The organism is Enterobacter sp. (genome assembly GCF_977039595.1).
Window position 1 is genome coordinate 1 of record NZ_CDRQYH010000013.1, and the last position, 57,671, is coordinate 57,671.

At 56.5% G+C, this 57,671-nt stretch carries 51 protein-coding genes, 4 tRNA genes and 1 pseudogene (1 of these 56 running past the window's edge); 40 read left to right on the plus strand and 16 right to left on the minus strand.

Features of this window, described 5'->3' with window-relative positions; translation table 11 throughout:
• The 3 genes and pseudogenes from ACWYRJ_RS06240 to ilvA all read left to right on the plus strand — a co-directional run.
• Window positions 1-184 (plus strand): annotated as a pseudogene (locus ACWYRJ_RS06240) (branched chain amino acid aminotransferase); the annotation flags it as partial.
• A 60-nt stretch (window positions 185-244) separates the two neighbouring features.
• The gene (gene ilvD, locus ACWYRJ_RS06245) at window positions 245-2,095 is read left to right on the plus strand and encodes a dihydroxy-acid dehydratase (protein ID WP_115877001.1); all 1,851 of its coding nucleotides are present in this window, start codon (window positions 245-247) and stop codon (window positions 2,093-2,095) included.
• Window positions 2,096-2,097: 2 nt separating this feature from the next.
• On the plus strand, window positions 2,098-3,642 hold the full coding sequence (gene ilvA / locus ACWYRJ_RS06250) for a threonine ammonia-lyase, biosynthetic (RefSeq protein WP_039267211.1): 1,545 nt from the start codon (window positions 2,098-2,100) through the stop codon (window positions 3,640-3,642).
• On the opposite strand, the gene ilvY is transcribed toward ilvA, so the two are convergent.
• Window positions 3,639-4,529 (minus strand): HTH-type transcriptional activator IlvY, encoded by an 891-nt coding sequence (gene ilvY / locus ACWYRJ_RS06255; RefSeq protein WP_111963506.1) that lies wholly within the window; start codon window positions 4,527-4,529, stop codon window positions 3,639-3,641. The two genes, ilvA and ilvY, sit on opposite strands and share 4 nt — an antisense overlap.
• A 152-nt stretch (window positions 4,530-4,681) precedes the next feature.
• Between ilvY and ilvC the strand changes: the two genes are divergently transcribed.
• Entirely contained in the window at window positions 4,682-6,157 is a 1,476-nt protein-coding gene (gene ilvC / locus ACWYRJ_RS06260) for a ketol-acid reductoisomerase (protein ID WP_021242831.1), read from the plus strand.
• A gap of 93 nt (window positions 6,158-6,250) precedes the next feature.
• Here ilvC and ppiC (ACWYRJ_RS06265) read toward each other — a convergent pair whose 3' ends face one another.
• Together ppiC (ACWYRJ_RS06265) and ppiC (ACWYRJ_RS06270) are read right to left on the minus strand one after the other, a co-directional pair.
• Window positions 6,251-6,532 carry a peptidylprolyl isomerase PpiC gene (ppiC, locus tag ACWYRJ_RS06265; RefSeq protein ID WP_023309650.1) on the minus strand — a complete coding sequence of 94 codons (282 nt, stop codon included), beginning with the start codon at window positions 6,530-6,532 and terminating at the stop codon, window positions 6,251-6,253.
• A gap of 50 nt (window positions 6,533-6,582) precedes the next feature.
• Window positions 6,583-6,864, minus strand: coding sequence for a peptidylprolyl isomerase PpiC (gene ppiC, locus ACWYRJ_RS06270; RefSeq protein WP_004886860.1), 282 nt, complete (start codon window positions 6,862-6,864; stop codon window positions 6,583-6,585).
• A gap of 112 nt (window positions 6,865-6,976) precedes the next feature.
• Between ppiC (ACWYRJ_RS06270) and rep the strand changes: the two genes are divergently transcribed.
• Entirely contained in the window at window positions 6,977-9,001 is a 2,025-nt protein-coding gene (rep, locus tag ACWYRJ_RS06275; RefSeq protein ID WP_115877002.1) for a DNA helicase Rep, read from the plus strand.
• 50 nt (window positions 9,002-9,051) lie between these two features.
• Here rep and gppA read toward each other — a convergent pair whose 3' ends face one another.
• Both gppA and rhlB read right to left on the minus strand, forming a co-directional pair.
• Window positions 9,052-10,536, minus strand: a complete 1,485-nt coding sequence (gppA, locus tag ACWYRJ_RS06280; RefSeq protein ID WP_455507578.1) for a guanosine-5'-triphosphate,3'-diphosphate diphosphatase — start codon at window positions 10,534-10,536, stop codon at window positions 9,052-9,054.
• A gap of 6 nt (window positions 10,537-10,542) precedes the next feature.
• Entirely contained in the window at window positions 10,543-11,811 is a 1,269-nt protein-coding gene (gene rhlB, locus ACWYRJ_RS06285; RefSeq protein WP_111963512.1) for an ATP-dependent RNA helicase RhlB, read from the minus strand.
• Window positions 11,812-11,955: 144 nt separating this feature from the next.
• Between rhlB and trxA the strand changes: the two genes are divergently transcribed.
• From trxA to ACWYRJ_RS06370, 17 genes are all read left to right on the plus strand, one after another.
• The gene (gene trxA, locus ACWYRJ_RS06290; RefSeq protein WP_006179218.1) at window positions 11,956-12,285 is read left to right on the plus strand and encodes a thioredoxin TrxA; all 330 of its coding nucleotides are present in this window, start codon (window positions 11,956-11,958) and stop codon (window positions 12,283-12,285) included.
• A gap of 345 nt (window positions 12,286-12,630) precedes the next feature.
• Complete coding sequence (gene rho, locus ACWYRJ_RS06295) at window positions 12,631-13,890, plus strand: transcription termination factor Rho (protein ID WP_008501566.1); 1,260 nt, start codon at window positions 12,631-12,633, stop codon at window positions 13,888-13,890.
• A gap of 242 nt (window positions 13,891-14,132) precedes the next feature.
• Window positions 14,133-15,236, plus strand: a complete 1,104-nt coding sequence (wecA, locus tag ACWYRJ_RS06300; RefSeq protein WP_111963514.1) for a UDP-N-acetylglucosamine--undecaprenyl-phosphate N-acetylglucosaminephosphotransferase — start codon at window positions 14,133-14,135, stop codon at window positions 15,234-15,236.
• A gap of 13 nt (window positions 15,237-15,249) precedes the next feature.
• Window positions 15,250-16,296, plus strand: a complete 1,047-nt coding sequence (gene wzzE, locus ACWYRJ_RS06305) for an ECA polysaccharide chain length modulation protein (protein ID WP_111963515.1) — start codon at window positions 15,250-15,252, stop codon at window positions 16,294-16,296.
• Between the two features lie 55 nt (window positions 16,297-16,351).
• Window positions 16,352-17,482 carry a non-hydrolyzing UDP-N-acetylglucosamine 2-epimerase gene (wecB, locus tag ACWYRJ_RS06310; RefSeq protein ID WP_149367401.1) on the plus strand — a complete coding sequence of 377 codons (1,131 nt, stop codon included), beginning with the start codon at window positions 16,352-16,354 and terminating at the stop codon, window positions 17,480-17,482.
• Window positions 17,479-18,741 carry a UDP-N-acetyl-D-mannosamine dehydrogenase gene (gene wecC / locus ACWYRJ_RS06315; protein ID WP_455507579.1) on the plus strand — a complete coding sequence of 421 codons (1,263 nt, stop codon included), beginning with the start codon at window positions 17,479-17,481 and terminating at the stop codon, window positions 18,739-18,741. Before wecB ends, wecC begins: the two co-directional genes overlap by 4 nt.
• Window positions 18,738-19,415, plus strand: coding sequence for a dTDP-4-amino-4,6-dideoxy-D-galactose acyltransferase (rffC, locus tag ACWYRJ_RS06320; protein WP_455507580.1), 678 nt, complete (start codon window positions 18,738-18,740; stop codon window positions 19,413-19,415). Before wecC ends, rffC begins: the two co-directional genes overlap by 4 nt.
• 4 nt (window positions 19,416-19,419) lie before the next feature.
• On the plus strand, window positions 19,420-20,550 hold the full coding sequence (rffA, locus tag ACWYRJ_RS06325) for a dTDP-4-amino-4,6-dideoxygalactose transaminase (RefSeq protein WP_149367404.1): 1,131 nt from the start codon (window positions 19,420-19,422) through the stop codon (window positions 20,548-20,550).
• Window position 20,551: 1 nt separating this feature from the next.
• A complete protein-coding gene (gene wzxE / locus ACWYRJ_RS06330) occupies window positions 20,552-21,802 on the plus strand; it encodes a lipid III flippase WzxE (RefSeq protein ID WP_455507581.1) in 1,251 nt (416 codons plus the stop codon).
• The gene (locus tag ACWYRJ_RS06335; protein WP_455507582.1) at window positions 21,799-22,878 is read left to right on the plus strand and encodes a TDP-N-acetylfucosamine:lipid II N-acetylfucosaminyltransferase; all 1,080 of its coding nucleotides are present in this window, start codon (window positions 21,799-21,801) and stop codon (window positions 22,876-22,878) included. The genes wzxE and ACWYRJ_RS06335 overlap by 4 nt, the downstream gene beginning before the upstream one ends.
• On the plus strand, window positions 22,875-24,227 hold the full coding sequence (wzyE, locus tag ACWYRJ_RS06340) for an ECA oligosaccharide polymerase (RefSeq protein ID WP_455507583.1): 1,353 nt from the start codon (window positions 22,875-22,877) through the stop codon (window positions 24,225-24,227). Before ACWYRJ_RS06335 ends, wzyE begins: the two co-directional genes overlap by 4 nt.
• Window positions 24,228-24,239: 12 nt before the next feature.
• On the plus strand, window positions 24,240-24,980 hold the full coding sequence (gene wecG, locus ACWYRJ_RS06345; protein WP_455507584.1) for a lipopolysaccharide N-acetylmannosaminouronosyltransferase: 741 nt from the start codon (window positions 24,240-24,242) through the stop codon (window positions 24,978-24,980).
• Window positions 24,981-25,177: 197 nt separating this feature from the next.
• Window positions 25,178-26,563 (plus strand): bifunctional threonine/serine APC transporter ThrP, encoded by a 1,386-nt coding sequence (thrP, locus tag ACWYRJ_RS06350; protein ID WP_455507585.1) that lies wholly within the window; start codon window positions 25,178-25,180, stop codon window positions 26,561-26,563.
• Between the two features lie 102 nt (window positions 26,564-26,665).
• A tRNA-Arg gene (locus tag ACWYRJ_RS06355) sits at window positions 26,666-26,742 on the plus strand.
• 67 nt (window positions 26,743-26,809) lie between these two features.
• A tRNA-His gene (locus ACWYRJ_RS06360) sits at window positions 26,810-26,885 on the plus strand.
• A 22-nt stretch (window positions 26,886-26,907) separates the two neighbouring features.
• A tRNA-Leu gene (locus ACWYRJ_RS06365) sits at window positions 26,908-26,993 on the plus strand.
• A gap of 46 nt (window positions 26,994-27,039) precedes the next feature.
• Window positions 27,040-27,116 (plus strand) — tRNA-Pro (locus tag ACWYRJ_RS06370).
• Between the two features lie 507 nt (window positions 27,117-27,623).
• Here ACWYRJ_RS06370 and ACWYRJ_RS06375 read toward each other — a convergent pair.
• The 5 genes from ACWYRJ_RS06375 to hemC all read right to left on the minus strand — a co-directional run bounded on the left by ACWYRJ_RS06375 (window position 27,624) and on the right by hemC (window position 33,103).
• Window positions 27,624-28,835, minus strand: coding sequence for an MFS transporter (locus tag ACWYRJ_RS06375; protein ID WP_455507586.1), 1,212 nt, complete (start codon window positions 28,833-28,835; stop codon window positions 27,624-27,626).
• Between the two features lie 170 nt (window positions 28,836-29,005).
• Window positions 29,006-30,205, minus strand: coding sequence for a protoheme IX biogenesis protein HemY (hemY, locus tag ACWYRJ_RS06380; RefSeq protein WP_455507592.1), 1,200 nt, complete (start codon window positions 30,203-30,205; stop codon window positions 29,006-29,008).
• Window positions 30,206-30,207: 2 nt separating this feature from the next.
• Window positions 30,208-31,404 carry a uroporphyrinogen-III C-methyltransferase gene (gene hemX, locus ACWYRJ_RS06385; RefSeq protein WP_455507587.1) on the minus strand — a complete coding sequence of 399 codons (1,197 nt, stop codon included), beginning with the start codon at window positions 31,402-31,404 and terminating at the stop codon, window positions 30,208-30,210.
• A gap of 20 nt (window positions 31,405-31,424) precedes the next feature.
• On the minus strand, window positions 31,425-32,165 hold the full coding sequence (gene hemD, locus ACWYRJ_RS06390; protein WP_455507588.1) for a uroporphyrinogen-III synthase: 741 nt from the start codon (window positions 32,163-32,165) through the stop codon (window positions 31,425-31,427).
• On the minus strand, window positions 32,162-33,103 hold the full coding sequence (gene hemC, locus ACWYRJ_RS06395; protein ID WP_143345649.1) for a hydroxymethylbilane synthase: 942 nt from the start codon (window positions 33,101-33,103) through the stop codon (window positions 32,162-32,164). Before hemC ends, hemD begins: the two co-directional genes overlap by 4 nt.
• A 350-nt stretch (window positions 33,104-33,453) precedes the next feature.
• Here hemC and cyaA point away from each other — a divergent pair, with 350 nt between their 5' ends.
• Window positions 33,454-35,997 (plus strand): class I adenylate cyclase, encoded by a 2,544-nt coding sequence (cyaA, locus tag ACWYRJ_RS06400; protein ID WP_115877016.1) that lies wholly within the window; start codon window positions 33,454-33,456, stop codon window positions 35,995-35,997.
• Window positions 35,998-36,088: 91 nt separating this feature from the next.
• Here cyaA and cyaY read toward each other — a convergent pair whose 3' ends face one another.
• On the minus strand, window positions 36,089-36,409 hold the full coding sequence (gene cyaY, locus ACWYRJ_RS06405; RefSeq protein ID WP_111963531.1) for an iron donor protein CyaY: 321 nt from the start codon (window positions 36,407-36,409) through the stop codon (window positions 36,089-36,091).
• Between the two features lie 135 nt (window positions 36,410-36,544).
• On the opposite strand from cyaY, the gene lptM reads away from it, so the two are divergent.
• From lptM to corA, 8 genes are all read left to right on the plus strand, one after another.
• Window positions 36,545-36,748 carry an LPS translocon maturation chaperone LptM gene (gene lptM / locus ACWYRJ_RS06410; protein WP_024907980.1) on the plus strand — a complete coding sequence of 68 codons (204 nt, stop codon included), beginning with the start codon at window positions 36,545-36,547 and terminating at the stop codon, window positions 36,746-36,748.
• Window positions 36,749-36,783: 35 nt separating this feature from the next.
• Window positions 36,784-37,608: a diaminopimelate epimerase gene (dapF, locus tag ACWYRJ_RS06415; RefSeq protein WP_008501545.1), complete on the plus strand. Its 825-nt coding sequence runs from the start codon at window positions 36,784-36,786 to the stop codon at window positions 37,606-37,608.
• Entirely contained in the window at window positions 37,605-38,312 is a 708-nt protein-coding gene (locus ACWYRJ_RS06420; protein ID WP_111963533.1) for a DUF484 domain-containing protein, read from the plus strand. Before dapF ends, ACWYRJ_RS06420 begins: the two co-directional genes overlap by 4 nt.
• Window positions 38,309-39,211 carry a tyrosine recombinase XerC gene (gene xerC / locus ACWYRJ_RS06425; RefSeq protein WP_136196061.1) on the plus strand — a complete coding sequence of 301 codons (903 nt, stop codon included), beginning with the start codon at window positions 38,309-38,311 and terminating at the stop codon, window positions 39,209-39,211. The genes ACWYRJ_RS06420 and xerC overlap by 4 nt, the downstream gene beginning before the upstream one ends.
• Entirely contained in the window at window positions 39,211-39,927 is a 717-nt protein-coding gene (gene yigB / locus ACWYRJ_RS06430) for a 5-amino-6-(5-phospho-D-ribitylamino)uracil phosphatase YigB (RefSeq protein ID WP_111963534.1), read from the plus strand. The genes xerC and yigB overlap by 1 nt, the downstream gene beginning before the upstream one ends.
• Window positions 39,928-40,003: 76 nt before the next feature.
• Window positions 40,004-42,166, plus strand: coding sequence for a DNA helicase II (gene uvrD / locus ACWYRJ_RS06435; RefSeq protein WP_032646073.1), 2,163 nt, complete (start codon window positions 40,004-40,006; stop codon window positions 42,164-42,166).
• Window positions 42,167-42,315: 149 nt separating this feature from the next.
• Window positions 42,316-42,372, plus strand: a complete 57-nt coding sequence (gene ysgD, locus ACWYRJ_RS06440; protein ID WP_212743980.1) for a YsgD/CorL family protein — start codon at window positions 42,316-42,318, stop codon at window positions 42,370-42,372.
• Window positions 42,373-42,522: 150 nt separating this feature from the next.
• Window positions 42,523-43,473, plus strand: a complete 951-nt coding sequence (gene corA / locus ACWYRJ_RS06445) for a magnesium/cobalt transporter CorA (RefSeq protein WP_008501540.1) — start codon at window positions 42,523-42,525, stop codon at window positions 43,471-43,473.
• Window positions 43,474-43,556: 83 nt separating this feature from the next.
• On the opposite strand, the gene rarD is transcribed toward corA, so the two are convergent.
• Complete coding sequence (rarD, locus tag ACWYRJ_RS06450; RefSeq protein ID WP_249576877.1) at window positions 43,557-44,453, minus strand: EamA family transporter RarD; 897 nt, start codon at window positions 44,451-44,453, stop codon at window positions 43,557-43,559.
• A gap of 51 nt (window positions 44,454-44,504) precedes the next feature.
• Window positions 44,505-44,972: an acyl-CoA thioesterase YigI gene (yigI, locus tag ACWYRJ_RS06455; RefSeq protein ID WP_008501538.1), complete on the minus strand. Its 468-nt coding sequence runs from the start codon at window positions 44,970-44,972 to the stop codon at window positions 44,505-44,507.
• Between the two features lie 163 nt (window positions 44,973-45,135).
• Here yigI and pldA point away from each other — a divergent pair, with 163 nt between their 5' ends.
• The 3 genes from pldA (at window position 45,136) to rhtC (ending at window position 48,607) form a co-directional block, all read left to right on the plus strand.
• Complete coding sequence (gene pldA, locus ACWYRJ_RS06460; RefSeq protein WP_127732588.1) at window positions 45,136-46,005, plus strand: phospholipase A; 870 nt, start codon at window positions 45,136-45,138, stop codon at window positions 46,003-46,005.
• 90 nt (window positions 46,006-46,095) lie between these two features.
• Window positions 46,096-47,925 (plus strand): ATP-dependent DNA helicase RecQ, encoded by a 1,830-nt coding sequence (gene recQ, locus ACWYRJ_RS06465; RefSeq protein ID WP_047345452.1) that lies wholly within the window; start codon window positions 46,096-46,098, stop codon window positions 47,923-47,925.
• 61 nt (window positions 47,926-47,986) lie between these two features.
• Window positions 47,987-48,607, plus strand: coding sequence for a threonine export protein RhtC (gene rhtC, locus ACWYRJ_RS06470; protein WP_111963536.1), 621 nt, complete (start codon window positions 47,987-47,989; stop codon window positions 48,605-48,607).
• Here the strand turns inward: rhtC and rhtB are convergent.
• Window positions 48,604-49,224, minus strand: coding sequence for a homoserine/homoserine lactone efflux protein (rhtB, locus tag ACWYRJ_RS06475; RefSeq protein WP_111963537.1), 621 nt, complete (start codon window positions 49,222-49,224; stop codon window positions 48,604-48,606). The two genes, rhtC and rhtB, sit on opposite strands and share 4 nt — an antisense overlap.
• A 110-nt stretch (window positions 49,225-49,334) precedes the next feature.
• On the opposite strand from rhtB, the gene pldB reads away from it, so the two are divergent.
• From pldB to ACWYRJ_RS06490, 3 genes are all read left to right on the plus strand, one after another.
• Window positions 49,335-50,327: a lysophospholipase L2 gene (pldB, locus tag ACWYRJ_RS06480; protein ID WP_149367412.1), complete on the plus strand. Its 993-nt coding sequence runs from the start codon at window positions 49,335-49,337 to the stop codon at window positions 50,325-50,327.
• Between the two features lie 31 nt (window positions 50,328-50,358).
• On the plus strand, window positions 50,359-51,159 hold the full coding sequence (gene yigL, locus ACWYRJ_RS06485) for a sugar/pyridoxal phosphate phosphatase YigL (protein ID WP_029741831.1): 801 nt from the start codon (window positions 50,359-50,361) through the stop codon (window positions 51,157-51,159).
• 82 nt (window positions 51,160-51,241) lie between these two features.
• Entirely contained in the window at window positions 51,242-52,141 is a 900-nt protein-coding gene (locus tag ACWYRJ_RS06490) for a carboxylate/amino acid/amine transporter (protein ID WP_115877019.1), read from the plus strand.
• On the opposite strand, the gene metR is transcribed toward ACWYRJ_RS06490, so the two are convergent.
• The gene (gene metR, locus ACWYRJ_RS06495; protein ID WP_127732586.1) at window positions 52,029-52,982 is read right to left on the minus strand and encodes an HTH-type transcriptional regulator MetR; all 954 of its coding nucleotides are present in this window, start codon (window positions 52,980-52,982) and stop codon (window positions 52,029-52,031) included. The two genes, ACWYRJ_RS06490 and metR, sit on opposite strands and share 113 nt — an antisense overlap.
• A 115-nt stretch (window positions 52,983-53,097) precedes the next feature.
• On the opposite strand from metR, the gene metE reads away from it, so the two are divergent.
• A complete protein-coding gene (gene metE, locus ACWYRJ_RS06500; protein WP_111963540.1) occupies window positions 53,098-55,359 on the plus strand; it encodes a 5-methyltetrahydropteroyltriglutamate--homocysteine S-methyltransferase in 2,262 nt (753 codons plus the stop codon).
• 49 nt (window positions 55,360-55,408) lie between these two features.
• Here metE and ACWYRJ_RS06505 read toward each other — a convergent pair whose 3' ends face one another.
• On the minus strand, window positions 55,409-56,215 hold the full coding sequence (locus ACWYRJ_RS06505) for a dienelactone hydrolase family protein (RefSeq protein WP_111963541.1): 807 nt from the start codon (window positions 56,213-56,215) through the stop codon (window positions 55,409-55,411).
• A gap of 255 nt (window positions 56,216-56,470) precedes the next feature.
• Here ACWYRJ_RS06505 and udp point away from each other — a divergent pair, with 255 nt between their 5' ends.
• Together udp and rmuC are read left to right on the plus strand one after the other, a co-directional pair.
• Entirely contained in the window at window positions 56,471-57,232 is a 762-nt protein-coding gene (gene udp / locus ACWYRJ_RS06510) for a uridine phosphorylase (RefSeq protein ID WP_003860792.1), read from the plus strand.
• Window positions 57,233-57,371: 139 nt separating this feature from the next.
• On the plus strand, window positions 57,372-57,671 hold the 5' end (the start) of the coding sequence (gene rmuC / locus ACWYRJ_RS06515; RefSeq protein WP_455507589.1) for a DNA recombination protein RmuC. It continues 1,158 nt past the right edge of the window; only the first 300 of its 1,458 coding nucleotides appear in the window; it begins with the start codon at window positions 57,372-57,374; the stop codon falls past the right edge of the window.

Here is a 57,671-nt window from a genome sequence, read left to right on the forward strand (position 1 = left end):
GGCCGATGAAGTGTTTATGTCCGGTACCGCGGCTGAAATCACCCCGGTGCGCAGCGTAGACGGTATTCAGGTGGGAGAAGGCCGCTGTGGCCCGGTCACCAAACGCATTCAGCAAGCGTTCTTTGGCCTCTTCACCGGCGAAACAGAAGATAAATACGGCTGGTTGGATCAGGTTAATCACTAAGCATAAATTTGGGACGGCACGCACCGTCCCATTACATAGTCAGACGGGAGTCAATAAAGCATGCCTAAGTATCGTTCAGCCACCACCACCCACGGCCGCAACATGGCGGGTGCCCGCGCGCTGTGGCGCGCCACTGGAATGACCGACGCCGATTTCGGTAAGCCGATTATCGCCGTGGTGAACTCCTTCACCCAGTTCGTACCGGGCCACGTGCACCTGCGCGATCTGGGTAAACTGGTAGCCGAGCAAATCGAAGCCTCCGGCGGCGTGGCGAAAGAGTTCAACACCATTGCGGTCGATGACGGTATCGCGATGGGTCACGGGGGCATGCTCTATTCACTGCCGTCGCGCGAGCTGATCGCCGACTCCGTAGAGTATATGGTTAACGCCCACTGCGCCGATGCCATGGTCTGTATCTCCAACTGCGACAAAATCACCCCGGGGATGCTGATGGCTTCCCTGCGTCTGAATATTCCGGTGATCTTCGTCTCCGGTGGCCCAATGGAAGCGGGGAAAACCAAGCTCTCCGACAAAATCATCAAGCTCGACCTGGTCGATGCGATGATCCAGGGCGCGGACCCGAAAGTCTCTGACGAGCAGAGCGATCAGGTGGAACGCTCCGCGTGTCCGACCTGCGGCTCCTGTTCCGGTATGTTCACGGCGAACTCCATGAACTGCCTGACCGAAGCGCTGGGTCTGTCTCAGCCGGGCAACGGCTCGCTGCTGGCGACCCACGCCGACCGTAAGCAGCTGTTCCTCAACGCCGGTAAACGTATCGTTGAGCTGACCAAGCGCTACTACGAGCAGGATGACGCCAGCGCGCTGCCGCGCAGCATTGCCAGTAAAGCCGCGTTCGAAAACGCCATGACGCTGGATATCGCCATGGGAGGTTCCACCAACACCGTTCTGCACCTGCTGGCCGCCGCGCAGGAAGCCGAAATCGACTTCACCATGAGCGATATCGACAAGCTGTCCCGCAAAGTGCCGCAGCTGTGTAAAGTCGCACCAAGTACCCAGAAGTACCATATGGAAGACGTGCACCGTGCCGGTGGTGTAATCGGTATTTTGGGCGAGCTGGATCGCGCCGGGCTGCTGAACCGTGACGTGAAAAACGTGCTCGGGCTGACGCTGCCGGAATCGCTGGACCAGTTCGACGTGATGCTGACCAAAGACGACGCGGTGAAAAAAATGTTCCGCGCCGGTCCTGCCGGTATTCGTACCACGCAGGCCTTCTCCCAGGATTGCCGCTGGGACACGCTGGACGATGACCGCGCCGAAGGCTGCATCCGCTCGCTGGAACACGCCTACAGCAAAGACGGCGGTCTGGCCGTGCTGTACGGAAACTTTGCGGAAAACGGCTGCATCGTGAAAACCGCAGGCGTGGACGACAGCATCCTGAAATTCACCGGTCCGGCGAAGGTGTACGAAAGCCAGGATGAAGCGGTAGACGCCATCCTTGGCGGTAAAGTGGTTGAAGGCGACGTGGTTGTCATTCGCTACGAAGGGCCGAAAGGCGGTCCGGGCATGCAGGAGATGCTCTACCCAACCACTTTCCTGAAATCGATGGGCCTCGGTAAAGCCTGCGCGCTGATCACCGACGGGCGTTTCTCCGGCGGCACTTCCGGCCTCTCTATCGGCCACGTTTCCCCGGAAGCGGCAAGCGGCGGCAACATTGCCATCATCGAAGACGGCGATCTGATCGAAATCGACATTCCGAATCGCGGCATTCAGCTCAAGCTGAGCGACCAGGAGATCGCAGCCCGTCGTGAAGCGCAGGAAGCGCGCGGCGACAAAGCCTGGACGCCGAAAGATCGCCAGCGCGAAGTCTCCTTTGCCCTGCGCGCCTACGCGAGCCTTGCCACCAGTGCAGATAAAGGCGCGGTGCGCGATAAATCGAAACTCGGGGGCTAACGATGGCCGAGTCACAACCCTTATCCGCCGCCCCTGAGGGGGCGGAATATCTCAGGGCGGTGCTGCGCGCACCGGTCTATGAAGCCGTGCAGGTCACGCCCCTGCAGAAAATGGAAAAACTCTCTTCGCGCCTCGACAACGTCATTCTGGTGAAGCGCGAAGACCGCCAGCCGGTGCACAGCTTCAAGCTGCGCGGTGCCTACGCGATGATGGCCGGACTGACCGATGAGCAAAAGGCGCGCGGCGTGATTACCGCGTCGGCGGGCAACCACGCGCAGGGCGTGGCGTTCTCGTCTGCTCGTCTGGGACTGAAAGCGCTGATCGTGATGCCGGTTGCTACCGCAGACATCAAAGTCGACGCGGTGCGCGGTTTCGGCGGTGAAGTATTACTCCACGGTGCTAACTTTGACGAAGCAAAAGCCAAAGCGATTGAGCTGGCGCAGCAGCAGGGTTTCACCTGGGTGCCGCCGTTCGACCACCCGATGGTGATTGCCGGGCAGGGCACGCTGGCGCTGGAGCTGCTGCAGCAGGATGCCCATCTCGACCGCGTCTTTGTTCCGGTGGGCGGCGGTGGCTTAGCCGCAGGCGTGGCGGTGCTGATCAAACAGCTGATGCCGCAGATCAAAGTCATTGCCGTGGAAGCGGAAGATTCTGCCTGCCTGAAAGCGGCGCTGGATGCCGGGCATCCGGTAGACCTGCCGCGCGTCGGGCTGTTTGCCGAGGGCGTGGCGGTGAAGCGTATTGGCGACGAAACCTTCCGCCTGTGCCGGGAATATCTCGACGATATCGTCACGGTGGATAGCGATGCGATCTGCGCGGCGATGAAGGATCTCTTCGAAGACGTTCGTGCGGTGGCGGAACCGTCCGGCGCTCTGGCGCTGGCGGGCATGAAAAAATACATCGCGCAGCACAACATTCGCGGCGAGCGTCTGGCGCACGTGCTTTCTGGTGCCAACGTGAACTTCCACGGTCTGCGCTACGTGTCCGAGCGCTGCGAGCTGGGCGAACAGCGGGAAGCGCTGCTGGCGGTGACGATTCCGGAAGAGAAGGGCAGCTTCCTGAAATTTTGTCAGCTGCTGGGCGGCCGTTCGGTGACGGAGTTTAACTACCGTTTTGCCGATGCCAAAGACGCCTGCATTTTTGTCGGCGTGCGTCTGAGCCGTGGCGTGGAGGAGCGTAAAGAGATCCTTAACCTGCTGCATGAAGGCGGCTATAGCGTAGTCGATCTCTCCGACGATGAGATGGCGAAGCTGCACGTGCGCTACATGGTCGGCGGGCGTCCATCGAAGCCGCTCAGGGAACGTCTGTTCAGCTTTGAGTTCCCGGAATCGCCTGGCGCGCTGCTCAAGTTCCTGCACACGCTGGGCACGCACTGGAACATCTCCCTTTTCCACTACCGCAGCCACGGCACCGACTATGGCCGCGTGCTGGCGGCGTTTGAACTGGGCGAGCACGAGCCGGATTTCGAAACGCGGCTGAACGAGCTGGGCTATGAGTGTCACGATGAAACCCATAACCCGGCGTTCAGGTTCTTCCTGGCAGGTTAGTGGTTTGGCAATATCGTCCAGAACGCATCAATAAGCGGCTCATGCAGCCGCTTTTTTTGTGCGCACACGCCAAGTTCAAACGGCGTTTTCTCATCGCTGCGCTCCAGAATCATCACGCGATTGCGCACCGGTTCCGGGCTATTTTCCAGCACCACCTCCGGCAGCAGCGCCACGCCGCAGCCGAGCGCCACCATCGACACCATCGCCTCATGGCCGCTGACCGTGGCGTAAATCGACGGGTTGCTGATTTTCTGGCGGCGGAACCACAGCTCAATACGACGGCGCACCGGCCCCTGATCGGCCATGATAAACGGTACCGTGGACCAGTCCGGTTTTTCCACCGACACCTGGTTACGCACCGGGCAGGGCAGCGCCGGGGCAATGAGTACCACCGCCAGATTCTCCAGCATGGAGAATGCCACCGCGCCCGGCAGGGTTTCAGGTTTCCCAGCAATGGCGAGATCCGCTTCGCCCGTCACCACTTTTTCCATTGCGTCGGAGGCATCGCCGGTGGTGAGCTTAATTTCAACCGACGGATGCGCCGCGCGGAAGCGGTCAAGGATGGGCGGCAGATGGCTGTAAGCGGCGGTCACGGAGCAAAAAATATGCAGCTCGCCGGAAAGTGACGGCCCCTGCTGGTCAATCGAGTGCCGCAGCTGCTGGTACTGCAGCAGCGTCTGCTGGGCAAAAATGCGTAACTCTTCGCCCGCTTCCGTGAGGGTGACGGTGCGGTTGTCACGCACGAACAGCGGCTGGCCGAGGTCTTCCTCAAGGCGCTGGATCTGGCGTGAAAGCGTGGAGGGGCTAACGTGCATCGCCCGGGCGCTGCGGCCAAAATGACGGCTTTCCGTCAGGTGCAGGAACATTTTCAGATCGCGTAAATCCACCGATTCCACTCCCTCTATTTACATTGCAAAAATTGCAACGTGACGTTGTGAATATATCAATTTCCGCAATAAATTTCCTGTTGTAATGTGGGTACATTCTCGCTGAAACGCGAACCGAACAATAAGACACACAACATCACGAGGTATCACCCATGGCTAACTACTTTAATACACTGAACTTGCGCCAGCAGCTGGCGCAGCTGGGCAAATGTCGCTTCATGGCGCGCGACGAATTTGCCGATGGCGCGAGCTACCTTCAGGGTAAAAAAGTGGTCATCGTCGGCTGTGGCGCACAGGGTCTGAACCAGGGCCTGAACATGCGTGACTCCGGTCTGGATATCTCCTACGCCCTGCGCAAAGAAGCGATTGCCGAGAAGCGTGCTTCCTGGCGCAAAGCGACCGAAAACGGCTTCAAAGTGGGTACCTACGAAGAGCTGATCCCGCAGGCGGATCTGGTAGTTAACCTGACCCCGGACAAGCAGCACTCAGACGTTGTGCGTTCCGTACAGCCGCTGATGAAAGACGGCGCGGCGCTGGGTTACTCCCACGGCTTCAACATCGTTGAAGTAGGCGAGCAGATCCGTAAAGACATCACCGTGGTGATGGTTGCACCGAAGTGCCCGGGTACCGAAGTTCGTGAAGAGTACAAGCGTGGCTTCGGCGTGCCGACCCTGATCGCGGTTCACCCGGAAAACGATCCGAAAGGCGAAGGCATGGCGATTGCCAAAGCATGGGCAGCGGCGACCGGCGGTCACCGTGCGGGCGTGCTGGAATCGTCCTTCGTTGCCGAAGTGAAATCTGACCTGATGGGCGAGCAGACCATTCTGTGCGGCATGCTGCAGGCCGGTTCTCTGCTGTGCTTCGATAAGCTGGTGGAAGAGGGTACCGACCCGGCATATGCGGAAAAACTGATTCAGTTCGGCTGGGAAACCATCACCGAAGCGCTGAAGCAGGGCGGTATTACGCTGATGATGGACCGTCTGTCCAACCCGGCAAAACTGCGTGCTTACGCGCTGTCTGAACAGCTGAAAACCATCATGGCACCGCTGTTCCAGAAACACATGGACGACATTATCTCCGGCGAATTCTCTTCCGGCATGATGGCGGACTGGGCGAACGACGATAAGAAACTGCTGACCTGGCGTGAAGAGACCGGTAAAACCGCGTTCGAAACCGCGCCACAGTACGAAGGTAAAATCGGCGAGCAGGAGTACTTCGATAAAGGCGTGCTGATGATCGCGATGGTGAAAGCAGGCGTTGAGCTGGCGTTCGAAACCATGGTGGATTCCGGCATCATCGAAGAATCAGCGTACTACGAATCACTGCACGAGCTGCCGCTGATTGCGAACACCATCGCCCGTAAGCGTCTGTACGAAATGAACGTGGTTATCTCTGATACCGCAGAATATGGTAACTACCTGTTCTCTTACGCCTGCGTGCCGCTGCTGAAAGAGTTTATGACTACTCTGCAGACTGGCGATCTGGGTAAAGCGATTGCAGAAGGTGCCGTGGATAACGCGCAGCTGCGCGATGTGAACGAAGCCATTCGCAGCCACCAGATCGAGAAAGTGGGTCACAAACTGCGTGGCTACATGACCGATATGAAGCGCATCGCGGTAGCGGGTTAACAACAGGGGCGGGCTGATGCCCTCACCCCGCCCCTCTCCCACAGGGAGAGGGTGCAAACATTAAAGGCCTTCTCTAAGAGAAGGCCTTGCTGTTTATTTCCGGTACAGCACTTTAATGATGTGATAACCAAACTGGGTATGCAGCGGGCCGGTTGGCTCCAGCACCGGGCAGGAGAACACCACTTTATCGAACGCCGGAACCATCTGACCCTGGCGGAACTCACCCAGATCGCCGCCGCGTTTGCCTGACGGGCAGATGGAGTGCTTCTTCGCCAGCTTGCCGAAGTCGGCACCGTTTTTAATCTGCTCCAGAAGATCTAAAGCCAGTTTCTCTTCTTTAACGAGAATGTGCACTGCTGCTGCTGTTTTTGCCATGATCGTGCCTTGAATAGGTTGAAATAAATCGGGGCGCAATATACCACGCGTCAGCGGCGATAAAGCACCTTAATGATATGGTAGCCAAATTTGGTTTTTACCGGGCCGTAGGGCTTCAGAAGCGGGCAGCTAAAGACCGCCTGATCGAACGGGCCGACCATCGCACCTTGTTGAAACTCGCCGAGATCCCCACCATTGCGCCCGGAAGGGCATTTAGAGTAGCGCTTCGCCAGATGATCAAAGCTGATGCCGCGCTCCAGCTTGGCCAGGATCTCCTGGGCCAGTTTCTCTTCTTTTACCAGAATATGCAGGGCTGCTGCGGTCTTTTTCATGGTTCTGCTCTACGGGTTAAACACGATTTCTCCACTTTATCATTAGCCGGTAAATCTGCGCCCGGCTTTCTGCTACAATCCACACCCCGTTCGAAGATTGAGCAACACTCCCATGCGTTTAAACCCTGGACAACAACAAGCGGTCGAATTCGTTACTGGACCATGCCTGGTGCTGGCAGGGGCCGGTTCGGGTAAAACCCGTGTGATCACCAACAAGATCGCCCATCTGATCCGCAACTGCGGGTATCAGGCGCGACACATTGCGGCGGTCACCTTTACCAATAAAGCGGCGCGTGAGATGAAAGAGCGCGTCGGTCAGACGCTTGGCCGTAAAGAAGCGCGCGGCCTGATGATCTCCACCTTCCACACGCTGGGGCTGGATATCATCAAACGCGAGTATGCGGCGCTGGGAATGAAGTCCAACTTCTCCCTCTTCGATGACACTGACCAGGTGGCGTTGCTCAAAGAGCTCACCGAGGGGCTGATCGAAGATGACAAAGTGCTGTTGCAGCAGCTGATCTCGACGATCTCGAACTGGAAAAACGATCTGATGACCCCGGCCCAGGCCGCGGCGATCGCCAAAGGCGAACGGGATCGGATCTTCGCCCACTGCTACGGTCTGTACGATGCGCATATGAAAGCGTGCAACGTGCTGGACTTTGACGACCTGATCCTGCTGCCCACGCTGCTGCTGCAGCGCAATGAAGAGGTGCGCGAGCGCTGGCAGAATAAAATCCGCTACCTGCTGGTGGATGAATATCAGGACACTAACACCAGTCAGTACGAGCTGGTTAAGCTGCTGGTGGGGAATCGGGCGCGTTTCACCGTGGTAGGCGACGACGATCAGTCAATTTACTCCTGGCGCGGCGCGCGTCCGCAAAACCTGGTGCTGCTGAGCAAAGATTTCCCGGCGCTGCAGGTGATTAAGCTCGAGCAGAACTACCGCTCCTCCGGGCGTATCCTGAAGGCAGCAAACATCCTGATTGCCAATAACCCGCACGTATTTGAGAAGCGTCTCTTCTCTGAACTGGGCTATGGAACGGAGCTGAAAGTGCTCAGCGCCAACAATGAGGATCATGAAGCGGAGCGCGTCACGGGCGAGCTCATCGCTCACCACTTCGTCAACAAAACAGAATATAAGGATTACGCGATCCTCTATCGCGGTAACCACCAGTCGCGCGTCTTTGAAAAGATGCTGATGCAGAACCGCATTCCGTACAAAATCTCGGGCGGTACGTCGTTCTTCTCACGGCCAGAGATCAAAGACCTGCTGGCTTATCTGCGCGTGCTCACTAACCCGGATGACGACAGCGCGTTTCTGCGTATTGTGAATACGCCAAAACGCGAGATAGGCCCGGCGACGCTGCAAAAGCTCGGCGAGTGGGCGATGACCCGCAACAAAAGTATGTTTACTGCCAGCTTTGACATGGGGCTGAGCCAGACGTTAACCGGGCGTGGCTATGACTCGTTAACCCGCTTCACCCACTGGCTCGGCGAGGTACAGCGTCTCGCGGAGCGCGAGCCGGTGGCGGCAGTGCGCGATCTCATTCACGGCATCGACTATGAGTCCTGGCTGTATGAAACCTCAGCCAGCCCGAAGGCGGCTGAGATGCGCATGAAGAACGTTAACCAGCTTTTCAGCTGGATGACCGAAATGCTGGAGGGCTCTGAAATCGACGAGCCTATGACCCTGACGCAGGTCGTCACCCGCTTTACCCTGCGCGACATGATGGAGCGCGGCGAGAGCGAAGAAGAGGCCGATCAGGTTCAGCTCATGACGCTGCATGCGTCAAAAGGGCTGGAGTTCCCGTATGTCTATCTGGTTGGTATGGAAGAGGGATTGTTGCCGCACCAGAGCAGCATTGATGAAGATAACGTCGATGAGGAGCGCCGCCTGGCCTACGTGGGGATCACCCGCGCGCAGAAAGAGCTAACGTTCACGCTGTGTAAAGAGCGCCGCCAGTATGGCGAACTCGTCCGCCCGGAGCCGAGTCGTTTCCTGCTGGAGCTGCCGCAGGATGACCTGATTTGGGAACAGGAGCGCAAAGTGATTACCGCGGAAGAGCGGATGCACAAGGGGCAGGCTAACGTGGCGAACATTCGCGCCATGCTGGCAAAAGCCAAAGAGAAAGGATAATCATGAGTAGCCGGGTAAGGCGAAGCCGCTACCCGGCAATGTTCAGCGTATTACTTTACTTCCAGCACCCAGTGCACATAGCTCTGCCACTGGCACTCCTGCTCAATCATCTCGGCCCCTAACGGGTGACGATCAATCCAGTTCTCCGGCAGCGTCAGCGAAAGCTTCTCGTCATCGGCCACAAGATTAATGGCTGGCAGCAAATCATCGCGGCGGCGGCTGGCAAACAGGATCGCCAGACGAAGCAGGCGGCACAGATGCTCGGCCACGCGCGGCGGTACGGCGTTTTGCTGATGCAAAGAGGAGAGATCGACGGCGTTGGTCTGGTTCAGCAGCAGCGTTGCCAGCAATTTTTTCTGCGCGGGCGTATAGCCCGGTAAATCCAGGTTTCGAACCAGATACGCTGCATGAGCCGGTGCCTGCTTAAAATCAATGCTCAGCCCCACTTCATGTAGCGCACAGGCGCTCAGCAGTAAATCCCGGCTCAGATGATCAAGATCCCAGACGTTAGCGACCTGATCGGCGAAGCGTGACGCCAGCTGCGATACGCGTCCTGCCTGATCGATATCAACCAGAAAACGACGCTGCACGTTGCGCAGGGTACGGCTGCGGATATCCTGATCGACCGATAGATGCAGCATCCCGTAGACCAGGCCTTCACGCAGCGCACCGCCGGCCAGGGTCATACACTGGATGTTCAGCTCGGTGAAAATAGCGATAAGAATGGCCAGCCCGCTCGGGAAGACCAGCGCGCGTTCGAGCGTCAGGCCTTCAATTTCCAGCTCTTCCAGGCGTCCGCACTGAATGGCGCGCTGTTTCAACTGCTGAAGCTTAGCAAGCGTAATCCGCTCGTCCATTCCCTGCGCCATCATGATTTCCTGCAGGGCCTGCACGGTCCCGGACGCACCCACGCAGACTTTCCAGCCGTGATAGCGCAGTTCATCCATGACCGGGCGTAATACCTCGCGCGCGGCGTTTTCCGCCTCGTCGAAGTTCTCTTTACCCAGATTACGATCGGTAAAGTAGCGCTCAAGCCAGGTCACGCAGCCCATCGAGAGGCTGAACAGCGACGTTGCCTGCGCGCCGGTGCCGGTCACAAGCTCGGTACTGGCACCGCCGATATCCACCACCAGGCGGCGATCGTCACCCCCCGTGGTGTGTGCAACTCCCTGATAAATCAGACGAGCTTCTTCTTCACCGCTGATAACCTGAAGCGGGCAACCGAGAATTTCCTGCGCTCTGGCAATAAAATCAACGGCGTTAACCGCCAGGCGGAGTGTCGCAGTGGCGACGACGGTGATTTGGGCATGAGGGATATCCTGCAGACGCTCGGCAAAGAGTCGCAGACACTGCCAGCCACGTTCCATGGCTTCAGGTGAGAGGTGGTTATCGCTGCTCAGGCCCGCCGCGAGGCGGACCTTGCGCTTGATGCGCGTCAGCGTTTGTATGCTTCCCGCCACCTCGCGCACAACCAGCATATGAAAACTATTCGAACCGAGATCAATTGCCGCATAAAGCGAGGTGGAGCTGAGCATATTTTCTTAACCTGAACGACGACGATTACGCGGTGCGCCGCCTGAACGACGCGGACCATTGCCGGAGCGTGGGCGGGTTAGACGCTTAGGCGGCGGCAGTTCGCTTAACAGCGCTTCCGGATTGTATTTGCTCTGCGGGATAGAGTGACCGATATAAGTCTCAATTGCTGGGAGATTCAGCGCATACTCTTCACATGCAAGGCTAATAGAGTGTCCGCTTGCGCCCGCGCGACCGGTACGACCGATACGGTGTACGTAGTCTTCGCAGTCGTCTGGCAGATCGTAGTTAAAGACATGCGTCACGGCTGGAATGTGTAAACCACGTGCCGCCACGTCGGTTGCGACCAGAATATCGAGATCGCCACGGGTGAACTCTTCCAAAATACGCAGGCGTTTTTTCTGTGCGACGTCGCCAGTCAACAGGCCAACACGGTGGCCGTCTGCAGCCAGATGGCCCCAGATGTCTTCACAGCGGTGTTTGGTGTTCGCAAAGATGATGGCGCGATCTGGCCACTCTTCTTCAATCAGCGTTTGCAGCAGACGCATTTTCTCTTCATTGGAAGGATAGAAGAGCTCTTCTTTAATGCGGTGACCCGTTTTCTGCTCAGGTTCCACTTCTACATATTCGGCGTTGTTCATCTGTTCGAACGCCAGTTCGCGTACGCGGTATGAGAGGGTTGCAGAGAACAGCATATTCAGACGCTGATTGGCCGGAGGCATACGGCGGAACAGCCAGCGAATGTCTTTAATGAAGCCGAGATCGTACATGCGGTCTGCTTCATCGAGCACCACAACCTGGATGGCACCGAGGTTAATGTGGTTCTGTTTGGCGTAATCGATAAGACGGCCGGTGGTACCGATCAGGATATCCACACCGCTTTCGAGCACTTTCAGCTGTTTATCGTAGCCGTCGCCGCCATAGGCCAGGCCAATCTTCAGGCCCGTAGCCTGCGCCAGGGGTTCAGCGTCTGCGTGGATCTGTACCGCCAGTTCTCGCGTCGGGGCCATAATTAGCGCGCGCGGCTGGTTAACTTTGCGGTCTGCAATCGCTGGGTGAGAAAGTAAATAATGAAACGTTGACGTTAAAAACGCCATCGTTTTGCCGGTACCGGTTTGCGCCTGCCCGGCAACATCGCGACCGGCCAGCGTCAGCGGCAGCGCGAGGGCCTGAATGGGCGTGCAGTTATGAAACCCTTTATTTTCAAGGGCTTCAATCACCTTCGGGTGCAGCGCGAAGTCGGAAAACTTCTGTTCTGTTAAATGTGTTTTGCTCATAGTGTGGTAGAATATCAGCTTACTATTGCTTTACGAAAGCGTATCCGGTGAAATAAAGTCAACCTTTAGTTGGTTAATGCGACATCAACACGTCGTTGGTGGAGACAAAACCAACGTACCAGGCTTATTCCTGTGGAGTTATATATGAGCGATAAAATTATTCACCTGACTGACGACAGTTTTGACACGGACGTACTTAAGGCTGACGGGCTGATCCTCGTCGATTTCTGGGCTGAATGGTGTGGTCCTTGCAAAATGATCGCCCCGATTCTGGATGAGATCGCCGACGAATATCAGGGCAAACTGACCGTTGCCAAGCTGAACATCGACCAAAACCCGGGCACCGCACCAAAATACGGTATCCGTGGAATCCCAACCCTTCTGCTGTTCAAAAACGGCGAAGTGGCAGCAACCAAAGTGGGTGCGCTGTCCAAAGGTCAACTGAAAGAGTTCCTGGACGCTAACCTGGCGTAAGGTTTCTCCGCTGTGCGTTCAGAGCTCCCGGCTAAATGATGTGGAACTCTGGACGCCCGGCTGAAGTCGTGCTAAGTTAGCTATGACTTCGTTTTAAACATATCTTGTTGTTTGAATCTTGTTTTACCCGATACTTCCCGTTGTTGACATGAACAGTGCGTGAAGTGGCTAAATTCCGGGCTTGTCGCTCAATCCGTCTTGTCGTTTCAGTTCTGCGTTCTTTCCCTGTGACCAGACAGCGAACAGACATGAGTTGATGGCCGCTAAACAGGCATGGATGACCCTGCCATACCATTCACAACATTAAGTTCGAGAATCACCCCGAGTTTAAGAACCCACACCATTATGAATCTTACCGAATTAAAGAATACGCCGGTTTCTGAGCTGATCACTCTCGGCGAAAATATGGGGCTGGAAAACCAGGCTCGTATGCGCAAGCAGGACATCATTTTCGCCATCCTGAAGCAGCACGCTAAGAGTGGCGAAGATATCTTTGGCGACGGTGTGCTGGAGATATTGCAAGACGGATTTGGTTTCCTCCGCTCTGCAGACAGCTCCTACCTCGCCGGCCCTGACGACATCTATGTATCCCCCAGCCAAATCCGCCGTTTCAACCTCCGCACTGGTGACACCATTTCAGGTAAGATTCGTCCTCCTAAAGAGGGTGAACGCTACTTTGCGCTGTTGAAAGTCAATGAAGTTAACTTCGACAAACCGGAAAACTCGCGTAATAAGATCCTCTTTGAGAACTTAACGCCGCTGCACGCGAACTCTCGCCTGCGTATGGAGCGTGGTAACGGTTCTACTGAAGACTTAACCGCGCGTGTACTGGATCTGGCATCACCAATTGGTCGTGGCCAGCGTGGTCTGATTGTGGCGCCGCCAAAAGCGGGTAAAACCATGCTGCTGCAGAACATCGCTCAGAGCATCGCCTATAACCACCCAGACTGCGTGCTGATGGTGCTGCTGATTGACGAACGTCCGGAAGAAGTGACCGAGATGCAGCGTCTGGTTAAAGGTGAAGTGGTTGCTTCTACCTTCGACGAACCGGCATCTCGCCACGTTCAGGTTGCGGAAATGGTTATCGAGAAGGCGAAACGCCTGGTTGAGCACAAGAAAGACGTGATCATCCTGCTCGACTCCATCACTCGTCTGGCGCGTGCCTACAACACCGTAGTGCCGGCGTCCGGTAAAGTCCTGACCGGTGGTGTGGATGCTAACGCCCTGCATCGCCCAAAACGTTTCTTCGGTGCAGCACGTAACGTGGAAGAGGGCGGCAGCCTGACCATCATTGCGACGGCGCTGATCGATACCGGTTCTAAAATGGACGAAGTGATTTACGAAGAATTTAAAGGTACAGGCAACATGGAACTGCATCTTTCTCGTAAAATCGCTGAAAAACGCGTCTTCCCGGCTATCGACTACAACCGTTCCGGTACTCGTAAAGAAGAGCTGCTCACCACCCAGGAAGAGCTGCAGAAAATGTGGATCCTGCGTAAAATCATCCATCCAATGGGTGAAATCGACGCAATGGAGTTCCTCATTAACAAACTGGCGATGACTAAAACCAACGACGATTTCTTTGACATGATGAAACGCTCGTAACGCAAATAAAGCCAGCAAACGCCACGTTTTTACGTGGCGTTTTTCTTTTATGGACTATACGCTAGTACCATCTACTCCCAATTTTGACCGGTCGGTGCGACAATAGGGCCGTTTCTGCAGCCAAAGAAATAATTGATTGAAAAATATACAGAGGGAGTTGTAAGAAGCCATCTTTATTACTTCTGAGGCTGTGGCTTCATGGTTATACTTCCGGGACTAACATTTGTTGAGAGCAATCCATTGTGAATCTATTCACCGCCGTTACTGAACTGATCAGTATTTTTTTATTCACAACCTGTTTTTTATTCATTGCGCGCAAGGTGGCAAAACGAATAGGGTTGGTGGATAAGCCTAATTTTCGTAAACGCCATCAGGGCCTTATTCCTTTAGTCGGCGGGATTTCTGTTTACGCAGGGATTTGCTTCACGTTTGGTATTGCTGACTATTATATCCCGCATGCCGCCCTCTATATTGCCTGCGCCGGTGTCCTGGTGTTAGTCGGGGCTCTTGATGACCGCTTCGATATCGCGGTGAAAATACGCGCCACCGTTCAGGCGGCCATTGGCGTGGTGATGATGGTTGTCGGCGGACTGTATCTGCGTAGCCTCGGCTATGTGTTTGGCCCGTGGGAGTTAGTTCTGGGTCCATTTGGCTTCTTCCTGACGCTCTTTGCCGTCTGGGCGGCAATCAATGCTTTCAACATGGTGGACGGCATTGACGGCCTGCTCGGTGGACTGTCATCCGTTTCTTTCGCCGCTATTGGCATTATCTTATGGTTTGATGGCCAGTACAGTCTGGCAATGTGGTGTTTTGCCATGATTGCCGCCATTCTGCCTTATATCCTCTTAAACCTCGGCGTGCTGGGCCGTCGCTATAAAGTCTTTATGGGGGACGCGGGCAGTACGCTGATTGGTTTTACGGTTATCTGGATCCTGCTTGAAACCACGCAGGGTCAAACCCACCCGATAAGTCCGGTAACAGCGCTGTGGATTATTGCCATTCCATTGATGGATATGGTGGCGATTATGTATCGCCGCCTGCGCAAAGGGATGAGTCCTTTCTCTCCAGACCGCCAACACATTCATCATCTCATCATGCGTGCGGGTTTTACTTCTCGTCAGGCGTTTGTGCTGATTACTCTGGCCGCTGCTATTTTGGCCGCAATTGGTGTAGCTGCAGAATATTCTCATATTATTCCTGAGTGGGTTATGTTGGCATTATTCTTGCTGGCATTTTTCCTGTACGGCTACTGCATTAAGCGCGCATGGAAAGTAGCGCGGTTCATAAAACGTATTAAACGCCGGATGCGTCGTAACAGTGGCAAAAACACAACATTAACTAAGTAAAACCGGGACTATGATGACTCAACCGTTGGCGGGAGCGAAATCAGTGGTAACTGAGAATGAACTGGATATTCGGGGTTTGTTTCGCGTGTTATGGGCAGGCAAACTTTGGATTGCGGGGATCGCGCTGGGTTTTGCACTGTTAGCGCTGGCCTATACGTTCTTTGCAAAACAAGAATGGAGCTCCACGGCAATCACGGACAAACCAACGGTTAACATGCTTGGGGGATACTATTCCCAGCAGCAATTCCTGCGAAACCTGGATATCAAAGCCAACCTCGCCACGCCAGATCAGGTCTCCGTTATGGATGAGGCTTATAAAGAGTTTGTGATGCAACTGGCTTCGTGGGATACGCGCCGCGACTTCTGGTCTCAGACGGATTATTACAAGCAGCGTCGGGTTGATAACACTAAAGCCGATGCCGCTCTGCTGGACGATCTGATTAACAATATTCAGTTTATGCCGGGCGACGCGCTGCGTAACGTGAACGACAGCGTCAAACTGATTGCAGAAACCGCGCCGGATGCTAACAACCTGTTGCGTCAGTATGTCGCGTTTGCCAGCCAGCGTGCCGCAAGCCATCTTAACGAAGAGCTTAAAGGCGCCTGGGCGGCTCGTACAATCCAGATGAAAGCACAGGTGAAACGTCAGGAAGAGGTGGCTAAAGCCATTTTCGCTCGTCGTGTTCATAATATTGAGCAGGCGCTGAAAATTGCGGAACAGCACAATATTTCCCGCACTGAGACGGACGTGCCGGCTGATGAGCTGCCTGATTCAGAGATGTTCCTCCTTGGCCGCCCCATGCTGCAGGCGCGCCTGGAAAACCTCCAGGCCGTCGGTCCTGATTTTGACCTCGATTACGATCAAAATCGCGCGATGCTCAACACGCTTAATGTAGGTCCTTCTCTGGACCCGCGTTTTCAGACCTATCGTTATTTGCGAACGCCTGAAGAACCTGTAAAACGCGATAGTCCGCGTCGTGCATTCCTGATGATTATGTGGGGGATTGTAGGCGCACTGACGGGCGCTGGCGTGGCGTTAACGCGTCGTCGCAAAAACTAAGAACGCCGTCACGATGAAGGCTGCGGCCTTCATCGCCTAATCGAAGAGAATCGATGTGAAAGTACTAACCGTATTTGGCACCAGGCCGGAGGCCATTAAGATGGCACCTCTGGTTCATGCGCTGGCCAGCGATCCGGATATTGAAGCAAAAGTCTGCGTCACGGCCCAGCACCGTGAGATGCTCGACCAGGTCTTAACGCTCTTTTCCATCGTCCCGGATTACGACCTCAATATTATGAAACCGGGGCAAGGTTTAACGGAGATAACCTGTCGCATTCTGCAAGAGCTTAAGCCGATCCTGGAGTCATTCAAGCCTGACGTGGTGCTGGTACACGGTGACACCACCACTACCGTGGCGACAAGCCTGGCCGCGTTTTACCAGCGAATTCCTGTGGGGCATGTTGAGGCGGGTTTGCGTACCGGCAATCTTTATTCGCCGTGGCCGGAGGAGGCCAACCGCACGTTAACGGGCCATCTGGCGATGTACCACTTTGCGCCGACGGAAAATTCTCGTCAGAACCTGCTGCGTGAAAATATCGCCGATAACAAAATCTTTGTGACCGGCAATACGGTCATTGATGCATTAATTTGGGTGCGTGACCGCGTTCTGGCAAATAGCGATCTTCAGAAAGATCTCGCTGCCCGCTATCCATTCCTGCACAACGGCAAAAAAACCATCCTGGTAACCGGCCACCGTCGCGAAAGCTTTGGCCGTGGTTTTGAGCAAATCTGCCACGCGCTGGCTGAAATCGCTGCGCAAAATGACGATGTGCAAATTGTCTATCCGGTCCATCTCAACCCTAACGTCAGCGAGCCGGTTAACCGCATTCTGGGCCATGTCGACAATGTTCTACTGATTGAACCGCAGGACTACATGCCGTTTGTCTGGCTGATGAACCACGCCTGGCTGATCCTCACCGATTCCGGCGGCATTCAGGAAGAAGCGCCCTCCCTCGGCAAGCCGGTACTGGTGATGCGTGAAACGACCGAACGTCCGGAAGCCGTCAAAGCCGGTACGGTGCGTCTGGTCGGCACCAACGCGCAGCTCATCGTCGAAGAGGTCTCGCGCCTGCTGCATGACGATGAAGCATATCAGGCGATGAGCCGGGCCCATAATCCGTATGGAGACGGGCAGGCTTGTGGCCGTATTTTGCATGCACTTAAACACAATCGGGTATCGCTATGAGTTTTACTACCATCTCTGTCATTGGTCTTGGCTACATTGGCTTGCCTACTGCGGCCGCGTTTGCCTCTCGTCAAAAACAGGTTGTCGGGGTGGATATTAACGCCCGCGCGGTAGAAACCATTAACCGTGGCGAAATTCATATTGTGGAGCCCGATCTGGATCGTGTGGTGAAAGAGGCGGTGGAAGGGGGCTTCCTGCATGCCAGCACGACGCCCATTGAAGCGGATGCCTATCTGATTGCCGTTCCAACGCCCTTTAAAGGCGACCACGAGCCCGACATGGCGTTCGTCGAGGCGGCGGCAAAATCTATCGCGCCTGTGCTGAAAAAAGGGGCGTTGGTAATCCTCGAGTCCACGTCTCCGGTGGGGGCGACTGAACAGATGTCGCAGTGGCTGGCAGAGGCCCGTCCAGACCTGAGCTTCCCACAGCAGGTTGGCGAGCAGGCGGATATCAACATCGCCTACTGCCCGGAGCGCGTACTCCCGGGCCAGGTCATGGTCGAACTGATTAAAAACGACCGCGTCATTGGCGGTATGACGCCAGTCTGTTCCGAACGTGCCAGCGCGCTGTATAAGATTTTCCTGGAAGGCGAGTGCGTGGTGACAAACTCCCGCACCGCCGAGATGTGCAAGCTGACGGAAAACAGCTTCCGTGACGTGAATATCGCCTTTGCGAACGAACTTTCACTCATCTGCGCCGATCAGGGAATTAACGTCTGGGAGCTGATTAGCCTGGCGAATCGCCATCCGCGTGTGAATATTCTCCAGCCAGGCCCGGGGGTGGGCGGACACTGTATTGCCGTCGACCCGTGGTTTATCGTGGCGCAGAATCCAGCGCAGGCGCGCCTGATTCGCACCGCGCGTGAAGTGAACGACAGCAAACCTCACTGGGTGCTCAATCAGGTCAAAACCACGGTAGCGGATTGTCTGGCAGAGAGCGGCAAGCGCGCCAGCGAGCTGAAAATTGCCTGTTTCGGTCTGGCATTCAAACCCAACATTGACGATCTGCGTGAAAGCCCGGCGATGGAAATTGCTGAGATGATTGCCGGATGGCACAAGGGTGAAACGCTGGTGGTTGAGCCGAATATCCATGAATTGCCGACAAAACTGGCGGGGCACTGCACGCTGACGGCGCTGGATGAAGCGCTCGCGACGGCGGACGTGCTGGTGCTGCTGGTGGATCACAAAGAGTTTAAAGCGACATCCGCTAATGCGGTGCGTCAGCAGTATGTAGTTGATACCAAAGGTGTCTGGCGTTGAGCAGCCTGAACGGGGTACTCGAGCCCCTGCAGTGGGAGAGTACCTTTTTCGGCCTGCCGTCGGCCATTGTGCGTCTGAGCAATGACGCGCCGGTACTGACTGAACCGGATTTTACCGCCTGGCAACGGGTGCAGGCGAAGATCCCTGCGGAGCGTGCCGATCTGCTTGATGCGCTCCAGCAACACGGCTTTCAGCTGGTTGAAGGCGAGGTCGATCTTTCCATTACCCTCACCCGGCACGATGCGTCAGGCGCGGAAATTGCAACGGATCAGGACATCCCCGTGCTGCGTCAGATGGCGACCCAGGCGTTTGCGCAGAGCCGCTTTCGTGCGCCCTGGTATGCACCTGACGATAGCGGGCGTTTCTATGCCCAGTGGGTAGAGAATGCGGTTAAAGGCACCTTTGACCACGTCTGCCTGGTTTTCCGTGCAGGAGACGGTCAAATCAAGGGGTTCGTCTCGCTGCGTAAGCTCAACGAGCACGAGGCGCGTATTGGCTTATTAGCCGGGCGCGGCATGGGTGAAAAACTCATGCAGGCGGCGCTGCACTGGTCGCAACAGCAACAGCTAGTGACGCTGCGGGTGGCGACCCAGGTGGGCAACACCGCGGCGCTTAAACGTTATATTGCGAGTGGTGCCAACATCGACGCCACCGCCTACTGGTTATACAGGTGACAAGATGATTCCATTTAACGCACCACCCGTTGTCGGAACTGAACTCGACTATATGCAGTCTGCTATGGGCAGCGGCAAACTCTGCGGTGACGGCGGTTTCACCCGGCGCTGTCAGCAGTGGATGGAACAGCGTTTTCGCAGCGCCAAAGTGCTGCTGACCCCGTCCTGTACGGCATCGCTGGAAATGGCGGCACTGTTGCTGGATATCCAGCCTGGTGATGAAGTGATTATGCCGAGCTATACCTTCGTTTCCACTGCGAACGCTTTTGTCCTGCGCGGGGCGAAAATTGTCTTTGTGGATATCCGCCCGGATACCATGAACATTGATGAGACGCTGATTGAAGCGGCGATCACTGACAAAACGCGCGCGATCGTGCCGGTTCACTACGCGGGCGTGGCCTGTGAAATGGACACCATCATGGCCATCGCCAAAAAACATAATCTGTTCGTGGTGGAAGATGCCGCGCAGGGCGTGATGTCCACCTACAAGGGACGCGCGCTGGGCACTATCGGCCACATTGGCTGCTTTAGCTTCCACGAAACCAAAAACTACACGGCGGGTGGAGAAGGTGGTGCGACGCTGATTAACGACCGGGCTCTCGTGGAGCGTGCAGAAGTGATCCGCGAAAAAGGCACTAACCGCAGCCAGTTCTTCCGGGGTCAGGTAGACAAATACACCTGGCGCGATATCGGCTCCAGCTATTTGATGGCGGATCTGCAGGCTGCGTACCTGTGGGCGCAGCTGGAAGCGGCGGAGCGTATCAACCTTCAGCGTCTTTCCCTGTGGCAAACCTATTACGATGCGCTTGAGCCTCTGGCAAAAGCCGGGCGTATTGAACTGCCAACCATCCCGGCAAATTGCGTCCACAACGCGCATATGTTCTACATCAAGCTGCGCGATAACGACGACCGCAGCGAGCTCATCGCCTGGCTGAAAGAGGCCGAAATTATGGCGGTGTTCCACTATATCCCGCTGCACTCCAGTCCGGCCGGAGAAGCGTTTGGCACGTTTGCGGGTGAAGACCGCTACACCACTAAAGAAAGTGAGCGTTTGCTTCGCCTGCCACTGTTCTACAATCTCGCGCCCGTTAACCAGCGTACGGTGATTAATACCCTTCTGAGTTATTTCGGCTGATATGTCTCTGGCAAAAGCATCGGTGTGGACCGCCGCGTCCACGCTTGTAAAAATTGGCGCCGGGCTGTTGGTCGTCAAGCTGCTGGCCGTTTCATTTGGCCCTTCTGGTGTGGGGCTGGCGGGTAATTTCCGTCAGCTTATCACCGTCCTTGGTGTGCTGGCCGGTGCCGGTATCTTCAACGGCGTGACCAAATACGTTGCGCAGTATCACGATGATGCGGCTCAGCTGCGCAGAGTGGTGGGCACCTCTTCGGCTATGGTCACGGGTTTTTCAACCCTGATGGCGATTGTCTTTCTGCTGGCGGCGGCACCCATCAGCCAGGGATTGTTCGGGCACACCCATTACCAGGGGCTGGTGCGTCTGGTCGCATTGGTTCAGATGGGGATTGCCTGGGCTAACCTGCTGCTGGCGCTGATGAAAGGGTTTCGTGATGCTGCCGGAAACGCGCTTGCGTTAATCCTGGGCAGCGTCATCGGCGTGATTGCCTATTACTTTTGCTATCGCCTGGGCGGCTATGAAGGCGCACTGCTGGGGCTTGCGCTGGTCCCGGCGCTGGTGGTTGTGCCTGCGGCATTTATGCTGATGCGCCGGGGCGTCATCCCTCTTAGCTACCTGAAACCGCAATGGGACAAGGTCCTTGCCAGCCAGCTGGGTAAATTTACCCTGATGGCGCTCATTACCTCCGTCACGCTGCCGGTGGCCTACGTGATGATGCGAAACCTGCTGGCAGCGCATTATAGCTGGGATGAGGTCGGGATCTGGCAGGGCGTAAGCAGTATTTCCGACGCCTATCTCCAGTTTATTACGGCTTCCTTTAGCGTTTACCTGCTGCCAACCTTATCGCGACTGACGTCCAGACAGGAAATAACGCGCGAGATTTTCCGATCGCTGCGTTTTGTGTTACCGGCCGTCGTGGCTGCCAGCTTTACCGTCTGGCTACTGCGCGATGTCGCCATCTGGCTGCTGTTCTCGGCGAAATTCATCGCCATGCGCGATCTCTTTGCCTGGCAGCTGGTGGGGGATGTGCTGAAAGTGGGTGCATACGTTTTCGGCTACCTGGTGATTGCAAAAGCGTCCCTGCGGCTGTATATCCTGGCGGAAATTAGCCAGTTTGCGTTACTGACAGCATTTTCGCACTGGCTGATACCCATGCACGGCGCGCTGGGGGCGGCTCAGGCCTACATGGCAACCTATATCGTTTATTTCGCTGCCTGTTGCGGCGTATTTTTATTGTGGCGTAAACGCGCATGACTGCACTGATTCACATCCTGGGATCGGACATCCCACACCATAACCAGACCGTTTTGCGGTTTTTCAACGACGAGCTGGCATCGGGTAATCCAGATGCGCGTGAGTTTATGGTTGCAGGTCAGGATAAGGGCCTGAGCGAGGCGTTTCCGGCGCTGACGATTCGCTTCTGGCCGGATAAGGCCACGCTGGCGAAGGCGGTTGTTGCCAAAGCGAAAGCCGACCGCGAGCAACGATTCTTCTTCCACGGACAGTTTAATACCGGCCTGTGGCTGGCGCTTCTCAGCGGGGGGATTATACCCTCCCAGTGCAGCTGGCATATCTGGGGAGCCGATCTCTACGAAGTCTCCCGAGGCTGGAAATTCCGTCTTTTCTATCCGTTGCGCCGCATGGCGCAGGGGCGCGTGGGCTGCGTTTTTGCTACCCGCGGCGATCTCAACTATTTTGCTAAACAGCACCCCAACGTGCGCGGCGAGCTGCTTTATTTCCCCACCCGCATGGATCCGGCGCTTAACGCCATGGCGAATGACACGGTGCGTGAAGGCAAACTAACGATCCTGGTGGGGAATTCCGGCGATCGTAGTAACGAACACGTCGCGGCGCTCAGGGCGGTGCATCAGCAGTTCGGCGACACGGTGAACGTGGTGGTGCCGATGGGCTATCCCGCCAATAACGACGCTTACATAGATGAGGTTCGCCGACAGGGGCTTGCGCTGTTTAGCGCAGAAAATCTGCACATTCTCAGCGATAAGCTGGAATTTGAGGAATATCTCGCGCTGCTGAGAAAATGCGATCTCGGCTATTTCATCTTTGCCCGACAGCAGGGGATAGGCACCCTATGTCTGCTGATTCAGGCGGGGGTACCGTGCGTGCTAAACCGCGAGAACCCGTTCTGGCAGGACATGGCCGAGCAGCATATTCCCGTGCTGTTTACCTCAGACACGCTGAACGTCGAGGTGGTACGGGAAGCCCAACGCCAGCTCACGCTGGTGGATAAAAATAGCATTGATTTTTTCAGCCCGAATTATCTCACGCCGTGGCACCGCGCGCTGCGTATCGCTTCAGGAGACAAAGTATGAGTCAGTTGCAATTCAGCGGCTTACTGATTGTCTGGCTTCTGAGCACCCTGTTTATCGCCACGCTTACCTGGTTTGAATTCCGCCGGGTGCGCTTCAACTTTAACGTGTTCTTCTCGTTACTGTTTCTGCTGACCTTCTTTTTCGGCTTCCCGCTAACCAGCATTCTGGTATTCCGTTTTGACGTGAGCGTCGCACCGCCGGAAATCCTGCTCCAGGCGCTTCTGGCGGCAACCTGCTTCTATGCCGTCTACTACGTCACCTATAAAACGCGTCTGCGTTCAGCGCAGACAGCTGCCCCGCGTCGGGCGCTCTTTACCATGAATAGGGTGGAGACCCACCTGACGTGGGTGATGCTGATGACCATCGCCCTGGTCAGCGTCGGCATCTTCTTCATGCATAACGGCTTCCTGCTGTTTAAGCTCCACTCCTACAGCCAGATTTTTTCGGCCGAGGTTTCGGGCGTGGCGCTTAAGCGTTTCTTCTACTTCTTCATCCCGGCGATGCTGGTGATCTTCTTCCTGCGCCAGGACAGCAAAGCGTGGCTGTTCTTCCTGGTTAGCACCGTCGCGTTTGGCATCCTGACCTACATGATCGTGGGCGGCACGCGCGCGAACATCATCATCGCCTTCGCGATCTTCCTGTTTATCGGCACCATCCGCGGCTGGATCTCATTGTGGATGCTGGTTGCGGCAGGCGCGTTTGGCATTGTGGGTATGTTCTGGCTGGCGCTAAAGCGCTATGGAATGAACGTGGCGGGAGATGAGGCGTTTTACACGTTCCTTTACCTGACGCGCGATACCTTCTCGCCGTGGGAAAACCTGGCATTGCTGCTGCAAAACTACGACAAGATTGATTTCCAGGGGCTGGCGCCGATTGTTCGCGACTTCTACGTCTTTATCCCTTCCTGGCTATGGCCGGACCGGCCTGGCGTGGTGCTTAACACGGCAAATTACTTTACCTGGGAAGTGCTGAACAACCATTCTGGTCTGGCAATCTCGCCAACGCTGATTGGTTCCCTGGTGGTGATGGGAGGAGCGTGGTTCATTCTCCCCGGGGCGGTTGCCGTGGGGCTGATTATCAAATGGTTCGACTGGCTTTACGTGCGTGGCAACGAAGAGACCAACCGCTATAAGGCCGCCATTTTGCACAGTTTCTGCTTTGGTGCCATTTTCAATATGATCGTTCTGGCGCGCGAAGGGCTGGACTCGTTCGTTTCGCGCGTGGTGTTCTTCATGGTTGTTTTCGGCCTCTGCCTGTTACTGGCCAAACTGCTGTACTGGCTGTTTGACAGCGCAGGGCTTGTGCACAGGCGCGAGCGGCAGGGCAGCACAACGCTGTCGCAAGTCTGAGTAAGGATAGTAATGACTGATAAAATTTCTGCACCGTGCTATGCGCTACGTGGCCTGCAGCTTATTGGCTGGCGCGACATGCAGCACGCGCTGGACTTTCTTTTCGCCGACGGCCAGATGAAATCCGGTACGCTGGTGGCGATCAACGCGGAAAAAATGCTGGCGGTTGAGGATAACGCGGAAGTCAAAAGCCTGATTGAAGCGGCGGAATTTAAATACGCGGACGGGATCAGCGTGGTCCGCTCTATCCGTAAAAAGTATCCTGACGCTAATGTATCTCGCGTGGCGGGGGCCGATCTCTGGGAGCAGCTTATGGCCCGCGCAGGTGAACAGGGCACGCCCGTGTTCCTGATTGGCGGGAAGCCGGAGATACTGGCCCAGACTGAGGAGAAACTGCGTCGTCAATGGAATGTTAATATTGTCGGCAGCCAGGATGGTTACTTCAAACCGGAAGATCGGCAGACGCTCTTTGAGCGCGTTCGTGACAGCGGGGCAAAGATTGTCACCGTGGCGATGGGCTCCCCGCGCCAGGAGATCCTGATGCGCGACTGCCGTCTGGTCTGTCCGGATGCCCTCTACATGGGCGTCGGCGGTACGTACGACGTCTTTACCGGCCACGTTAAGCGTGCGCCCAAGGTCTGGCAAAATCTGGGGCTGGAGTGGCTGTACCGTCTGCTATCGCAACCGACACGCATTAAACGACAGATCCGTCTGCTTCGCTACCTCGCCTGGCATTACACCGGGAAAATGTAATCAAAATGTAGCGCGATATGCTATTCGCGCTGCAACTCGCCTGCAAAACTGCTGATAATCTGTGCAATGCATTCATTTTTTTAATGCATCGTTTGCCATTTGGCAGATTTTAAGAAACCATTCGCTCCGTATTTTAGTACCCCTAAAAAACAATACCCGGTATTAAGCCGGGAAACAGCAAACACAATCGAGGATCTATGGCAGAGAAAAAACCGGAGCTACAGCGTGGGCTGGAAGCTCGTCATATTGAACTGATAGCGCTGGGCGGCACTATCGGCGTGGGCCTGTTTATGGGCTCTGCAAGCACGCTCAAATGGGCAGGCCCTTCCGTATTACTGGCGTACATTATTGCCGGGCTGTTTGTTTTCTTCATCATGCGTTCCATGGGCGAAATGCTTTTCCTGGAGCCGGTAACCGGTTCCTTCGCCGTTTACGCGCATCGTTATATGAGCCCGTTCTTCGGCTACCTGACGGCCTGGTCATACTGGTTTATGTGGATGGCGGTGGGCATCTCAGAGATCACCGCGATAGGGGTCTACATCCAGTTCTGGTTCCCAGACATGGTCCAGTGGATACCCGCGCTCATTGCCGTGGGGCTGGTGGCGCTGGCCAACCTGGCTGCCGTGCGCCTTTACGGTGAGATTGAGTTCTGGTTCGCAATGATCAAAGTCACCACGATTATCGTGATGATTGTCGTCGGCCTGGGCGTGATTTTCTTCGGCTTTGGCAACGGTGGACACGCTATCGGCTTTGGCAATCTGACCGAAAACGGCGGCTTCTTTGCCGGCGGCTGGAAGGGCTTCCTGACGGCGCTGTGTATCGTTGTGGCCTCGTATCAGGGCGTGGAGCTGATCGGTATTACCGCCGGTGAAGCGAAAAACCCGCAGGTCACGCTGCGTAGCGCGGTGGGCAAAGTGCTGTGGCGTATCCTGATTTTCTATGTGGGCGCGATCTTCGTTATCGTGACCATCTTCCCGTGGAACGAAATTGGCACGACGGGTAGCCCGTTTGTTTTAACCTTTGCCAAAATTGGCATCACGGCAGCGGCGGGTATCATCAACTTTGTGGTCCTGACGGCAGCGTTGTCAGGCTGTAACAGTGGGATGTACAGCTGTGGGCGTATGCTCTATGCGCTTTCGAAGAATAACCAGCTGCCTGCGGTGATGAGTAAAGTTTCACGTGCCGGCGTGCCGGTGGCGGGTGTGACGGTTTCCATTGCAATACTGCTGATTGGCTCTTGCCTGAATTACATTATTCCTAACCCGCAGCGCGTGTTCGTTTACGTCTACAGCGCCAGCGTGCTGCCGGGCATGGTGCCGTGGTTTGTTATCCTCATCAGCCAGCTGCGTTTCCGTCATGCGCATAAAAAAGCGATTGAAAGCCATCCGTTCCGCTCAATTCTGTTCCCGTATGCGAACTATTTGACGATGGCGTTCCTGATTTGCGTATTAATCGGGATGTACTTTAATGAAGATACCCGCATGTCGCTGTTTGTCGGGGTGATCTTCCTGGCGGCTGTGACGGCCGCATATAAGCTTTTTGGCCTGGGTCGCCGTGCCACCACGCAGAAAGTGGAGGAATAAGCGGCAAAATGTGCAAACCATAACCAAACGCGCATTTTTTTCAAAAAAGCACTAGACAGCGGGGACGGAGGTACGTAATATCCAGCCCCGCAACGGCGCTAAGCGCCCGTAGCTCAGCTGGATAGAGCGCTGCCCTCCGGAGGCAGAGGTCTCAGGTTCGAATCCTGTCGGGCGCGCCATTTTAGTCCCGGCGCTAGAGCTGCGGTGGTCTGAGAAGTAGTCAGTACCGCGTGAAAGAATACAGTGGTGGCTATAGCTCAGTTGGTAGAGCCCTGGATTGTGATTCCAGTTGTCGTGGGTTCGAATCCCATTAGCCACCCCATTATTTGAAAGAGTTGTGAATTGCGAAGGTGGCGGAATTGGTAGACGCGCTAGCTTCAGGTGTTAGTGTCCTTTGGATGTGGGGGTTCGAGTCCCCCCCCTCGCACCACGACTTTTTAAATGAATTGAACTAAAAATTCAAAAAAGCAGTACATCGGCGAGTAGCGCAGCTTGGTAGCGCAACTGGTTTGGGACCAGTGGGTCGGAGGTTCGAATCCTCTCTCGCCGACCAATTTTGAACCCCGCTTCGGCGGGGTTTTTTGTTTTCTGAGATTCTTCATCCTTGTAGTCATTCCCCAACAACGTCCTTTTTCATTGTCGCAATCCAGAGACATGCAACTCATTGAAAATTAAATGAATATTTATTTCTGGGTTTTGCTGTCTCCTCCTGGCGACATATGCCCGCCTTTTCCCGATACGTTGTAGAGCTTAAAGCGGTGCTTAACAGCATAATTTCCTTTTATCTTAAAATGTTGCGTTATGTAAAAGTTCTGGCTGTCATGTTGGCACGTTACGTGCAATAATATGCGTGTAGATGCTCATTCCATCTCTTATGTTCGCCTTAGTGCCTCATAAACTCAGGAATGACGCAGAGCCATTTACGGTGCTTATCGTCCACTGACAGATGTCGCTTCGGCCTCATCAGACACCATGGACACAACGTTGAGTGAAGCACCAAATATGTTGTCTTACAGACCTGTTTTAACGCCTGCTTTTATAGCAGGCGTTTTTTTATGCCTTATTCCCGATACCGGCGCACGATCAGGGCAACCATCACCAGAGCCGTTGCGGAGACAGCATAGAGTGCCGCTACTGAGCCAAACCCGGCAGCCACTGCCGCTGCAATGCCGGTGAAGAGAGAGGCGCTGAGCGTTTGCCAGCGCCAGGCTTTCCCACTGGCCGAAGCGGTTTGAGTAATATGAAAACTACTGAGAACGCCAAACGTCCCGGCCGCGAAGAGAATATTCGAAGCCAGATGCGCGATAAAGATCGCCCCCAGCGCACATGCCATCCACCCGGACAACAACGGTAGCGTTCCATAAGCGGCCAGAAAGATGCCCAGACAAACGATGATGCGCGGTGTGCGAGCGGCGAAGCGCGTCAGACTCTCTTTTTTTAGCAGCATGGGGCCGCAAAGCTGTCCCATGCTCCTTGCAAAAAGCAGAGGCAGGGCAAGACCCGCCGCATCCTGAGGATGGATTTGCTGTGCCAGGGCCGGAAGCAGCGCCATGGCCGGTGAGCCAACGGCCGCCAGCGACGGCAGGATGAGCAGACTGCGTTTCTGCCGAACGGTCAACGTCCGCCAGCGTAATGCCGCAGGGGCTTCCTCTTCCTCGAGGGGCTGGAGTGAAGGCGCAGAAAACCGGCGTCCAGCTAGCCATAGCATGAGCAGTGATCCGAGAAAGCTGGCGGCATCAATGGCCAGCAGGGTAAACACGGACGTCTTCTGGAACAGCACCACGCCCAGACCTGTCCCTAATAATACCTGAGAAGCAAAAATCACATTTTCCAGACAGGTTGCAGCAGGCAGCTCTGCTTCGCTGAGACCGCGCTTAAAGAGCAACGTCAGCGCGGGCCAGCTCATCCCGCTGAGCAGCGCCTCGGTGGATTGCACAGCGAGCAATGCGGCAACGCTGTGGTAACCCACGCCAAGCAGGGGAAAGAGCAGGGCGAGCAGGCCCAGCCCTTCGGTCAGTATCAGCAGGGATATCGGAGAACAGCGTGAGCACAGCTTTTCGCCGATCGTACTGCCGATAAATCCCGGTATCGTAGCGAAAAGAAAAGCGAGTGTGAGCAGACCGGGCGGAGCTGACCACGCTAACAGCAAGCCGAAGACCACGATCTGGGTTAAGCCATTCCCCAGCGAAGAAAAGATAAAAGCACAGGCAAGCAGGCGCAGCCAGCGGTGGCAGCGCAGCGCTTCAATAAGCGCATACAAAAGCGAGTTCATGACGATTTCCTTCAAAAACGATTTAGTCCACGCTGCAGAAAGTGCGCGTGTGTGAAAAAAGTTAATGAAAAGACATCGTTACATTGGCGGGTTCGTTTGCGGATGCGGGTGTAAAGAATGTAGCAGGAGAAATGCGATAAAAAAAGGAGGCCATCTGGCCTCCTGATGAATTACTGCTGCGTACCGTTATTTTGCAGCGTCAATAACAGCCCATCACGGCGCATGGCGGCCGCCTCTTCCGGCTTATGCTGCTTGTCCAGCGTATCGGCAAGCCACGCGTAGTCGAAGGCATCCGGACGCTGCTTCAGCGCCGCGCGAAAGGCGAGGCTTGCCTCCTGCCATTCGCCGTGCTTCATCAACGACTGGCCAAGCGTGCTCCACAGCAGCGGGCGGTCACCAACGGTTTTAATCTGCTGGCGCAGCACTTTTTCTATTTGCTCAGGATTGTTGGTTTTCAGGCGCGGGATTACCATCACCAGGCGATCGTCGTACTGGCGCTTCAGACCGTCGAGGAGGATCTCCTGAGCCGTGTCGTGATCGTCACACTCAATGAGGTGTTCCGCCATTGCCACCTGCAGAGGAACCTGCTGGCGCGTTTTACGGCTCTGATTCTTCCACCACGTTTTCAGACCGTCGCTGCCCAGGTCAGCGCGCGCCTGATCCATCAGGCCAATCCACGCCAGACGCTGAAGCTCGTCACGATGTTCATCGTCGCCTACCTCGGCCTTCGCCATTGACGGAATGATGTCAAGCAGTGAACCCCAGGCGCCGGTACGAATATAGGCCTGCTCGGCAAGACGCAGCACTTCCGGATGACGCGGCGCGACTTCCAGCAGACGGTCGATACCGTGGCGAGCCGCGTGATTCTCATTACGTGCCAGCTGCAGACGAACGCGCGTAATTTCTACCGGAATCGGGTCGCCGTGAGCCAGATCAGCCGCCCGCTCCAGGTGCTGATTAGCGCGGGCTTCATCACCGCGCTGCTGCGCCGCTTCGGCCGCCAGCAAATAGTTCACTACCGGCTGTTCGGCGTGGTCGGCGTTTTTCGACATCAGCTTTTCAACCTGCTGATAGTCACCCTCGGCGAGCTTAAGCAGCGCCTGCTCGGTCTGTTTACGGGCACGGCGGCGCTTACGACCAACGAACCAGCCGCGCGTATGGGCACCGGTACGGAAAATACGGCGCAGGATCCACTCGATCGCAAACAGCACCACCACGCCGAGGATCAGAATGATCGTCAGACCCGTTACGCTGGTTTCAATGTTGTAGTTATCGGTCTGGATCAGGACGTAACCCTGATGACCCGCAAGCATAGGCCCGAGGACGATCCCGGCGATCAGCAGGATGAAGAGTAAGAGAACTTTTAGCATCATTACTCTCCTTGCGGTGCGCTTTCAGGCGCAGCAGCCGGAACAGGTGCCGCTCCGCTCGTCTGCTCTGCAGGTACACCCGGCTGCGCCAGAAGATTGCGTACGCGCGTCTGCATCAGTTTCTCCAGAATCGGCTGGCTGGCCAGCTTGTCCGGCACGTTCATGGTGATGTTCTGCTGGCTTAACTTATCAATGTCTTCGAGGAAGGCGGTGGTCGTCGCATCATCGGTGTTGTAGTAGGCGCGTACCCACGTTGAGACGTTATCAAGCGCCTGTTTATAGGTCTCTTCCTGATGACGCGGCACGGCCTGGGCCGCCACCAGCAGGCGGGAACGAATGTTCTCGCGCAGATAGATGTCCTGGTTCGGCGCGAGCAGCGGTACGGCAGTTTCGTCGCGACGGCGGATCGTGATAAAGCTGTCCATAAAGTTCTGCCAGCTTTTTTGCAGGTTTATGCGCCATTCGCTCAGGGAACTGGAAAGCTCGGTACCGTCGGAATCCATCGGGGAGTCGTCGTCGTTGTTATCCGCCAGCTGCAGGTTATCAATCTGATTCGACAGCTGATTCACTTTAAGGATAATGCCGTCGTAATCCACCTGTGAGACGGCGGAGAGGCTGGCGATGTCTTCGGTAATCGCGCGACGAGCGGTGATAAGGCTTGGATCGTTCATGTCGGCCAGGCTTGCATCGGCGCTTTTAAGCAGCGCGGCAGCGGTGGTGACGTCCTGATCGCTCCAGAGCTTACGTCCGGCGAGCTTCACCAGGAAGTCAGCCTGCGAGAGCAGCCAGGTTTTGGCATCGGTGCCGGAAATGGTGGCGACTTTCTGCTGTACTTCACCCAGCTGTTTAGTCAGCTCTTCCTGTTTGCCGTTCGCTTCGGCAAGCGCGGCGGCCTGCTGCTTAATCACGGAATCCAGCTCGGTTTTCTGCGTCTCCTGCTCTTTTTGCAGGGCAGTGAGCTGATTCACCAGCGCGTCGCTGGTGGACGTCTGGTTAGCGCTCTGTTGTTTCACCAGCCCGTACAGGCCAACCCCCGCTGCCAGCGCAATGGCGATGGCAATCGCGCTCAGCGCGAGGCTCGTTTTGTTGCTGCTGTTTTTCTTCTCAGCGGTTTTCTCAGTCGTCTCTGGCTGTGGCGTCGTCTCCACAGTCTCCCTGGTCTCTTCAACCACGGCGGAGGATTTTTCGTGTTCCGTCATTATGGCTTCCCATTTGAGAGTTATTGTAATGCGCGCAGCAGCGCATCGTTGTCGGCGTTATCAGCGATCCGAATATCCTGCCAGCCCAGTTCCCGGGCCTGGTTCGCCAGACGCTCACTGACGACCAGAAGCCGACAGCGGAGTAACCAGTTTTCGCGATACCAAAGCGGTATCAGCGACCAAAGCTGTTGTAACATTTCACCACTGGTGACCACCAGCGTATTAATGCCGCGCGCGTGCCAGCGCATCGCCTCTTCCGCGCCATCGTAGTGTTTTGCACAGCGCTGGTAGCACTCAATAAACGTCACGTTCGCACCGCGTTCACGCAGCGTTTCACCCAGCAGCTCGCGGCCACCGTTGCCGCGCAAAATGAGCGCACGCTTTCCGGCAATAGTTTGTAATTCAGGTAATTGTAGCAAGACTTCACTGATTTCCCGATCTAACGGGTAACGAACGTCCGCGCCGCTTACGGTATGCAGTGCCAGGGCCGTTGTACGACCAATCGCGAAATAGCAGGGGGCGGCTGGCCAGGCCAGGTCCTGCTGCTGCAGCTGAGCGTGGGCAAATTCCACGGCATGTTGCGACAGCGCAAACAGCAGGTCACCTTCCTGAAGGGTATTCATCTGGTCGGCGAGCGCAGAGAGCTCCCGACCGGGTGAGAATTCAATGAGCGGAAAACTCCAGGCCACCTGCCCCAGTGTGCGCAGACGGCTCACTAACTGCTCTCCTGCGGGAGAAGGGCGGGTGACGAGAATACTCATGCAGGGGGTTCTCCGTTGTAAACGTCAGCCAGAATCTCGCGGGCGCCGTTATCCAGTAATTCTTCCGCCAGCGACACGCCAAGCTGCTCGGCATCTTGCGCTTTACCGCGACGTTCGCCGCGTACCATCTGCGAACCGTCCGGGGCGCCCACCAGCGCGCGCAGCCACAGTTCGCCATTCGTCAATTCAGCATAGCTGCCAATTGGAACCTGGCACCCGCCTTCGAGGCGGGTATTCATCGCCCGTTCCGCTTTTACGCGGGTAGCGGTCTCGTCATGGTTCAGCGGTGCGAGCAGTTCGCGGGTACGCGCATCGTTCAGGCGGCACTCGATGCCGACTGCACCCTGGCCCACGGCCGGCAGCGACAGCTCTGGCGGCAGCGCCACGCGAATGCGCGACTCCAGCCCCAGACGCTTCAGACCGGCAACGGCGAGGATAATGGCATCGTAATCGCCGTTATCCAGCTTGCCCAGACGCGTGCCGACGTTACCGCGCAGTGAGCGGATGATCAGGTCAGGACGGCGCTCCGCCAGCTGACACTGACGGCGTAAACTGGACGTGCCAACCACGCTACCCTCCGGCAGCGCGTCGAGCGAGTCGTAGTGGTTGGAGACAAACGCATCGCGCGGATCTTCGCGCTCGCAGATGGTCACCAGCCCCAGCCCTTCCGGGAACTCGACGGGCACGTCTTTCATCGAATGTACGGCGATATCGGCGCGGTTCTCAAGCAATGCCAGTTCCAGTTCTTTGACAAACAGGCCTTTGCCGCCCACTTTCGCCAGAGGCGTATCGAGGATCACGTCACCGCGCGTGACCATCGGCACCAGTTCGACGCGCAATCCACTGTGGCAGGCTTCCAGGCGCTGCTTCACATAATGTGCCTGCCAGAGCGCGAGAGGGCTTTGGCGTGTGGCAATTCTCAAAACATTGTCTAACATGCTTGTTACCGTCATTATCAATCGCTAACCATCCTAACATTGTTGACTCTGGGATGGCAGTTTTACGGTTGATGAAGCGTGAGAGGGACAAGGCGGCGTATTCGTCAGCCAGAGCCGTATTCAGGAATTTACACGTACAGAACGGTGCTACACTTGTATGTAGCGCATCTTTCTTTACGGTCAACCGGCAAGGTGTTAAATTGATCACGTTTTAGACCATTTTTTCGTCGGTACCACCAAAAATGATAAGGGCGAAAAAGGGTAACGGTTATCTTTTTGAAATACTGCGGGTCCGCTGTTACTCGTGTTTTGAATAGCTTGCGACACCCGGAAACATCAGGCGATACGTCTTGTACCTCTATATTGAGACTCTGAAACAGAGACTGGATGCCATAAATCAACTGCGTGTGGATCGCGCGCTTGCTGCCATGGGCCCTGCTTTCCAGCAGGTATACAGTCTGCTGCCGACATTATTGCACTATCACCATCCGCTGATGCCTGGCTACCTTGACGGTAACGTTCCCCAGGGCATTTGCCTTTTCACGCCTGATGAAACCCAACAGCATTATCTGAACGAGCTGGAACTTTACCGCGGCATGCCGCCACAGGAATCTCCAAAAGGTGAACTGCCTATTACCGGCGTTTACTCAATGGGGAGCACCTCATCGGTAGGGCAAAGCTGTTCTTCGGACCTGGACATCTGGGTCTGTCATCAGTCCTGGCTCGATAACGACGAGCGTCAGCTACTGCAGCGTAAATGCAGCCTGCTGGAGAGCTGGGCGGCCTCGCTCGGCGTGGAAGTGAGCTTCTTCCTGATTGATGAAAACCGTTTCCGCCATAACGAAAGCGGCAGTCTGGGTGGTGAGGACTGCGGCTCGACTCAGCACATCTTACTGCTGGATGAATTTTACCGTACTGCTGTGCGCCTGGCCGGGAAGCGTATTCTGTGGAATATGGTCCCGTGCGAAGAAGAAGAGCATTACGATGACTACGTCATGTCGCTTTACGCGCAGGGCGTACTGACGCCAAACGAATGGTTGGACCTCGGCGGCCTCAGCTCTCTGTCAGCAGAAGAGTATTTTGGCGCAAGCCTCTGGCAGCTCTATAAGAGTATCGACTCACCTTATAAAGCGGTGCTGAAAACGCTGCTGTTGGAAGCCTATTCCTGGGAATACCCTACGCCGCGCCTGCTGGCGAAAGATATCAAGCAGCGTCTGCACGACGGGGAAATCGTCTCCTTCGGGCTGGACGCCTACTGCATGATGCTGGAGCGCGTGACCGAATACCTGAAAGCCATTGATGACACCACGCGTCTTGACCTGGTGCGTCGATGTTTCTATCTCAAAGTCTGTGAGAAATTGAGCCGCGAACGCGCCTGCGTGGGCTGGCGTCGTGAAGTAGTCAGTCAGTTAGTGAAAGAGTGGGGATGGGACGAAGCGCGTCTGTCCATGCTCGACAACCGGGCCAACTGGAAAATCGATCAGGTGCGTGAAGCGCACAACGAACTGCTCGATGCGATGATGCAAAGCTACCGCAACCTGATCCGCTTTGCGCGCCGTAACAACCTCAGCGTTTCTGCCAGCCCGCAGGACATCGGGGTATTGACCCGTAAGCTTTACGCCGCGTTTGAAGCGCTGCCGGGTAAAGTTACCCTGGTTAACCCGCAGATTTCGCCAGACCTGTCTGAACCGAATCTGACCTTTATCTTTGTGCCGCCGGGCCGCGCGAACCGCACCGGGTGGTATCTGTACAACCGTGCGCCAAGCATGGATTCAATCATCAGCCATCAGCCGCTGGAGTATAACCGCTATCTGAACAAGCTGGTGGCCTGGGCCTGGTTTAACGGCCTGCTGACCTCGCGCACGCGCCTGTTTATCAAAGGCAACGAGGTGGTTGATCTTGCTAAGCTGCAGGAGATGGTCACGGATGTATCGCACCACTTCCCGCTGCGTCTGCCTGCCCCTACGCCGAAAGCGCTCTACAGCCCGTGTGAGATTCGCCATCTGGCGATTATCGTCAACCTGGAATACGACCCGACGGCAGCCTTCCGCAATCAGGTGGTTCACTTTGACTTCCGCAAGCTGGACGTCTTTAGCTTTGGCGAGCAGCAAAACTGCCTGGTAGGCAGTGTCGATCTGTTGTACCGCAACTCGTGGAACGAAGTGCGTACCCTGCACTTCAACGGCGAGCAGGCAATGATCGAAGCGCTGAAAACCATTCTTGGCAAGATGCACCAGGATGCCGCGCCGCCGGACAGCGTGGAAGTGTTCTGCTACAGCCAGCACCTGCGCGGTTTAATTCGTACCCGCGTGCAGCAGCTGGTTTCTGAGTGTATCGAACTGCGTCTCTCCAGTACTCGTCAGGAAACCGGTCGCTTTAAAGCGCTGCGCGTCTCCGGACAGACCTGGGGACTGTTCTTCGAGCGCCTGAACGTGTCGGTACAGAAGCTGGAAAACGCCATCGAGTTTTACGGCGCGATTTCACACAACAAGCTGCATGGCCTGTCGGTGCAGGTGGAAACCAACCACGTTAAGCTCCCGCAGGTGGTGGACGGATTCGCCAGTGAAGGGATTATTCAGTTCTTCTTTGAAGAGTCGGGCGACGATGCCGGATTCAACATCTACATTCTGGATGAGACTAACCGCGCCGAGGTGTATCACCATTGTGAAGGCAGTAAAGAGGAGCTGGTGCGCGACGTCAGCCGCTTCTACTCCTCTTCGCATGACCGCTTTACCTACGGCTCAAGCTTTATCAACTTTAACCTGCCGCAGTTCTACCAGATTGTGAACGTCGACGGCCGTACGCAGGTGATTCCGTTCCGCACCCAATCCGTCACGCCTGCAGCGCCTGCCAATCAGGACACCGCCCCGCTGTTGCAGCAGTATTTCTCCTGAGCCTTTTCGCCGGGGGGCGCTTACGTTTACCCGGCCTACGGTTCGAGCCGTTGTAGGCCCGGTAAGGCGCAGCCGCCACCGGGCAAGAAAACTACCTGAAACTCACGTTCTCACCCGCCTGCGCGGTCGCCGCCTGTTCCAGCAGATCCCAGAACGGTACGCCGCTACGGTCGCAAACCCATTCCCCGTCTTTCAGATCGAAATGATAGCCGCCCTGTTTAGCGGCCAGCCACACCTGGTGAAGCGGCTCCTGGCGGTTAATAATAATTTTGCTGCCATTTTCGAAGCTCAGGGTCAGAATGCCGCCGTTGATTTCACAATCGATATCGCTGTCACCGTCCCAGTCGTCAAGACGCTCTTCGATGGTCATCCACAGGTTGTCGGCAAGGCGATGGAATTCACTGTCGTTCATGGTTTTGTTCCTGTTTTTCGTGATGCCGGCAGTATAACCCTAAATAATTCCCGTTGCAGGAAAGCGGCAAACTCTTGCTTTTGTGTCTTCTCCTGCGATGATAGAAACAGATTTGAACTTACGGGCAACTTTATAATGAAAAACGCTTTCCGAACGCTTGCCGTTCTCATCACGCTGTTTAGCCTGACTGGCTGCGGACTGAAGGGACCACTGTACTTTCCGCCTGCGGATAAAACCGCACCGCCGCCGACGAAACCGGTTAACAGCGGCATTGAGTCTACCACGCCAAATACTAACGACCGTGGCGACAACGGTGGCCCGACTCAGGTTAATCTCTGACGACAACGTTCTGTACCCGCGCAATGGAGCAAATGATGCAGTTCTCTAAAATGCATGGCCTTGGCAACGATTTTATGGTCGTCGACGCGGTAACGCAGAATGTGTTTTTCTCGCCTGAACTGATCCGTCGCCTGGCGGATCGGCATCTGGGCGTGGGGTTCGATCAGCTGCTGGTGGTCGAGCCACCGTACGATCCCGATCTTGATTTCCACTACCGTATTTTTAACGCGGACGGCAGCGAAGTTAACCAGTGCGGCAACGGCGCGCGCTGTTTCGCCCGCTTTGTCCGCCTGAAAGGGCTGACCAACAAGCGTGATATTCGCGTCAGCACGGCCAATGGTCGCATGGTGCTCAGCGTCACCGATGATGAGCTGGTGCGCGTGAACATGGGCGAGCCTAACTTCGAGCCCTCCGTCGTGCCGTTTCGCGCAAACAAAGCGGAAAAGACCTATATTATGCGTGCGGCCGAGCAGACAGTATTGTGCGGCGTCGTCTCAATGGGTAACCCACACTGCGTGATTCAGGTTGATGATGTGGAAACTGCCGCGGTCGAAACGCTCGGCCCGGTACTGGAAAGCCACGAACGTTTCCCGGAGCGCGCGAACATCGGCTTTATGCAGGTGGTGAAGCGCGAACACATTCGCCTGCGGGTTTACGAGCGCGGCGCGGGTGAGACTCAGGCCTGCGGAAGCGGTGCCTGTGCTGCGGTGGCCGTGGGCATCTCCCAGGGGTTACTGGCTGAAGAGGTTCGCGTGGAATTACCGGGCGGTCGGCTTGATATCGCCTGGAAAGGACCGGGTCATCCACTGTATATGACTGGCCCGGCGGCACATGTCTATGACGGGTTTATCCATCTATGAAACAACCAGGGGAAGAACTGCAGGAAACAGTGACGGAACTGGACGACAGGGCTGTTGTTGATTATCTGCTGCGCAATCCTGAGTTTTTTATTCGCAATGCACGCGTCGTCGAAGAGATGCGCGTGCCGCACCCGGTTCGCGGAACCGTGTCGCTGGTCGAATGGCACATGGCGCGCTCGCGCAACCACATCAGCCAGCTTGAAGAGAACATGACGCTGCTGATGGAGCAGGCCAGCACCAACGAAAGCCTGTTCTATCGACTGCTGCATCTGCAGGCGCGTCTGGCGTCGGCGCACAGCCTCGACGAGTTCCTCAGCCGTTTCCACCGCTGGGCGCGCGAGCTGGGGCTGGCGGGCGCAACGATTCGTCTTTTCCCTGACCGCTGGCGCATCGGCGCGCCGTCGGGATTTACCCATCTGGCACTCAGCCGTCAGGCATTTGAACCGCTGCGCATTCAGCGTCTGGGCCATGATCACCACTATCTGGGGCCGCTGAACGGGCCTGAGCTGCTGGTGGTATTACCGGAAGCCAAAGCGATTGGCTCGGTGGCGATGTCGCTGATGGGGCGCGATGGCGATCTGGGCGTCATATTATTTACCAGCCGCGACGCGCATCACTACGAGCAGGGGCAAGCCACGCACCTGCTGCAGGAGATCGCCCTGATGCTGCCTGAGCTGCTGGAGCGCTGGATTGAGCGCGTATGATGGACGGACTGCTCGCCACTGACGTCTCGCGCTTTCTGCGCTATCTCGGCGTGGAACGTCAGCTTAGCCCCATTACGCTGCTTAACTATCAGCGTCAGCTTGATGCCATCATGCAGATTGCCGACGAGATCGGCCTGAAAAGCTGGCAACAATGTGACGCTGCGACGGTACGCGGGTTTGTCGTGCGTAGCCGTAAAAAAAATCTCAGCCCGGCAAGCCTGGCGCTCAGGCTCTCTGCGCTGCGCAGCTTCTTCGACTGGCTGGTCAGTCAGGGGGGCTTAAAAGCCAACCCGGCAAAAGGGATCGCCACGCCGAAGGCGCCGCGCCATCTGCCTAAAAATATTGACGTTGACGACGTAAACCGCCTGCTGGATATCGATCTGAACGATCCGCTGGCCGTGCGCGATCGCGCGATGCTGGAGGTGATGTATGGTGCCGGGCTGCGTCTGTCTGAACTCGTCAACCTTGATCTCAAGCATCTCGATCTGGAATCGGGCGAAGTGTGGGTAATGGGTAAGGGCAGCAAAGAGCGCCGCCTGCCGATTGGCCGCAATGCGGTCTCCTGGATTGAGCACTGGCTTGACCTGCGCGGGCTGTTTGGCTCCGACGAAGATGCGCTGTTCCTGTCGAAGCTCGGCAAGAGGATCTCGGCGCGTAACGTGCAGAAGCGCTTTGCGGAGTGGGGCATTAAGCAGGGGCTGAACAGCCACGTTCACCCGCACAAGCTGCGCCACTCCTTTGCGACACACATGCTTGAGTCGAGCGGCGATCTGCGCGGCGTGCAGGAACTGCTTGGCCACGCAAATCTGTCGACCACTCAAATCTATACCCACCTAGACTTCCAGCACCTTGCCTCGGTGTATGACGCGGCGCATCCACGCGCCAAACGGGGGAAATAATGCGTTTTTACCGCCCACTCGGTCAGATCTCAGCCCTGACGTTTGACCTTGATGACACTCTTTATGACAACCGCGAGGTGATCCTGCGCACCGAGCAGGAGTCCCTGGCGTTTGTGCAGAACTACCATCCCGCGCTGAAGGCGATACAGAACAAGGACTTCCAGAAGCTGCGCCAGTCCCTGCGTGAGACCGAGCCGGACATTTACCACGACGTGACCGAATGGCGTCGTCGCGCGGTTGAGCAGGCGATGCTCAACGTGGGTCTGAGCACACAGGATGCTGCCATTGGGGCGGAAGCGGCCATGGAAAACTTCGCCAAATGGCGCAGCCGTATCGACGTGCCGCAGGAAACCCACGACACGCTGGCGAAGCTTGCCGAAAAGTGGCCGCTGGTGGCCATCACCAACGGCAATGCCCAGCCGGAGCTTTTTGGCCTGAGTGATTACTTCGAATTCGTGCTGCGTGCGGGTCCTCACGGGCGCGCGAAGCCGTTCAGTGACATGTACCATCTGGCGGCAGATAAACTTAACCTGCCGCTGGGTGAGATCCTGCACGTGGGGGATGACCTGACCACAGACGTGGCCGGCGCCATCCGCTGCGGGATGCAGGCCTGCTGGATCAAGCCGGAAAATGCTGACCTGATGATCGCCTCCGATAGCCGTCTTCTGCCGCACGTGGAAATTTCACGGTTGGCATCCCTCACGACGCTGATATAATCATCAATTGTTCTGTATAAATTAACAGGGTTTTGGCGAATGCTATTCGCCTGCCCGACATGACGTGACGGTGCCAATGGACGTTTCTTACCTGCTCGACAGCCTTAATGACAAACAGCGTGACGCGGTTGCCGCCTCGCGCACCAACCTGCTGGTGCTGGCTGGAGCGGGCAGTGGTAAGACGCGCGTGCTGGTTCACCGTATCGCCTGGCTGCAGAGCGTGGAAAACTGCTCGCCGTACTCCATCATGGCGGTCACGTTCACCAACAAGGCGGCGGCAGAGATGCGCCACCGCATCGCGCAGCTGATGGGCACCAGCCAGGGCGGCATGTGGGTCGGCACCTTCCACGGGCTGGCGCACCGTCTGCTGCGGGCGCACCATATGGACGCCAACCTGCCGCAGGATTTCCAGATCCTCGACAGCGAAGACCAGCTCCGTCTGCTGAAGCGCCTGATCAAGGCGATGAACCTCGACGAGAAGCAGTGGCCGCCGCGTCAGGCGATGTGGTACATCAACGGCCAGAAAGACGAGGGGCTGCGCCCGCACCACATTCAGAGCTTCGGCAACCCGGTCGAGCAGACCTGGCAGAACGTCTACAAGGCCTACCAGGAAGCGTGTGACCGCGCCGGGCTGGTGGACTTTGCCGAACTGTTGCTGCGCGCCCACGAGCTGTGGCTGAACAAACCGCACATCCTGCAGCACTACCGTGAACGCTTCACCAATATCCTGGTGGACGAATTCCAGGATACCAACAACATCCAGTACGCTTGGATCCGCCTGCTGGCCGGGGATACCGGCAAGGTGATGATCGTGGGCGATGACGACCAGTCGATCTACGGCTGGCGCGGGGCGCAGGTGGAGAACATTCAGCGCTTCCTTAACGACTTCCCCGGCGCCGAAACCATCCGTCTGGAGCAGAACTACCGCTCGACCAGCAATATCCTCAGCGCGGCCAACGCCCTGATTGAGAACAATAACGGGCGTCTGGGTAAAAAGCTGTGGACCGACGGCGTCGACGGCGAACCGATTTCGATTTACTGCGCCTTCAACGAACTCGACGAAGCGCGCTTCGTGGTCAACCGTATCAAAACCTGGCAGGACAACGGCGGCGCGCTGGAGCAGTGCGCCATTCTCTATCGCAGCAACGCCCAGTCGCGCGTGCTGGAAGAGGCGCTGCTGCAGGTGAGCATGCCGTACCGCATTTACGGCGGCATGCGCTTCTTCGAACGTCAGGAAATCAAAGATGCGCTCTCGTATCTGCGTCTGATTGCCAACCGTAACGACGACGCGGCGTTTGAACGCGTGGTCAACACGCCGACCCGCGGGATTGGCGACCGTACGCTGGACGTGGTGCGTCAGGCCTCGCGCGACCGTCAGCTGACGCTGTGGCAGGCGTGCCGCGAGCTGCTGCAGGAAAAGGCCCTTGCCGGACGCGCGGCCAGCGCCCTGCAGCGCTTCCTTGAGCTGATTGACGCCCTCGCGCAGGAAACGGCCGACATGCCGCTGCACGTGCAGACCGACCGGGTGATTAAAGATTCCGGCCTGCGCACCATGTACGAGCAGGAAAAAGGCGAGAAGGGCCAGACCCGTATTGAGAACTTAGAGGAACTGGTCACGGCAACGCGCCAGTTCAGCTACAACGAAGAAGACGAAGACCTGATGCCGCTGCAGGCGTTCCTCTCCCACGCCGCGCTGGAAGCGGGGGAAGGGCAGGCGGATACCTGGCAGGATGCGGTTCAGCTCATGACCCTGCACTCCGCCAAAGGACTGGAGTTTCCGCAGGTGTTCATCGTCGGGATGGAAGAGGGGATGTTCCCGAGCCAGATGTCGCTGGATGAAGGCGGTCGTCTGGAAGAGGAACGCCGTCTGGCCTACGTGGGCGTGACGCGCGCGATGCAAAAGCTGACGCTGACCTATGCGGAAACCCGCCGTCTGTACGGGAAAGAGGTTTATCACCGTCCGTCGCGCTTTATCGGCGAACTGCCGGAAGAGTGCGTGGAGGAGGTGCGTCTGCGGGCAAGCATCAGTCGTCCTGTCAGCCATCAGCGCATGGGATCGCCGATTGCGGAAACCGACACTGGCTACAAGCTGGGCCAGCGCGTGCGTCATTCGAAGTTTGGCGAAGGCACCATTGTGAATCTGGAAGGCAGCGGCGAGCACAGCCGCCTGCAGGTGGCGTTCCAGGGGCAGGGGATCAAATGGCTGGTGGCGGCCTACGCGAAGCTGGAAACAGTCTAACATTCAGAAAAATATCATTATTTTGTAATAATCTGCTAGCCTTATACGTTGAAGGTCAATTAATGCCCTTCAGCGTTTCGTTGCGTGTTGACGCCACAGTTATAGCTGGCGTAACATGCGCGCACGATTACGCTAAGAGGACATTCGCCTTGGACACACCCAGTAGATACTGGCTCAATTCCCTGTCATCCAGGAACAACTCCTAAGGCTATCTCCTCTTGCTGATGGCCTTAGTGGTTGTCAGCGACTGCATTATTCCCGTCGCGCTGAGTCAGGCTGTTTAATGGTCTGAAACCCAATTTGTTTCTGTGTGCCCACCGAACTGTCCGATATTTTTTGCATTGGGAGTCCCGGTCATGTTGAGCGCATTTCAACTCGAAAATAACCGACTGACTCGGCTTGAAGCCGAAGAGTCACAGCCCCTCATTGATGCCGTATGGGTGGATCTGGTCGAGCCGGACGACGATGAGCGCCTTCGCGTACAATCTGAGCTGGGGCAAAGCCTGGCAACGCGCCCGGAACTGGAAGACATCGAAGCATCCGCGCGTTTTTTTGAAGACGAAGACGGTCTGCACATTCACTCCTTCTTCTTCTTTGAAGATGCCGAAGACCACGCGGGCAACTCCACCGTGGCGTTTACCATTCGCGATGGTCGTCTGTTTACCCTGCGCGAGCGTGAGCTACCGGCATTCCGCCTCTACCGCATGCGCGCCCGTAGCCAGGCGATGGTAGACGGCAACGCGTACGAGCTGCTGCTCGATCTGTTCGAGACCAAAATTGAACAGCTGGCGGATGAAATTGAAAACATCTACAGCGATCTGGAAAAGCTGAGCCGCGTGATCATGGAAGGCCATCAGGGCGACGAATATGACGAAGCGTTGTCCACGCTGGCAGAGCTGGAAGATATCGGCTGGAAGGTGCGTTTGTGCCTGATGGATACCCAGCGCGCGCTGAACTTCCTGGTGCGCAAGGCGCGTCTGCCGGGCGGTCAGCTGGAGCAGGCGCGTGAGATTTTACGAGACATCGAATCCCTGCTGCCGCACAACGAATCTCTGTTCCAGAAGGTGAACTTCCTGATGCAGGCGGCGATGGGCTTTATCAACATCGAGCAGAACCGCATCATCAAGATCTTCTCGGTAGTGTCCGTAGTGTTCCTGCCGCCAACGCTGGTGGCATCCAGCTACGGGATGAACTTCGAGTTTATGCCGGAGCTGAAGTGGAGCTTTGGTTACCCGGGGGCGATTATCTTTATGATCCTCGCGGGGCTGGCGCCGTATCTGTACTTTAAGCGCCGGAACTGGCTGTAAAAATCTGGCGGGTGGCGCTGCGCTTACCCGCCCAACGATCGAATTCCCTCTCCCTGTGGGAGAGGGTTAGGGTGAGGGCAACTTTACAGCCCTTTACGCCCCCTGCGCTGGGTATAAATCGCATCGGCGACGAAAATCGCCAGCGCCACCCAGATAAAGGCGAACGTCACCATCTTATCCGCCCCCGGCACCTCGCCGTAAAACACCACCGCCAGCAGGAACATTAGCGTCGGGCCAATGTACTGGAAGAAACCCAGCGTGGAGAGACGCAGGCGCGTCGCCGCACCGGTGAAGCACAGCAGTGGAATAGTGGTCACCACGCCCGCCGCCATCAGCATCAGGTTCAGCGACCACGGGTTGCTGCCCATGTGGCTGGTTGGGCTGTCGGCGATGCCGAAAAGATAAATCGCCGCCACGGGCAGCAGCCACAGGGTTTCAAACAGCATCCCTGTCTGCGCTTCCACCGCAATCTTCTTACGCACCAGGCCGTAGAACGCAAAGCTGAACGCCAGGCCGAGGGCAATAATCGGCAGCGAGCCGAAGGTCCAGAGCTGCACCAGTACGCCGCAGAAGGCCAGAATCACCGCCACCCACTGCATCCGGCGGAAGCGCTCACCGAGGAAAATCATCCCCAGCACGATATTCACCAGCGGGTTAATGAAGTACCCCAGGCTCGCTTCGAGCATGTGATGGTTATTCACCGCCCAGATAAACAGCAGCCAGTTGCCGCCAATCAGCACGGCAGAGAGTGCCAGCAGGAAGATCTTCTTCGGGGTTTGCAGAAGCGTTTTGACGCCCGACCACTGACGGCTGAGGCTCATCAGCGCAATCATAAAGAAGAACGACCAGATGACGCGGTGAGTCAGGATCTCATCGGCCGGAACGTAGGCGATAAGCTTGAAATACGCCGGGGCGATACCCCAAATAAAATAAGCGGCAAGGGCGAGTAAAATGCCCTGCCGCGTCTGTTTAGCATCCATCGGGAAAATCCGTTACAAAAAAGTGAAGTAATTTTACCCGATTTTGCCGCCTCAACCCACCATATAAGTGGCGGTTGCGCTGGCGATATACACCTGTTCTTCGTTGTGTAATTCAACGCGCGCCACGGCGACTTTATTCCCCGCGCGCAGCAGGCTGCTGGTACAGGTAAAGCGATTTCCACGCCCCGGCCGAAGATAGTCGACCCGCAGATCAATGGTACCCATGCGCGCCAGACGCTGGCGGAGTTCGTCTTCGTTGATGGTGTCATGGCGGGTCAGCGTACTGCCCACGCAGACCAGACCTGCCGCCACGTCAAGCGCGGAGGCAATCACGCCGCCGTGCAAAATACTTTGTGCCCAATTACCCACCATCATCGGCTGATTGTTGAAACTCAACTGGGCAAAGTCTTTCTCGTAACGCTCCAGCTCCAGTCCCAGCGCGCGGTTAAACGGCATATGGTAAACAAAAATCTCGCCCACGAGTTTTAACACTTCTTCGGCGGTAAGCATGGCTGACATGAGGCATCACATCCTTATTGTTAATAAAATGTTGATTTTATGCCTCGGCAACAAGGAATTCCACTTTCAGAAATGAGGATGCAGCAGTTGTCGCATAAGTCTGTAGAATGTCCGCCACATAACTATTCAGGTAATTTTACTCTTTTGCAGGAGAACACCACCGATGCGGACGTATCTGGCCTGGTTACTGGCGGCGATTTCGCTGCCCCTCACAGCCTTTGCGCAGGAAGCGACAATCAAAGAGGTGCATGATAAGCCTGCCGTTCACGGTAGCATTATCGCGAACCTTCTTCAGGAGCATGACAATCCGTTCACGCTCTATCCGTATGATACCAACTACGTGATTTACACCCAGACCAGCGATCTCAACAAAGAGGCGATAAGCTCCTATAACTGGTCTGATAATGCGCGTAAAGATGAGGTGAAGTTCCAGCTCAGCCTCGCTTTCCCGTTCTGGCGCGGCATTCTGGGACCGAACTCGGTGTTTGGTGCCTCCTATACGCAGAAGTCCTGGTGGCAGCTCTCTAACAGCGGGGAATCCTCGCCGTTCCGCGAAACCAACTATGAGCCCCAGCTGTTCCTCGGCTTTGCAACGGATTATGAGTTTGCGGGCTGGACGTTACGCGATGTGGAAGTGGGCTTTAACCATGATTCTAACGGACGTTCCGATCCGACATCCCGTAGCTGGAACCGTGCCTATACGCGTCTGATGGCGCAGAACGGTAACTGGATGGTGGAAGTGAAGCCGTGGTATGTGGTCGGCAGCACTGATGACAACCCGGACATCACCAAATATATGGGCTACTACCAGCTTAAAGTCGGCTACCAGTTAGGTGATGCCGTGCTGAGTGCGAAAGGTCAGTACAACTGGAACACCGGCTACGGCGGCGCGGAAGTGGGCTTAAGCTATCCGGTAAGCAAGCATGTCCGCCTTTATACGCAAGTCTACAGCGGTTACGGCGAGTCGCTTATCGATTACAACTTCAACCAGACCCGCGTCGGCGTGGGCGTGATGCTGAACGATATTCTCTAGACTGTTCGAATGTTTTTGCGTTAAACGTTGAAGTTTCTCTCTCAGGCGCTGAAAATAGCGCCTGTTTCATTTCAGGCATATGGGGTTAACGTGGCGCAGGCGGAAGTATTGAATCAGGAGTCGCTGGCTAAACAGGTTTTGCATGAAACCTTTGGCTACCAGCAGTTCCGCCCTGGCCAGGAAACCATCATTGAAACGGTGCTGGAAGGTCGTGATTGCCTGGTGGTGATGCCTACCGGTGGCGGCAAGTCCCTCTGTTATCAGGTGCCCGCGCTGGTGCTTAACGGCCTGACGGTCGTGGTATCCCCCCTAATTTCTCTGATGAAAGACCAGGTTGACCAGCTGCTCGCCAACGGCGTGGCGGCGGCCTGTCTCAACTCGACCCAAACCCGGGAGCAGCAGCAAGAGGTGATGGCCGGGTGTCGCACCGGGCAGATTCGCCTGCTGTATATCGCGCCGGAACGCCTGATGCTGGATAACTTCCTCGATCACCTGGCGCACTGGAACCCGGTCCTGCTGGCGGTGGATGAAGCGCACTGTATTTCCCAGTGGGGACACGATTTTCGCCCGGAATACGCCGCCCTCGGCCAGCTGCGTCAGCGCTTCCCCGAGCTGCCGTTTATGGCGCTTACCGCTACGGCAGATGACACTACGCGGCTGGATATCGTTCGCCTGCTCGGGTTGAACGACCCCTATATTCAGGTCAGCAGCTTCGACCGCCCCAACATCCGCTATATGCTGATGGAAAAATTCAAGCCGCTGGATCAGCTTCTGCGCTACGTGCAGGAGCAGCGCGGCAAGTCCGGCATCATCTACTGCAACAGCCGCGCAAAGGTGGAAGACACCGCCGCGCGTCTGCAAAACCGCGGCTTTAGCGCCGCCGCCTATCACGCCGGATTAGAGAACCACATCCGTGCCGACGTGCAGGAAAAATTCCAGCGCGATGACCTGCAGATCGTGGTCGCGACGGTGGCGTTTGGGATGGGGATCAACAAGCCCAACGTGCGCTTCGTGGTGCATTTCGACATTCCGCGCAATATCGAATCCTACTATCAGGAAACCGGCCGCGCCGGGCGCGACGGCCTGCCTGCGGAAGCGATGCTGTTTTACGATCCGGCCGATATGGCGTGGCTGCGCCGCTGTCTGGAAGAGAAGCCGCAGGGACAGCTGCAGGATATCGAGCGCCACAAGCTCAACGCGATGGGCGCGTTTGCCGAAGCGCAAACCTGCCGTCGTCTGGTTCTGCTCAACTACTTTGGTGAAGGGCGACAGGAGCCGTGCGGCAACTGCGATATCTGCCTGGATCCGCCGAAACAGTACGATGGCCTGATGGACGCGCGTAAGGCGCTCTCAACCATTTACCGCGTGAACCAGCGCTTCGGGATGGGCTACGTGGTGGAAGTGCTGCGCGGTGCCAACAACCAGCGTATCCGCGACATGGGCCACGACAAGCTGCCTGTCTACGGTATTGGCAAGGACCAGAGCCACGAGCACTGGGTGAGCATCATTCGCCAGCTGATCCACCTCGGCTTCGCTACGCAGAACATTGCTCAGCACTCCGCGCTTCAGCTCACGGAGGCCGCGCGTCCGGTGCTGCGCGGTGACGTTGAACTGAAGCTCGCCGTGCCGCGCGTCATCGCCCTGAAGCCGCGCGTGATGCAGAAATCCTACGGCGGAAATTACGACCGCAAGCTGTTCGCCAAACTGCGCAAGCTGCGTAAAGCCATCGCCGACGAGGAAAACATCCCGCCTTACGTGGTGTTCAACGACGCGACGCTGATTGAGATGGCCGAGCAGATGCCGCTCAGCGCCAGCGAAATGCTCAGCGTCAACGGCGTCGGCACGCGCAAGCTGGAGCGCTTCGGTAAAGAGTTTATGGCGCTCATCCGCTCTCACGCCGACGGTGACGATGAGGAGTAGTCAGCCGGGCGAAAAAGTGCCAGGATGATGACTCACTAAATTATTTCCCCGCGAGCTAATTATGTTAATGCTATTTCTCACCGTGGCATTAGTGCACATCGTTGCGCTGATGAGCCCCGGCCCAGACTTTTTCTTCGTGTCACAAACGGCCGTCAGCCGCTCCCGAAAAGAGGCGATGATGGGCGTGCTCGGTATCACCATGGGCGTTATGGTCTGGGCGGCCGTTGCGCTGCTCGGTCTGAACCTGATCCTGGCGAAGATGGCCTGGCTGCATAACATCATTATGGTCGGCGGCGGGCTGTACCTGTGCTGGATGGGCTACCAAATGCTGCGCGGGGCGCTGAAGAAAGAAGAGAAAAAACCGGAAGAGCCAAAGGTGGAGCTGGCAACGGGCGGTCGCAGCTTTGTAAAAGGGTTGCTGACTAATCTGGCGAACCCAAAAGCGATTATCTATTTCGGCTCCGTGTTCTCGCTGTTTGTCGGCGATAGCGTCGGTGCGGGCGCACGCTGGGGCATCTTCCTGCTGATCGTCGTTGAAACCTTTGCCTGGTTTACTATCGTGGCCAGCCTGTTCGCTTTACCGGCGATGCGCCGCGGCTACCAGCGTATCGCGAAGTGGATTGACGGCTGCGCCGGCGCGCTGTTCGCCGGCTTCGGCATTCATCTCATCATTTCTCGCTAAGCATGACGCGCTGACGCAAGCAGCGCGCCAACCAGCATAAACAGCGAGCCAAAGACTTTATTCAGGGCCTTCATCTGCTTAGGCCCTTTAATCCACGCCGCAATTCGCTGCGCCAGCGTCGCGTATCCAATCATCACGATGATATCGACGATAATGGTGGTCGCGCCCAGCACCACGTACTGCATCACCTGCGGCTGATGCGGAACGATAAACTGCGGGAACAGCGCGGCGAGGAAAACGATGCTCTTCGGGTTGGTCAGGTTGACGAACACCGCCCGCTTAAACAGATGGCCGCGGTTTTGCGTCTGCGCGAGAGTATTCAGGTTGATGGAACCTGCCGCGCGCCACTGCTGGATGCCGAGCCATATCAGATAAGCTGCCCCGGCCCATTTCAGCACTTCAAACGCCAGCACCGAGCGGGAGAAAAGTGTCCCCAGACCAATCCCAACCAGCACAATATGAATGCCCAGCCCGGCCTGCAAACCGGCAATCGACGCCACCGCACCGCGGTAACCGTGGTTGATGGAGGTAGTCATGGTGTTAATAGCACCCGAACCCGGAGAAAGGCTGAGGATAATGGATGTCAGCAGGTAGGCGAACCACCACTCGAAGGTCATTTGAAACTCCCGAACCGTCTATTTTTATGCCACAATACGCTATTATTGAGTCATTTTGTGACCGGTGACGAAAAAAACGATATTCCCTGGATTACGTGAGTGGAAACCCAATGTTTCAGCAGAAAAAGGACTGGGAAACACGAGAAAACGCTTTTGCTGCTTTCTCTATGGGGCCGCTGACCGATTTCTGGCGGCAGCGTGAGGAAGATGAGTTTACGGGCGTCGGGGGCATCCCGGTGCGTTTCGTTCGTTTCCGAAATGAAAAAAATGATCGAGTGATTGTGGTCTGCCCTGGGCGTATTGAAAGCTACGTTAAATACGCTGAGCTGGCCTACGACCTGGTCCATATGGGGTTCGATGTCCTGATTATCGACCATCGTGGACAGGGGCTGTCCGGACGACTGCTACCGGACACGCACCGTGGGCACGTCGATCGCTTCAGCGATTACGTCGACGATTTTGCCGCCTTCTGGCAGCAGGACGTTCAGCCTGGTCCCTGGCGCAAGCGGTATATCCTTGCGCACTCCATGGGGGGCGCGATATCGACGCTGTTTTTGCAGCGTTATGAACACCAGTGCGATGCCATTGCGCTGACCGCGCCGATGTACGGTATCGTTATCCGTTTTCCTGACTGGATGGTGCGTCATCTTCTTGACTGGGCTGAGGGCCATCAGCGCATTCGTGAAGGTTACGCCATAGGTACAGGACGCTGGCGCGCGCTGCCGTTCGCCATCAACGTCTTAACCCACAGTCGGCAGCGTTATCGCCGCAACCTGCGCTTTTATGCCGATGAACCACGCTTACGCGTCGGCGGCCCGACCTGGCACTGGGTGCGGGAGGGTATTATGGCCGGTGAGCAGGTGCTGGCGGGCGTAGGTGATGATGATACGCCGACGCTTCTGATTCAGGCGGAAGAAGAGCGTGTGGTGGATAACCGCATGCATGACCGCTATTGTGAACTGCGCGCTGCTGCCGGTCACCCTTGTGAAGGGGGTAAACCGCTGGTCATTAACGGCGCGTTCCATGAGATCCTTTTTGAAAAGGACGCTATGCGCTCAGTCGCGCTCAACGCCATTGTTGAATTTTTCAACAGGCATAATTGATTTTTGTTTTCCACCAGAGGTTGAAATCCCTATGTACCAGGTTGTTGCATCTGATTTAGATGGCACGCTGCTTTCCCCCGACCACACCCTGTCGCCTTACGCGAAAGAGACCTTAAAACTCCTGACTGCCCGTGGTGTGAACTTTGTGTTCGCCACCGGCCGCCACCACGTCGACGTGGGGCAGATCCGCGATAATCTCGAGATCAAATCGTACATGATCACCTCCAACGGTGCGCGCGTGCATGATACCGACGGCAACCTGATCTTTACCCACAACCTGGATCGCGATATTGCCGCCGATCTGTTTGGCGTGGTGCATAACAACCCGGCTATCGTCACTAACGTTTACCGCGACGACGACTGGTTTATGAACCGCCACCGTCCGGATGAAATGCGTTTCTTCAAGGAGGCGGTATTCAACTACTCCCTTTACGAACCGGGCCTGCTGGAGCCGGAAGGGATCAGCAAGGTGTTCTTCACCTGCGACAGCCACGAAGAGCTGCTCCCCCTGGAACAGGCGATCAACGCTCGCTGGGGCGATCGCGTCAACGTAAGCTTCTCAACCCTGACCTGTCTTGAAGTGATGGCGGGTGGCGTCTCCAAAGGTCACGCGCTGGAAGCGGTTGCGAAACGCCTGGGCTTCGGGCTCAAAGACTGTATCGCCTTCGGTGACGGCATGAACGACGCCGAGATGCTTTCAATGGCAGGCAAGGGCTGCATCATGCAGAACGCGCACCAGCGTCTGAAGGATCTCCACCCTGAACTGGAAGTCATTGGTTCTAACGCTGACAACGCGGTACCGAAGTATCTGCGCAAGCTGTTCCTTGAATAATCTTCACTTGATTGTTTATTGCCCAGTTGTCAACTAAAGAGTTCGCTACAATGCCTCTCCTTCTTTCTGAGAGACAAGCATTGTGGCGCTACTCATTATCACCACTATCCTGTGGGCCTTCTCCTTTAGCCTGATTGGCGAATACCTTGCCGGTTCGGTCGACAGCTACTTCTCGGTGCTGATGCGCGTGGGGCTGGCGGCACTGGTGTTCCTGCCGTTTCTGCGCACGCGCGGACAGTCGCTGAAAACGATTGTGCTGTATATGCTGGTGGGGGCGATGCAGCTCGGCATCATGTATTTGTTCAGCTTCCGGGCTTACGTCTATCTGTCCGTCTCGGAATTCCTGCTCTTTACCGTGCTGACGCCGCTCTACATCACGCTGATTTACGATCTGCTGAGTAAACGCCGTCTGCGCTGGGGATACCTGCTGAGCGCGGCGCTGGCGGTGATTGGCGCGGCGATTATTCGCTACGACAAAGTAAGCGATCACTTCTGGACCGGGCTGATGTTCGTCCAGCTCGCCAACATCAGTTTCGCTATCGGCATGGTGGGCTACAAACGCCTGATGGAAACCCGTCCGATGCCGCAGCATAACGCGTTCGCATGGTTTTATATGGGCGCCGCGATTGTCGCGGTAGCGGCGTGGTTTATGCTCGGTAACCCGCAAAAGTTGCCTACCACCATCGTACAGTGGGGTGTTCTGGTCTGGCTGGGCGTCGTGGCTTCCGGGTTGGGGTACTTCATGTGGAACTACGGCGCGACGCAGGTCGACGCCGGTACGCTGGGGATTATGAACAACGTGCATGTCCCGGCAGGGCTGCTGGTCAACCTTGCCATCTGGCAGCAACAGCCGCACTGGCCAAGCTTCCTTATTGGGGGAGCGGTGATCCTGGCTTCGCTGTGGGTCCATCGACGCTGGGTCGCTCCGCGCTCCGCACAAACGGAAGATGGTCGCACGCGTGGTTCCGCGCTGAGCGAATAAACGCCTCCGTAATCGGCTGACGCTGCTCGCCATCGCGCACGGCGGCGTACAGCCGGCTCCACAGTCCTTCACCCAGGGTTTTGGTGACCACCAGGCCCTGGCGTTCAAAACTCTCCACCACCCAGTGCGGCAGCGCCGCGATACCCATGCTGGCCGCCACCATCTGAATCAGCAGCAGGGTGTTATCCACGCTTTTCAGCTGCGGGCTAATGCCCGCGGGCTGCAGGAAGTGACGCCAGATATCCAGACGACTGCGCTGAACCGGGTAAATCAGCAGCGTTTCCGTCGCCAGGTCTTCCGGCGTGATGCGCGTTTTGGCCGCCAGCGGGTGGTCCGGCGCCAGCACCAGGCGCACCTCATAATCAAACATCGGCGAATAGTGCAGGCCGCTGCGCGGCAGAATGTCAGAGGTCATGACCAGATCCAGCTCGCCCTGCTGCAGCGATGGCTGCGGGTCGAACGTCACGCCGGATTTAAAGTCCATCTCCACCTGCGGCCACTTCTGGCGGAAGTTCTCAAGCGCGGGGGTCAGCCACTGAATACAGCTGTGGCACTCAATAGCGATACGCAGTTTGGTCTGCTGCGGTTCGTTACACGCCTGCAGCGCGCTCGCGATTTGCGGCAGAACCTGATTCGCCAGCTGAAGGAGAATTTCACCCTGCGGCGTAAAGCGTAGCGGCTGGCTTTTACGCACAAAAAGACGGAAGCCGAGGCGTTGTTCCAGATCGCTGAACTGGTGAGAAAGGGCGGACTGTGTCTGGTGCAGCGTGGCCGCAGCAGCCGCGAGCGAACCGCAGTTTCGCAACGCTTGTAGCGTTTTCAGGTGTTTAATCTCGATCATGAAAGTCCTTCACTTCGCCATGAACATTTTGCGCTTGAGGAATATACAGTACCTGCCAATTATAGAAGTGTAAACATCTGGACGTCTAAATAACGAATTTCACAAGGGGTACACCATGACAATCCGCAATCACACTCTCGGTTTCCCTCGCGTTGGCCTGCGTCGCGAGCTGAAAAAAGCGCAAGAAAGCTACTGGGCGGGTAACGCCACGCGTGAAGAGCTGCTGGCGGTGGGACGCGAGCTGCGCGCCCGCCACTGGGATCAGCAGAAGCAGGCGGGCATTGACCTGCTGCCGGTGGGCGATTTCGCCTGGTACGACCATGTTCTGACGACCAGCCTGCTGCTTGGCAACGTGCCGGCTCGTCATCAGAACAAAGATGGATCGGTAGATATCGATACCCTGTTCCGCATCGGCCGTGGCCGTGCGCCAACGGGTGAGCCAGCGGCAGCGGCGGAAATGACTAAGTGGTTTAACACTAACTATCACTATATGGTGCCGGAGTTCGTAAAAGGTCAGCAGTTTAAACTGACCTGGACGCAGCTTCTGGATGAAGTGGACGAAGCGCTGGCGCTGGGCCACCAGGTTAAACCCGTGCTGCTGGGGCCAGTGACCTATCTGTGGCTGGGGAAAGTCAAAGGCGAGCAGTTCGATCGTCTGAGCCTGCTGAAGGACATTCTGCCGGTCTACAAACAGGTGCTGATTGAGCTGGGCAAACGCGGCATTCAGTGGGTGCAAATCGACGAACCGGCGCTGGTGCTCGAGTTGCCTCAGGAATGGCTCGATGCCTTCAAACCGGCGTATGATGCGCTCACCGGGGAGGTGAAGCTGCTACTGACAACCTATTTCGAAGGCGTGACGCCGAACCTGAACACGATTACCGCGCTGCCGGTGCAGGGCCTGCACGTAGACCTTGTACACGGTAAAGATGATGTGACGGAGCTGCATAAGCGCCTGCCCGCAGACTGGCTGCTCTCCGCCGGTCTGGTGAATGGCCGTAACGTCTGGCGCGCCGATCTGACCGAGAAATATGCACAAATCAAAGACATCGTCGGTAAACGTGAGCTGTGGGTGGCCTCGTCCTGCTCGCTGCTGCACAGCCCGATCGACCTGAGCGTGGAAACCCGTCTCGACCCTGAAGTAAAGAGCTGGTTTGCCTTCGCGCTGCAAAAATGTGAAGAGCTGGCCCTGCTGCGCGACGCGCTGAACAGCGGCGACACGGCGGCAATTACCGAATGGAGCGCCCCGATCCGGGCGCGCCGCCACTCCGCGCGCGTGCATAACCCGGCGGTGGAAAAACGTCTGGCGGCCATCACCGCCCAGGACAGCCAGCGCCAGAGCCCGTATGAGGTGCGCGCCGAAGCCCAGCGCGCCCGCTTCAATCTGCCTGCGTGGCCGACCACGACGATTGGTTCCTTCCCGCAGACCACCGAGATCCGCGGCCTGCGTCTGGACTTTAAAAAGGGCAATCTGGATGCGAATCACTACCGCACCGGGATCGCGGAACACATCAAGCAGGCGATTATCGAGCAGGAACGCCTTGGGCTGGACGTGCTGGTGCACGGTGAAGCAGAGCGTAATGACATGGTGGAATACTTTGGCGAGCACCTGGACGGCTTCGTCTTTACCCAGAACGGCTGGGTGCAGAGCTATGGCTCCCGATGCGTGAAGCCGCCGGTGGTCATCGGTGACGTCAGCCGTCCGGAAGCGATCACGGTTGAGTGGGCGAAGTACGCCCAGTCCCTGACCGACAAGCCGGTGAAAGGCATGCTCACCGGTCCTGTGACCATTCTTTGCTGGTCCTTCCCGCGTGAAGACGTGACCCGTGAAACCATCGCCAAACAGATCGCCCTGGCGCTGCGTGATGAGGTGGCGGATCTGGAAGCCGCAGGCATTGGCATTATTCAGATTGACGAACCGGCCCTGCGCGAAGGTCTGCCGCTGCGTCGCAGCGACTGGGACGCCTACCTGCAGTGGGGCGTGGAGGCGTTCCGCATCAACGCCGCGGTGGCGAAGGACGACACTCAGATCCACACCCACATGTGTTACTGCGAATTTAACGACATCATGGATTCTATTGCCGCGCTGGACGCCGACGTGATCACTATTGAGACCTCGCGTTCAGATATGGAGCTGCTGGAGTCGTTTGAAGAATTCGACTACCCGAACGAAATCGGGCCGGGCGTGTACGACATCCACTCCCCGAACGTGCCGAGCGTGGAGTGGATTGAAGCCCTGCTGAAAAAAGCGGCCCAGCGTATTCCGGCAGAGCGTCTTTGGGTAAACCCGGACTGCGGACTGAAAACCCGCGGCTGGCCTGAAACCCGCGCAGCGCTGGCGAACATGGTGAAGGCAGCGCAGAATTTGCGTCAGGCGTAGGGGTATTGGATGGCCCGGTAAGGCGTAACCGCCTCCGGGCTTATTGTTATTACGCTTTCTTACCGCCGTACTGGCTAAACCACGCCAGCATTCTCTGCCAGCCATCTTTGGCTGATTCCGCGTGATAGCTCGGACGATAATCGGCGTTAAACGCATGCCCGGCATCCGGGTACACCACAATCTCCGCCTTCGCATTGGCCGCACGCAGCGCATGGCGCATGGTTTCTACCGAATCCAGCGAAATACCGGTGTCCTGACCGCCATAAAGCCCTAACACGGGGGCATTTAACTCGGTGGCGATATCGACGGGATGTTTAGGCGAATTCAGCGTTTTTTCACCCACCAGTTTGCCGTACCAGGCGACAGCAGCTTTGAGCTGCGGGTTATGCGCGGCATACAGCCAGCTAATGCGACCGCCCCAGCAGAAACCGGTGACCAGCAGACGATGCGGATCGCCGCCGTTGCGCGCCGCCCAGCTGGCGACATGATCGAGATCGGCCAGCACCTGCGCGTCCGGGACTTTGCTGACCAGGTTGCTGAGCAATGTTGGAATATCACTGTAGTCGTTCGGATTGCCCTGACGGAAGTAGAGCTCTGGCGCAACGGCCAGATACCCTTCCAGCGCCAGCCGGCGGCAGAGGTCGCGAATGTGTTCGTGAACACCAAATATTTCCTGAATCACAATCACGATGGGTAGCGGACCCTCTGCCGATTTTGGTCGGGCGTGATAAGCAGGCATATTCTCCCCCTGCGAGGGAATAGAGGTCTCGCCCGCGGTAATTGCCGCTTCTGGAGTCGACACGATGGTTGAAGCATGTGGGGCCGCAGCAGGTGCAAAACCGGTTTTTTCAGTCATGGCATTCTCCGTACCAATGAGTTAGCGCAAAGGTAAATATAGACACCAGGTTAACAACTCACAGTGCCTTAAACGGTCTATCTTTTGTGCAGCACCTGGCGATATAACTTGTTAATGTGATGTAAATCACTTTTTTATGGAAATTCAATGTAACCATTTTCATTCATGGTGAGGTTCGTCACGAAAATATGCTTACTGCTTCTGTAAAGTACCGTTTTACTTCTTCTGACTAACCGACCCACAGAGGAGTCACCTATGTCTAAGTCTGATGTTTTTCATCTCGGCCTTACTAAAAACGATTTACAAGGGGCTACGCTCGCCATCGTCCCTGGCGATCCGGAGCGTGTGGAAAAGATCGCCGCGCTGATGGATAAGCCGGTCAAGCTGGCTGCCCATCGTGAGTTCACCACCTGGCGCGCAGAGCTGGATGGCAAAGCGGTGATCGTGTGCTCTACCGGTATCGGTGGTCCGTCTACGTCTATTGCTGTTGAAGAGCTGGCGCAGCTGGGCATCCGCACTTTCCTGCGTATCGGTACGACCGGTGCTATTCAGCCGCATATCAACGTCGGCGACGTTCTGGTCACGACCGCGTCCGTCCGTCTGGACGGCGCAAGCCTGCATTTTGCACCAATGGAATTCCCGGCAGTGGCTGATTTCGAATGTACCACCGCGCTGGTTGAAGCTGCGAAATCCGTAGGCGCAACCACTCACGTGGGCGTAACCGCGTCTTCCGACACCTTCTACCCGGGCCAGGAGCGTTACGATACCTTCTCAGGCCGCGTGGTTAGCCGTTTCAAAGGCTCAATGGAAGAGTGGCAGTCCATGGGTGTGATGAACTACGAAATGGAATCCGCAACGCTGCTGACCATGTGCGCAAGCCAGGGTCTGCGTGCCGGTATGGTGGCGGGCGTTATCGTCAACCGTACCCAGCAGGAGATCCCGAACGCCGAAACCATGAAGCAGACCGAAAGTCATGCAGTGAAAATCGTGGTGGAAGCAGCGCGTCGCCTGATCTAGTCCTCTCTTCTTAAATCAAAGGCCGACACGTTCGGCCTTTATTTTTTGCGTAGCGCCTCGCAGGAAAACCCTTTCAAACTGGACGTTTATACAGCACAATTCTATTTTGTGCGGGTAATACGTTGATGCAGGGGGCATTGTGGATATCTCAATCCTGATTTACGCGGTGATTGCGTTGGTGAGCTTAGGGATTGGCTGGCTGATTTCCAGCTACCAGCATGCGCAGCAGAAGGCCGACCAGCTGGCTGAGCGAGAAGAGATGGTCGCTGATTTAAGCGCTATAAAACAGCAGCTTGCGCTGAGCGAACACTGGCGCGATGAGTGTGAGTTGCTCAACAACGAGCTGCGCAACCTGCGTGATATCAACACGTCACTGGAGGCCGATCTCCGCGAAGTGACCACCCGCCTTGAATCCACCCAACTGCATGCGGAAGACAAA

Bases quoted from the DNA above. Each gene is read 5' to 3' on its own strand.
- pldA (WP_127732588.1), top strand. From the start codon at position 45,136: ATGCGGACGTATCTGGCCTGGTTACTGGCGGCGATTTCGCTGCCCCTC.
- ilvC (WP_021242831.1), top strand. From the start codon at position 4,682: ATGGCTAACTACTTTAATACACTGAACTTGCGCCAGCAGCTGGCGCAG.
- trxA (WP_006179218.1), top strand. From the start codon at position 11,956: ATGAGCGATAAAATTATTCACCTGACTGACGACAGTTTTGACACGGAC.
- ilvD (WP_115877001.1), top strand. From the start codon at position 245: ATGCCTAAGTATCGTTCAGCCACCACCACCCACGGCCGCAACATGGCG.
- rhlB (WP_111963512.1), bottom strand. From the start codon at position 11,811: ATGAGCAAAACACATTTAACAGAACAGAAGTTTTCCGACTTCGCGCTG.
- ACWYRJ_RS06420 (WP_111963533.1), top strand. From the start codon at position 37,605: ATGAAACAACCAGGGGAAGAACTGCAGGAAACAGTGACGGAACTGGAC.
- lptM (WP_024907980.1), top strand. From the start codon at position 36,545: ATGAAAAACGCTTTCCGAACGCTTGCCGTTCTCATCACGCTGTTTAGC.
- ilvA (WP_039267211.1), top strand. From the start codon at position 2,098: ATGGCCGAGTCACAACCCTTATCCGCCGCCCCTGAGGGGGCGGAATAT.
- corA (WP_008501540.1), top strand. From the start codon at position 42,523: ATGTTGAGCGCATTTCAACTCGAAAATAACCGACTGACTCGGCTTGAA.
- ppiC (WP_004886860.1), bottom strand. From the start codon at position 6,864: ATGAAAAAGACCGCAGCAGCCCTGCATATTCTGGTAAAAGAAGAGAAA.
- rffA (WP_149367404.1), top strand. From the start codon at position 19,420: ATGATTCCATTTAACGCACCACCCGTTGTCGGAACTGAACTCGACTAT.
- wzyE (WP_455507583.1), top strand. From the start codon at position 22,875: ATGAGTCAGTTGCAATTCAGCGGCTTACTGATTGTCTGGCTTCTGAGC.
- hemD (WP_455507588.1), bottom strand. From the start codon at position 32,165: ATGAGTATTCTCGTCACCCGCCCTTCTCCCGCAGGAGAGCAGTTAGTG.
- yigI (WP_008501538.1), bottom strand. From the start codon at position 44,972: ATGTCAGCCATGCTTACCGCCGAAGAAGTGTTAAAACTCGTGGGCGAG.
- rhtC (WP_111963536.1), top strand. From the start codon at position 47,987: ATGTTAATGCTATTTCTCACCGTGGCATTAGTGCACATCGTTGCGCTG.
- metE (WP_111963540.1), top strand. From the start codon at position 53,098: ATGACAATCCGCAATCACACTCTCGGTTTCCCTCGCGTTGGCCTGCGT.
- ACWYRJ_RS06335 (WP_455507582.1), top strand. From the start codon at position 21,799: ATGACTGCACTGATTCACATCCTGGGATCGGACATCCCACACCATAAC.
- ppiC (WP_023309650.1), bottom strand. From the start codon at position 6,532: ATGGCAAAAACAGCAGCAGCAGTGCACATTCTCGTTAAAGAAGAGAAA.
- cyaY (WP_111963531.1), bottom strand. From the start codon at position 36,409: ATGAACGACAGTGAATTCCATCGCCTTGCCGACAACCTGTGGATGACC.
- hemY (WP_455507592.1), bottom strand. From the start codon at position 30,205: ATGCTAAAAGTTCTCTTACTCTTCATCCTGCTGATCGCCGGGATCGTC.
- udp (WP_003860792.1), top strand. From the start codon at position 56,471: ATGTCTAAGTCTGATGTTTTTCATCTCGGCCTTACTAAAAACGATTTA.
- hemX (WP_455507587.1), bottom strand. From the start codon at position 31,404: ATGACGGAACACGAAAAATCCTCCGCCGTGGTTGAAGAGACCAGGGAG.
- rep (WP_115877002.1), top strand. From the start codon at position 6,977: ATGCGTTTAAACCCTGGACAACAACAAGCGGTCGAATTCGTTACTGGA.
- wzxE (WP_455507581.1), top strand. From the start codon at position 20,552: ATGTCTCTGGCAAAAGCATCGGTGTGGACCGCCGCGTCCACGCTTGTA.
- gppA (WP_455507578.1), bottom strand. From the start codon at position 10,536: ATGCTCAGCTCCACCTCGCTTTATGCGGCAATTGATCTCGGTTCGAAT.
- wecC (WP_455507579.1), top strand. From the start codon at position 17,479: ATGAGTTTTACTACCATCTCTGTCATTGGTCTTGGCTACATTGGCTTG.
- yigB (WP_111963534.1), top strand. From the start codon at position 39,211: ATGCGTTTTTACCGCCCACTCGGTCAGATCTCAGCCCTGACGTTTGAC.
- hemC (WP_143345649.1), bottom strand. From the start codon at position 33,103: ATGTTAGACAATGTTTTGAGAATTGCCACACGCCAAAGCCCTCTCGCG.
- rho (WP_008501566.1), top strand. From the start codon at position 12,631: ATGAATCTTACCGAATTAAAGAATACGCCGGTTTCTGAGCTGATCACT.
- rhtB (WP_111963537.1), bottom strand. From the start codon at position 49,224: ATGACCTTCGAGTGGTGGTTCGCCTACCTGCTGACATCCATTATCCTC.
- ACWYRJ_RS06505 (WP_111963541.1), bottom strand. From the start codon at position 56,215: ATGACTGAAAAAACCGGTTTTGCACCTGCTGCGGCCCCACATGCTTCA.
- xerC (WP_136196061.1), top strand. From the start codon at position 38,309: ATGATGGACGGACTGCTCGCCACTGACGTCTCGCGCTTTCTGCGCTAT.
- pldB (WP_149367412.1), top strand. From the start codon at position 49,335: ATGTTTCAGCAGAAAAAGGACTGGGAAACACGAGAAAACGCTTTTGCT.
- thrP (WP_455507585.1), top strand. From the start codon at position 25,178: ATGGCAGAGAAAAAACCGGAGCTACAGCGTGGGCTGGAAGCTCGTCAT.
- metR (WP_127732586.1), bottom strand. From the start codon at position 52,982: ATGATCGAGATTAAACACCTGAAAACGCTACAAGCGTTGCGAAACTGC.
- wzzE (WP_111963515.1), top strand. From the start codon at position 15,250: ATGACTCAACCGTTGGCGGGAGCGAAATCAGTGGTAACTGAGAATGAA.
- uvrD (WP_032646073.1), top strand. From the start codon at position 40,004: ATGGACGTTTCTTACCTGCTCGACAGCCTTAATGACAAACAGCGTGAC.
- ACWYRJ_RS06375 (WP_455507586.1), bottom strand. From the start codon at position 28,835: ATGAACTCGCTTTTGTATGCGCTTATTGAAGCGCTGCGCTGCCACCGC.
- dapF (WP_008501545.1), top strand. From the start codon at position 36,784: ATGCAGTTCTCTAAAATGCATGGCCTTGGCAACGATTTTATGGTCGTC.
- rarD (WP_249576877.1), bottom strand. From the start codon at position 44,453: ATGGATGCTAAACAGACGCGGCAGGGCATTTTACTCGCCCTTGCCGCT.
- wecG (WP_455507584.1), top strand. From the start codon at position 24,240: ATGACTGATAAAATTTCTGCACCGTGCTATGCGCTACGTGGCCTGCAG.
- yigL (WP_029741831.1), top strand. From the start codon at position 50,359: ATGTACCAGGTTGTTGCATCTGATTTAGATGGCACGCTGCTTTCCCCC.